Source organism: Pseudomonas sp. L13 (genome assembly GCF_009935965.1).
GTDB lineage: Bacteria > Pseudomonadota > Gammaproteobacteria > Pseudomonadales > Pseudomonadaceae > Aquipseudomonas > Aquipseudomonas lactis.
Genome location: NZ_QODJ01000001.1, coordinates 1 through 56,430 on the forward strand (window position 1 = coordinate 1; position 56,430 = coordinate 56,430).

56 protein-coding genes and 1 pseudogene (1 of these 57 only partly in view) are annotated in these 56,430 nt (G+C 61.2%); 25 read left to right on the plus strand and 32 right to left on the minus strand.

What is annotated here, in order from left to right; all coding sequences use genetic code 11:
* On the minus strand, positions 1-464 hold a 464-nt coding region (locus DK871_RS00005), incomplete at its 3' end, for an AlgP family protein (protein ID WP_218581264.1).
* A 192-nt stretch (positions 465-656) separates the two neighbouring features.
* Here DK871_RS00005 and DK871_RS00010 point away from each other — a divergent pair.
* Positions 657-1,334 (plus strand): FKBP-type peptidyl-prolyl cis-trans isomerase, encoded by a 678-nt coding sequence (locus DK871_RS00010; protein ID WP_161903584.1) that lies wholly within the window; start codon positions 657-659, stop codon positions 1,332-1,334.
* Between the two features lie 52 nt (positions 1,335-1,386).
* Here DK871_RS00010 and rsd read toward each other — a convergent pair whose 3' ends face one another.
* The 7 genes from rsd to DK871_RS00040 form a co-directional block, all read right to left on the minus strand.
* Positions 1,387-1,845, minus strand: coding sequence for a sigma D regulator (gene rsd / locus DK871_RS00015; protein ID WP_161903585.1), 459 nt, complete (start codon positions 1,843-1,845; stop codon positions 1,387-1,389).
* A gap of 209 nt (positions 1,846-2,054) precedes the next feature.
* The gene (locus DK871_RS00020) at positions 2,055-2,576 is read right to left on the minus strand and encodes a disulfide bond formation protein B (protein ID WP_161903586.1); all 522 of its coding nucleotides are present in this window, start codon (positions 2,574-2,576) and stop codon (positions 2,055-2,057) included.
* A gap of 236 nt (positions 2,577-2,812) precedes the next feature.
* The gene (locus DK871_RS00025; RefSeq protein WP_161903587.1) at positions 2,813-4,054 is read right to left on the minus strand and encodes a heme biosynthesis protein HemY; all 1,242 of its coding nucleotides are present in this window, start codon (positions 4,052-4,054) and stop codon (positions 2,813-2,815) included.
* A gap of 5 nt (positions 4,055-4,059) precedes the next feature.
* Complete coding sequence (locus DK871_RS28845; protein ID WP_032894572.1) at positions 4,060-5,175, minus strand: uroporphyrinogen-III C-methyltransferase; 1,116 nt, start codon at positions 5,173-5,175, stop codon at positions 4,060-4,062.
* Positions 5,176-5,193: 18 nt separating this feature from the next.
* A complete protein-coding gene (locus DK871_RS28850) occupies positions 5,194-5,952 on the minus strand; it encodes a uroporphyrinogen-III synthase (RefSeq protein ID WP_309137679.1) in 759 nt (252 codons plus the stop codon).
* A complete protein-coding gene (hemC, locus tag DK871_RS00035; protein ID WP_161903588.1) occupies positions 5,949-6,890 on the minus strand; it encodes a hydroxymethylbilane synthase in 942 nt (313 codons plus the stop codon). Before hemC ends, DK871_RS28850 begins: the two co-directional genes overlap by 4 nt.
* A 138-nt stretch (positions 6,891-7,028) precedes the next feature.
* On the minus strand, positions 7,029-7,775 hold the full coding sequence (locus DK871_RS00040) for a LytTR family DNA-binding domain-containing protein (RefSeq protein ID WP_034134045.1): 747 nt from the start codon (positions 7,773-7,775) through the stop codon (positions 7,029-7,031).
* 501 nt (positions 7,776-8,276) lie between these two features.
* On the opposite strand from DK871_RS00040, the gene argH reads away from it, so the two are divergent.
* Positions 8,277-9,671: an argininosuccinate lyase gene (gene argH / locus DK871_RS00045; protein ID WP_101273551.1), complete on the plus strand. Its 1,395-nt coding sequence runs from the start codon at positions 8,277-8,279 to the stop codon at positions 9,669-9,671.
* Between the two features lie 100 nt (positions 9,672-9,771).
* Here argH and DK871_RS00050 read toward each other — a convergent pair whose 3' ends face one another.
* The gene (locus DK871_RS00050) at positions 9,772-10,431 is read right to left on the minus strand and encodes a glutathione S-transferase family protein (protein ID WP_161903589.1); all 660 of its coding nucleotides are present in this window, start codon (positions 10,429-10,431) and stop codon (positions 9,772-9,774) included.
* Positions 10,432-10,556: 125 nt separating this feature from the next.
* On the opposite strand from DK871_RS00050, the gene DK871_RS00055 reads away from it, so the two are divergent.
* The 3 genes from DK871_RS00055 to DK871_RS00065 all read left to right on the plus strand — a co-directional run bounded on the left by DK871_RS00055 (position 10,557) and on the right by DK871_RS00065 (position 14,201).
* Positions 10,557-10,841 carry a hypothetical protein gene (locus DK871_RS00055; RefSeq protein WP_161903590.1) on the plus strand — a complete coding sequence of 95 codons (285 nt, stop codon included), beginning with the start codon at positions 10,557-10,559 and terminating at the stop codon, positions 10,839-10,841.
* Positions 10,842-10,936: 95 nt separating this feature from the next.
* Entirely contained in the window at positions 10,937-11,191 is a 255-nt protein-coding gene (locus tag DK871_RS00060; protein ID WP_014720451.1) for a TIGR02647 family protein, read from the plus strand.
* A 169-nt stretch (positions 11,192-11,360) separates the two neighbouring features.
* Entirely contained in the window at positions 11,361-14,201 is a 2,841-nt protein-coding gene (locus DK871_RS00065) for a class I adenylate cyclase (protein ID WP_161903591.1), read from the plus strand.
* Here the strand turns inward: DK871_RS00065 and rnk are convergent.
* The 3 genes from rnk to cyaY form a co-directional block, all read right to left on the minus strand.
* Positions 14,198-14,611: a nucleoside diphosphate kinase regulator gene (gene rnk / locus DK871_RS00070; protein WP_056790992.1), complete on the minus strand. Its 414-nt coding sequence runs from the start codon at positions 14,609-14,611 to the stop codon at positions 14,198-14,200. The genes DK871_RS00065 and rnk overlap by 4 nt on opposite strands.
* A gap of 131 nt (positions 14,612-14,742) precedes the next feature.
* Positions 14,743-14,964: a DUF1289 domain-containing protein gene (locus DK871_RS00075; RefSeq protein WP_218581265.1), complete on the minus strand. Its 222-nt coding sequence runs from the start codon at positions 14,962-14,964 to the stop codon at positions 14,743-14,745.
* Positions 14,964-15,296: an iron donor protein CyaY gene (gene cyaY / locus DK871_RS00080; protein ID WP_161903593.1), complete on the minus strand. Its 333-nt coding sequence runs from the start codon at positions 15,294-15,296 to the stop codon at positions 14,964-14,966. The genes DK871_RS00075 and cyaY overlap by 1 nt, the downstream gene beginning before the upstream one ends.
* Positions 15,297-15,534: 238 nt before the next feature.
* Between cyaY and DK871_RS00085 the strand changes: the two genes are divergently transcribed.
* From DK871_RS00085 to DK871_RS00110, 6 genes are read left to right on the plus strand one after another with little or no spacing between them, the layout of a single operon-like run.
* Positions 15,535-15,702 (plus strand): lipoprotein, encoded by a 168-nt coding sequence (locus DK871_RS00085; protein WP_003195417.1) that lies wholly within the window; start codon positions 15,535-15,537, stop codon positions 15,700-15,702.
* A 14-nt stretch (positions 15,703-15,716) separates the two neighbouring features.
* Entirely contained in the window at positions 15,717-16,964 is a 1,248-nt protein-coding gene (gene lysA, locus DK871_RS00090; RefSeq protein ID WP_161903594.1) for a diaminopimelate decarboxylase, read from the plus strand.
* A 3-nt stretch (positions 16,965-16,967) separates the two neighbouring features.
* The gene (gene dapF / locus DK871_RS00095) at positions 16,968-17,798 is read left to right on the plus strand and encodes a diaminopimelate epimerase (RefSeq protein ID WP_056790985.1); all 831 of its coding nucleotides are present in this window, start codon (positions 16,968-16,970) and stop codon (positions 17,796-17,798) included.
* Between the two features lie 13 nt (positions 17,799-17,811).
* Positions 17,812-18,528 carry a DUF484 family protein gene (locus tag DK871_RS00100; RefSeq protein ID WP_014720458.1) on the plus strand — a complete coding sequence of 239 codons (717 nt, stop codon included), beginning with the start codon at positions 17,812-17,814 and terminating at the stop codon, positions 18,526-18,528.
* A 2-nt stretch (positions 18,529-18,530) separates the two neighbouring features.
* Positions 18,531-19,430, plus strand: coding sequence for a tyrosine recombinase XerC (xerC, locus tag DK871_RS00105; RefSeq protein ID WP_161903595.1), 900 nt, complete (start codon positions 18,531-18,533; stop codon positions 19,428-19,430).
* The gene (locus tag DK871_RS00110; RefSeq protein ID WP_161903596.1) at positions 19,427-20,122 is read left to right on the plus strand and encodes an HAD family hydrolase; all 696 of its coding nucleotides are present in this window, start codon (positions 19,427-19,429) and stop codon (positions 20,120-20,122) included. The genes xerC and DK871_RS00110 overlap by 4 nt, the downstream gene beginning before the upstream one ends.
* 204 nt (positions 20,123-20,326) lie before the next feature.
* Here DK871_RS00110 and sutA read toward each other — a convergent pair whose 3' ends face one another.
* The 4 genes from sutA to glnK form a co-directional block, all read right to left on the minus strand.
* Positions 20,327-20,662, minus strand: a complete 336-nt coding sequence (gene sutA, locus DK871_RS00115; protein WP_161903597.1) for a transcriptional regulator SutA — start codon at positions 20,660-20,662, stop codon at positions 20,327-20,329.
* Between the two features lie 102 nt (positions 20,663-20,764).
* Positions 20,765-21,190 (minus strand): secondary thiamine-phosphate synthase enzyme YjbQ, encoded by a 426-nt coding sequence (locus tag DK871_RS00120; RefSeq protein ID WP_161903598.1) that lies wholly within the window; start codon positions 21,188-21,190, stop codon positions 20,765-20,767.
* Between the two features lie 209 nt (positions 21,191-21,399).
* Positions 21,400-22,737, minus strand: coding sequence for an ammonium transporter (locus DK871_RS00125; protein ID WP_161903599.1), 1,338 nt, complete (start codon positions 22,735-22,737; stop codon positions 21,400-21,402).
* A gap of 34 nt (positions 22,738-22,771) precedes the next feature.
* Complete coding sequence (gene glnK, locus DK871_RS00130; protein WP_002555808.1) at positions 22,772-23,110, minus strand: P-II family nitrogen regulator; 339 nt, start codon at positions 23,108-23,110, stop codon at positions 22,772-22,774.
* Positions 23,111-23,533: 423 nt separating this feature from the next.
* On the opposite strand from glnK, the gene DK871_RS00135 reads away from it, so the two are divergent.
* Positions 23,534-23,794, plus strand: a complete 261-nt coding sequence (locus DK871_RS00135; protein ID WP_161903600.1) for an accessory factor UbiK family protein — start codon at positions 23,534-23,536, stop codon at positions 23,792-23,794.
* Positions 23,795-24,003: 209 nt separating this feature from the next.
* Complete coding sequence (locus DK871_RS00140; RefSeq protein ID WP_161903601.1) at positions 24,004-25,500, plus strand: YifB family Mg chelatase-like AAA ATPase; 1,497 nt, start codon at positions 24,004-24,006, stop codon at positions 25,498-25,500.
* Between the two features lie 54 nt (positions 25,501-25,554).
* Here the strand turns inward: DK871_RS00140 and DK871_RS00145 are convergent, their stop codons facing one another.
* On the minus strand, positions 25,555-27,531 hold the full coding sequence (locus DK871_RS00145; protein WP_161903602.1) for a methyl-accepting chemotaxis protein: 1,977 nt from the start codon (positions 27,529-27,531) through the stop codon (positions 25,555-25,557).
* Positions 27,532-27,707: 176 nt separating this feature from the next.
* On the minus strand, positions 27,708-28,628 hold the full coding sequence (locus DK871_RS00150) for a LysR substrate-binding domain-containing protein (protein ID WP_161903603.1): 921 nt from the start codon (positions 28,626-28,628) through the stop codon (positions 27,708-27,710).
* A 152-nt stretch (positions 28,629-28,780) separates the two neighbouring features.
* On the opposite strand from DK871_RS00150, the gene DK871_RS00155 reads away from it, so the two are divergent.
* Complete coding sequence (locus DK871_RS00155; protein WP_161903604.1) at positions 28,781-30,184, plus strand: NorM family multidrug efflux MATE transporter; 1,404 nt, start codon at positions 28,781-28,783, stop codon at positions 30,182-30,184.
* A gap of 112 nt (positions 30,185-30,296) precedes the next feature.
* Here the strand turns inward: DK871_RS00155 and DK871_RS00160 are convergent, their stop codons facing one another.
* Positions 30,297-31,961: a bifunctional diguanylate cyclase/phosphodiesterase gene (locus tag DK871_RS00160; RefSeq protein ID WP_161903605.1), complete on the minus strand. Its 1,665-nt coding sequence runs from the start codon at positions 31,959-31,961 to the stop codon at positions 30,297-30,299.
* Between the two features lie 266 nt (positions 31,962-32,227).
* On the opposite strand from DK871_RS00160, the gene rep reads away from it, so the two are divergent.
* Together rep and DK871_RS00170 are read left to right on the plus strand one after the other, a co-directional pair.
* Positions 32,228-34,237: a DNA helicase Rep gene (rep, locus tag DK871_RS00165; protein WP_003195444.1), complete on the plus strand. Its 2,010-nt coding sequence runs from the start codon at positions 32,228-32,230 to the stop codon at positions 34,235-34,237.
* A gap of 58 nt (positions 34,238-34,295) precedes the next feature.
* Positions 34,296-34,868: a xanthine phosphoribosyltransferase gene (locus DK871_RS00170; RefSeq protein WP_003195447.1), complete on the plus strand. Its 573-nt coding sequence runs from the start codon at positions 34,296-34,298 to the stop codon at positions 34,866-34,868.
* Between the two features lie 116 nt (positions 34,869-34,984).
* On the opposite strand, the gene DK871_RS00175 is transcribed toward DK871_RS00170, so the two are convergent.
* The 6 genes from DK871_RS00175 to dadA all read right to left on the minus strand — a co-directional run bounded on the left by DK871_RS00175 (position 34,985) and on the right by dadA (position 41,081).
* Positions 34,985-36,907, minus strand: a complete 1,923-nt coding sequence (locus tag DK871_RS00175; protein WP_161903606.1) for an acetyl-CoA hydrolase/transferase family protein — start codon at positions 36,905-36,907, stop codon at positions 34,985-34,987.
* Between the two features lie 138 nt (positions 36,908-37,045).
* Positions 37,046-37,456, minus strand: coding sequence for a cytochrome c5 family protein (locus DK871_RS00180; protein ID WP_034129081.1), 411 nt, complete (start codon positions 37,454-37,456; stop codon positions 37,046-37,048).
* A gap of 182 nt (positions 37,457-37,638) precedes the next feature.
* Entirely contained in the window at positions 37,639-38,187 is a 549-nt protein-coding gene (locus tag DK871_RS00185) for a cupin domain-containing protein (RefSeq protein WP_032894548.1), read from the minus strand.
* A gap of 116 nt (positions 38,188-38,303) precedes the next feature.
* Positions 38,304-39,377: an alanine racemase gene (gene alr / locus DK871_RS00190; RefSeq protein ID WP_161903607.1), complete on the minus strand. Its 1,074-nt coding sequence runs from the start codon at positions 39,375-39,377 to the stop codon at positions 38,304-38,306.
* 77 nt (positions 39,378-39,454) lie between these two features.
* The gene (locus tag DK871_RS00195; protein WP_161903608.1) at positions 39,455-39,808 is read right to left on the minus strand and encodes a RidA family protein; all 354 of its coding nucleotides are present in this window, start codon (positions 39,806-39,808) and stop codon (positions 39,455-39,457) included.
* Positions 39,780-41,081, minus strand: a complete 1,302-nt coding sequence (dadA, locus tag DK871_RS00200; protein WP_161903609.1) for a D-amino acid dehydrogenase — start codon at positions 41,079-41,081, stop codon at positions 39,780-39,782. The genes DK871_RS00195 and dadA overlap by 29 nt, the downstream gene beginning before the upstream one ends.
* Before the next feature lie 156 nt (positions 41,082-41,237).
* On the opposite strand from dadA, the gene DK871_RS00205 reads away from it, so the two are divergent.
* On the plus strand, positions 41,238-41,726 hold the full coding sequence (locus tag DK871_RS00205) for an Lrp/AsnC ligand binding domain-containing protein (protein ID WP_003176896.1): 489 nt from the start codon (positions 41,238-41,240) through the stop codon (positions 41,724-41,726).
* A gap of 132 nt (positions 41,727-41,858) precedes the next feature.
* Here DK871_RS00205 and DK871_RS00210 read toward each other — a convergent pair whose 3' ends face one another.
* Positions 41,859-42,212, minus strand: a complete 354-nt coding sequence (locus DK871_RS00210; RefSeq protein ID WP_003195461.1) for a YkgJ family cysteine cluster protein — start codon at positions 42,210-42,212, stop codon at positions 41,859-41,861.
* Positions 42,213-42,327: 115 nt separating this feature from the next.
* Between DK871_RS00210 and DK871_RS00215 the strand changes: the two genes are divergently transcribed.
* Positions 42,328-43,620 (plus strand): FAD-binding oxidoreductase, encoded by a 1,293-nt coding sequence (locus DK871_RS00215; RefSeq protein ID WP_161903610.1) that lies wholly within the window; start codon positions 42,328-42,330, stop codon positions 43,618-43,620.
* Here the strand turns inward: DK871_RS00215 and DK871_RS00220 are convergent, their stop codons facing one another.
* Positions 43,621-43,845 carry a DUF1127 domain-containing protein gene (locus DK871_RS00220; RefSeq protein ID WP_161903764.1) on the minus strand — a complete coding sequence of 75 codons (225 nt, stop codon included), beginning with the start codon at positions 43,843-43,845 and terminating at the stop codon, positions 43,621-43,623.
* 166 nt (positions 43,846-44,011) lie between these two features.
* Between DK871_RS00220 and DK871_RS00225 the strand changes: the two genes are divergently transcribed.
* The gene (locus DK871_RS00225) at positions 44,012-45,436 is read left to right on the plus strand and encodes a PLP-dependent aminotransferase family protein (RefSeq protein ID WP_056790935.1); all 1,425 of its coding nucleotides are present in this window, start codon (positions 44,012-44,014) and stop codon (positions 45,434-45,436) included.
* A 61-nt stretch (positions 45,437-45,497) separates the two neighbouring features.
* Entirely contained in the window at positions 45,498-47,066 is a 1,569-nt protein-coding gene (locus DK871_RS00230) for a phospholipase D family protein (protein WP_161903611.1), read from the plus strand.
* A gap of 125 nt (positions 47,067-47,191) precedes the next feature.
* On the opposite strand, the gene DK871_RS00235 is transcribed toward DK871_RS00230, so the two are convergent.
* Together DK871_RS00235 and DK871_RS00240 are read right to left on the minus strand one after the other, a co-directional pair.
* Entirely contained in the window at positions 47,192-48,334 is a 1,143-nt protein-coding gene (locus DK871_RS00235; protein ID WP_056790929.1) for an MFS transporter, read from the minus strand.
* A gap of 178 nt (positions 48,335-48,512) precedes the next feature.
* The gene (locus DK871_RS00240; RefSeq protein ID WP_003195472.1) at positions 48,513-50,006 is read right to left on the minus strand and encodes an aldehyde dehydrogenase; all 1,494 of its coding nucleotides are present in this window, start codon (positions 50,004-50,006) and stop codon (positions 48,513-48,515) included.
* A 230-nt stretch (positions 50,007-50,236) separates the two neighbouring features.
* Here DK871_RS00240 and DK871_RS00245 point away from each other — a divergent pair, with 230 nt between their 5' ends.
* A complete protein-coding gene (locus DK871_RS00245; RefSeq protein ID WP_161903612.1) occupies positions 50,237-50,599 on the plus strand; it encodes a cupin domain-containing protein in 363 nt (120 codons plus the stop codon).
* A gap of 71 nt (positions 50,600-50,670) precedes the next feature.
* On the opposite strand, the gene rpmG is transcribed toward DK871_RS00245, so the two are convergent.
* Together rpmG and rpmB are read right to left on the minus strand one after the other, a co-directional pair.
* Positions 50,671-50,826 carry a 50S ribosomal protein L33 gene (rpmG, locus tag DK871_RS00250; RefSeq protein WP_003176906.1) on the minus strand — a complete coding sequence of 52 codons (156 nt, stop codon included), beginning with the start codon at positions 50,824-50,826 and terminating at the stop codon, positions 50,671-50,673.
* Positions 50,827-50,837: 11 nt separating this feature from the next.
* Complete coding sequence (gene rpmB / locus DK871_RS00255; RefSeq protein WP_003176907.1) at positions 50,838-51,071, minus strand: 50S ribosomal protein L28; 234 nt, start codon at positions 51,069-51,071, stop codon at positions 50,838-50,840.
* A 457-nt stretch (positions 51,072-51,528) separates the two neighbouring features.
* Here rpmB and DK871_RS00260 point away from each other — a divergent pair, with 457 nt between their 5' ends.
* Positions 51,529-53,121: an ABC transporter substrate-binding protein gene (locus DK871_RS00260; RefSeq protein ID WP_120247455.1), complete on the plus strand. Its 1,593-nt coding sequence runs from the start codon at positions 51,529-51,531 to the stop codon at positions 53,119-53,121.
* A gap of 123 nt (positions 53,122-53,244) precedes the next feature.
* Here DK871_RS00260 and radC read toward each other — a convergent pair whose 3' ends face one another.
* Positions 53,245-53,919: a DNA repair protein RadC gene (gene radC, locus DK871_RS00265; protein ID WP_161903613.1), complete on the minus strand. Its 675-nt coding sequence runs from the start codon at positions 53,917-53,919 to the stop codon at positions 53,245-53,247.
* A gap of 142 nt (positions 53,920-54,061) precedes the next feature.
* Here radC and coaBC point away from each other — a divergent pair, with 142 nt between their 5' ends.
* The 3 genes and pseudogenes from coaBC to DK871_RS00280 form a co-directional block, all read left to right on the plus strand.
* Positions 54,062-55,270: a bifunctional phosphopantothenoylcysteine decarboxylase/phosphopantothenate--cysteine ligase CoaBC gene (gene coaBC, locus DK871_RS00270; RefSeq protein ID WP_003195481.1), complete on the plus strand. Its 1,209-nt coding sequence runs from the start codon at positions 54,062-54,064 to the stop codon at positions 55,268-55,270.
* A 5-nt stretch (positions 55,271-55,275) separates the two neighbouring features.
* Positions 55,276-55,731: a dUTP diphosphatase gene (gene dut / locus DK871_RS00275; RefSeq protein ID WP_003195482.1), complete on the plus strand. Its 456-nt coding sequence runs from the start codon at positions 55,276-55,278 to the stop codon at positions 55,729-55,731.
* A gap of 254 nt (positions 55,732-55,985) precedes the next feature.
* Positions 55,986-56,430, plus strand: a pseudogene (locus tag DK871_RS00280) (phosphomannomutase/phosphoglucomutase); its annotated part runs 962 nt beyond the window's last position; the annotation flags it as partial.

Sequence of the window (56,430 nt, forward strand, 5' to 3'; positions counted from 1 at the left end):
GGCTTCGCGGCTGGTTTGGCAGCAGCAGTTTTAGCAGTTGGCTTGGCGGCTACTTTTGCAGGCGTACGAGCACCCAGTGCTTTAGCTACGGCTTCCTTCACACGGCCAACGCCCTGGGCCAGTTTCAGGCTTTCTTGAGCGTCTTTTTTGAGTTGGGAAATGTAGCTGCGGGTTTCAGCTTGGCGATCCTTGAGAGCATCCAGCAGCTCTTCAAGTTCTTTGACCGCGCCTTTGGCTTTGGCTTGTGCCTTGGACTTGCCGGCAGTGGCGGCGTCTTGCAGTTTGGTACGGGACTTGTGCAGTTTTTCTTGCGCTTTACCGCGTTGCTTTTCCAGTTTGGCGAGCAGTTTTTCTGCATCAGCCAAGGCTTGGGAGCACGCGCTTTCCAGATGTTCGAGCAGGCTGCCCGAAAGTTGTTGGAGCAAGTGCAACGGGGTATTTACAGGCTTCTGTTTGGCCGACATGGTTTACCTCCTGGCTGACGTGGGTGCGGCTCATACTAGCCCTCTGCTCTTACCGCCGCTAGGGCATGTTGACAGTATCCTTTGCGTTGCGTTGCAACGTGCGAAAATTCTTATCGATATAACGGAAAACCGCGCCACTTTTTACGCACTCGCACTGGCATAATCCGTCGCACTTTCGCCGGGAGAATGCCCATGTCGCGTTACCTTTTTCTAGTGTTCGGCTTGGCGATCTGCGTGGCCGATGCCAGCGAGCAGCCCTCGTCAAACACCACCGCCATAGCCCCGCACGACCTTGCCTATAGCCTGGGCGCAAGCCTTGGCGAACGGTTGCGCCAGGAAGTCCCCGACCTGCAGATACAGGCCCTGCTCGACGGGCTCAAACAAGCCTACCAAGGCAAGCCACTGGCGCTGGATAACGCGCGCATCGAACAGATCCTCGCGCAGCACGAAGCGCAGAACGCCGCCGACGCCCAGCTGCCGCAAAGCGAAAAAGCACTGGCCGCCGAACAGCAATTTCTCTCTCGGGAAAAAGCCGCCGCCGGCGTTCGGCAGTTAGCCGACGGCATCCTGCTCACCGAACTGGCTCCGGGCACTGGCAACAAGCCGTTGGCCAGCGATGAAGTGCGGGTGAAATACGTGGGCCGACTGCCTGACGGAACTGTCTTCGACAAAAGTACGCAACCGCAATGGTTTCGCCTGAACAGCGTGATCAGCGGTTGGAGCAGTGCATTGCAACAGATGCCGGTGGGTGCGAAATGGCGCCTGGTGATTCCTTCGGCCCAGGCCTATGGCGCAGACGGCGCAGGTGAGTTGATCCCACCCTATACGCCGCTGGTATTCGAGATCGAACTGCTCGACACTCGCCACTGACCCATAAAAAAACGGTGCGACATGCGCACCGTTTTTTATCTCGCCATCAGGTTCAAGCCTGGGTGGCAGGTTCTTCTTTATGAGCGTTGTGCAGCACTTCGATCAAGCAATCTTCCAGCTCGAAACGCTCATGCAACAGCGCGCCCAATTCTTTGAATTTTTCCGCAACACATTTCCCGGCATCACACAGGTCGGTGAACGCCAGCAGCTTTTCAGTAATCACATCGATGCGCGGATAAATCGTCTCGGCCAACTCCAGGCCACGCTGATCATCGAAGGCTTCGGCCTCCTTGGTCAGTTGCTCGTAGACGCCGAAATGGCCGGCAGACACGTAGTCCACCAACACCTCACAGAACTCCTGCAACGGCTTGCGATTCTCACCCAACGCTTCGGGCTTGGCGCCGAGAGCATCAAAGGCCCGAACCAGTTCGTGACGTGCCTTCAACCAGCTGTCGATCAGCTTGTGCACCCCACCCCAGCGTTCCTGAGCATTCTGACAACTTTCCAACATGATGATCTCTCTTCCCTATTGGGGCGCCGCAGCTCTGTACCTGCGCAACACTTCAAGGATGAAGCAGCAGACGGACAAGGCCGCGTCTGACAAGCGGTTTGGATAACGCGTGCGGGCCAGATTATGCCCGCATGACTATGGCTTCAAGGTACGCAGGAGAGAATGTTCATACAAGCGTTTAATCCGCTCCTACAACCTGAGTCTCGTTTTCAAGGCACTGCGAGGCGCAAATGCCTGCCGAACAACAACCGTGACACCTGCATGAGCCCCAGGATCAGCATCGCCACGAAGAACAACAGACTCCACTCAGGCAGGCTCAGGTCAAACAGCGTCCAGTTGATTTCGACACAATCGACCGTGCCATTGAACACCGAGCGCATTGCCTGCCACACAGACAGGTTTTCAAGCATGTGCTGCAGACTGGGCCAGCAATCCCCCACCTGACTTGTCGGCCTGTTCTGCAACAGCACTTGCCGGCCTGCGGTGATGGCGCCCAGCAAGGCACAGCCCATGCTCGCCAGCCCGTAAAGGCAAAGGCCGGAACGCCCAGGCTTGTGGAGCACGGCAATCAGGTTGATCAATGCAAAAGACGCGAGGAACAGGCGCTGTACCTGGCATAGAAAACACGGTCGTAGCAGCGCGCCGTATTGAAGGTAGAAAGACGCGCCCAACGTCAGCGCACCCGCCATGAACGCCAGGAAAAACAAAGAGCGTAAAGGGGCCAAAGACATTGTTTATCCGCACTGCAAGAGATAGGTCGCTACGGTAGAGGAAAGGCCCGACCCCTTTCAATACGCCCTAGAGCAGACATTTCCTCGAAAACATAAGGACATCCCGCCACGAGCCCGAGGAAATTCAGTTACAACAAGTAGGAGTTAGCAACAAGGCCAGTTAAACCGAGTGTTTGCAGGGTTTGAAGGATCGGGGGGCGGATCGGTCCGAGCCAATCCACTCGCCCTTTCCTACTTCAAACTCGCGCAGGCACTGGTAGCGGCGAGGACAGCAGGCGATTGTCGAGCAACCCCAAGCCTTCCTGAAACAACTGGTTGCTGCGTTCGGTGTCGCCCAATTGGGCCAGCAGGCGAGCCAACTCGGCGCAGGCTTCGGGATTGCGCTGTACTTGCAGGCTGCTTTCCAGATAATCGCGCGCCTTGCCCCACAGACTGTTTTGCAGGCACAGACGGCCCAACGTCAGCAGCAGACTGGCATCCCCTGGATGGTCCTTGAGCCAGCCTTCGGCAAACTTCAATTGGCGCGCAGGATCACTGCCGCGCAGCAGGCCATACAACCGAATCAGGTGACTGTCATAACCGCGTTTAAGGGCACCACGCAGCACTTCTTCGGCCTTGGCATCCGCGCCCAATCGACGCAGTTGGTCGGCATACGCCAATACCAGTTGGGGCTGTTGGCGCTGGGCAGCGGTCAGTTGCTCCCATGCGCGCTCCAAGGACTGCAACCCCGCCTCGCCTTGCTCTTCACGCTGAGCCGCCAGGCTCAGGTTCTCGCCCCAGGCGCGGCGTTCCAGCTCGGCCAGCTCATTGGCGGGCAAGACTTTGTCCTTGCGCAGTTCCGGCAGCAGGCGAATCACCGACGACCAATCGCCACGCTGCTGATGCAGGCGTTGCAACTGTCGCAGCACTTGCGCGTTATGCGGGTGACGCTCATGCATCGCCTGAAGAGTGACCAGGGCGCCTTCAGTATCGCCACGATCCATCTGCAATTGCGCATGGCTCAGTGCTATGGCCAGTTCGGCCTGGGGCTGGCGTTCCAGCGCGCGCTCCAGCAAGCCGTCGGATTCCTCATAACGCCCCTGTTCATTGGCCGCACGGGCGGCACCGATGTAATACAGCAGGGGTTGACGCTCTGCTTCGGCGGCGCGGTGCAGGTGGCGTTCGGCGCTGGCCCAGCGGCCCTCGGCGAGGTCCATCTGGCCTTGCTCGATAGCAATCTGCACACGACGGCTGCGGTTGCGTCGTGACCAAGGGTTGACCACGCCACCGGATGTGGTGACCAGGCTCCACAACACACGGACCAGGTAAATCGCCAGGCCAATGGCGAACAGCGCCACCAATGTCGCCCACAGGCTTGATTCGTAATGCAGCAGGTGAGGATAGGTAATCAACACGTAGCCGGTGTGCTTGGAAATGCCCACGCCCAGGGCCAGGGCGACCGCAATCGCGAGCACCAGGATCACATAGAAACGCTTCATCAGCTCTACTCCTGGGTCGCCGGTTTGCCAGCCGAGGCCTTGGCTTCGTCGGCAGACTGATGACGACGTTCGAGGTACGCCTGCACAGCGGCCAGGCTCGCGGCCAGGTCAGGCGTGACCACCGACACGGCCTTGGGCTCGAGCTCGGCAATACGCGCCAGCATCGCCTTGCTCTGCGGGTTGTCCTGGTTGAAGTTGTCCTGCAACACGCTGCGCGCTTCTCCCAGCGAGCGGCTGTACACCGCCGCCTCGCCGTTAAGCGCAGCCCACTGGGCTTGCTCCAGCGCCAGGCTCAAGGCCAGCCGCACTTGGTTCAGACCTTGGCCTGCCAACAATGGGCGGATGTTGTCATCCGGGTTGAAGTCGATGCGGAAGTAACGGGAAATCTGCTCCCACCATTGGCTCAACTGGTTCTGCGTATCGCTGGTGGGACGCCCCTGGGAAGCGGGCTCGGTGAGCTGATACTCCGGGGCAATCGCCGCCAGTTGCACCACTTGGTCACGCAAGGCGGCCAGTTGCAGGTACAGGCCGGTACGGTCCGGTTGCTCGGTGCTGCGCAGCGCGGCCAGGCTCTTGGCCAGTTGCTCGCGTGCGGCGAAAGACCCTGGGTCGCTCTGCTCGCGAAGAATCTCGTCGGCACCCTGGACCAGCGACTGAGCGCTGTTGATGTCTTGCAAGGCGGACAAACGCAAGCTGGCCAGACGGATCAGATGCTCGGCCTCGGCCAGGCGCCAATCCTTGCGGCTGGCACCCAACACGGTTTCCAGACGCTGGTTGAGGCGCTGCTGATCACCCTGCAACTGAGTGACCAGGCGGCGGCGTTCTTCCAGCTCATCCGCACCCGGCAACTGCGCCAGGCGGGCGGCCAATTGTTGCTGGCCTTGCTTGAGGCTCTGGGACTGGTCATCCAGGGTCTGCACTTGGCCCAGTTGGTGCTGGCTGCTGGCTTGCAGAGCACGGACCTGCCAGATCCCCCAACCGCCGGCGGCTACGCCCGCAGCGCCCAGCAACAAGGCGACGATGGCCAGGCCATTACCACGGCGTGGCGCGCTGACCGGTGTCTCGACCGGCGCATCAAGCGCGGGCTGAGCTTCATCTTTAGGCAAGGCTGTTTCGCTCACGTATCCGTCCTTTGCGTATCAGAGAGTGGGAACGGGATAGCTCCCTAACGCCACTAACAAAGCCGCGGCACTCGCGCCGCGACAATCCACAACTTTTTCTGCACCCGCGGCCCGCGCCATTTCATATACACGCGGGCTGGGCACGAACAAAGGCAGTTGTGCCACCTCTGGCCAATCGGGGCCGGCCAACGCGTGCAAGTGTAAAAAACCCTGCCCACTGCTGACCACCAGGCCGTTCAAGCGTTCCAACTGGATGCGTTGCATCAGCGCGCCCTTCTCATACACCGGAAGAAAACGTCGATACAATTCCAGGTAGTCGACACTAGCACCTTGCTCGCGTAAACGCTCTGCCAGCAACTCGCGCCCGCCCTCGCCACGCAGGATCAACACCCGGGCGCCCGGCAGTGCAATAGCCTCGCGCAAGGCAGGCAGTTCAAGCAAGGCCTCGCTGTCATCGCCCGTGACAGGATAGTGAACCTGGAGGCCATGATCGGCCAGTATCCGGGCCGTGGCCGCGCCGACACTGAACCAGGGCATTGGCGGCACACTGCCCCCCAACTGCTGCAACGCCAGGCGCGCGGCCGGCTTGCTCACCACGATGACAGCGCAATAGCGCGGCAGCGCGCCGAACACCGCGTGTTGCTCAGCGGTCACCGGCAAGGCTTCAGTCTCCAGCAAAGGCAGGCAACTGCTGTAAATACCGCTTTGGGCCAATACTGCCGCCAGGGCCGTCGACTCCTCGGCAGGCCGCGTCAGCAGCACTCGCCAGTCGGTCACTGCGGGCCGGCCTCGCCATAGACTTTCTGCAAAATGGCACCCGCGCCTTTTTCCAACAGCTCCTCGGCGACCTGAATCCCCAAGGCCGTGGCATCACGTTGCGGCCCACGCACCTCGGCAGTTAGCAGGTTACCGCCGTCCGGATCACCGACCAAACCACGCAGCCACAGGTTCTCACCGTCGAGTACGGCATAGCAGGCGATGGGCACTTGGCAGCCACCGTTGAGGTGTTTGTTCAAGGCACGCTCGGCGGTGACACGCACTTCGGTGTCTGCGTGATCGAGAGGTTTTAGCAGTGCGTGAATTTCGCTGTCGGCGGTGCGGCATTCGATGCCGACTGCGCCTTGCCCGCCAGCGGGCAAGCTGTCCTCGACGCTGATAGCCGAGGTGATGCGGTCTTCAAAGCCCAGGCGGATCAGGCCGGCAGCGGCAAGGATGATCGCGTCATATTCGCCGGCATCCAGCTTGGCCAGGCGTGTGTTGACGTTGCCACGCAAAAAGCGGATCTGCAGGTCAGGACGCCGCGTCAGCAACTGGGCCTGGCGACGCAGGCTGGAGGTGCCGACGATACTGCCCAGCGGCAATTCGTCCAGGGACGCGAAGGTGTTGGAAACAAAGGCGTCGCGCGGGTCTTCGCGCTCGCAGATGCAAAAAAGGCCCAGGCCTTCAGGGAAGTCCATGGGCACATCTTTCATCGAATGCACGGCGATATCGGCTTCGTTGTCCAGCAGCGCGGTTTCCAGCTCCTTGACGAACAGGCCCTTGCCGCCGATTTTCGACAGTGGCGAGTCCAGCAGCTTGTCGCCGCGACTGACCATGGGCACCAGGGATACCTTGAGGCCGGGATGGGCCTGCTCAAGGCGTGCTTTGACATATTCGGCCTGCCACAAGGCCAAGGCGCTTTTACGGGTGGCGATGCGGATTTCGCGAGAGGACATGGATCAATCCGTACTGAATAGATACGGCGGATAATAACAGCTCAGGCAAATACGCTTTGATTTGAATCAGCAAGTGCGGGGCCTCCCTGGCCACGTCGCACCGGGATTAGGAATGCAGACCGCGCCGCAGCCCTTGGGCTAAAGCTGCTGCATCATCTTGCGCACGCCGGCGACATGGCGTCGGCTGACGATCAAGGCATCGCCATTGAGCCCCTTCAGGAATAGCTGAAAGTGCCCCAGGGGCGTGCGCTGCAGGCGCTCGATGCGTTCACGGGCGACCAGCGCATTGCGATGAATGCGCACGAAACGCTCGCCAAACTCGTCTTCAAGGGCCTTGAGCGGTTCGTCGAGCAACACTTCACCGGTCTCGTGGCGCAAGGTCACGTATTTGTGATCGGCAATAAAGTAGACCACTTGGCCGAGTGGGATCAGCTCGATGCCCTTGCGGGTACGCGCACTGATATGGCTGCGTGGCCCGTTACCACTTTGCGCAGCCGGTTGCGTCAAGGCTGCCAGTTGGGCGCGACTGGGGCGCTCAGCTTTTTTCAGGGCCTTGAGCAAGGCTTCGGCAGTGGCCGGCTTGACGAGAAAACTGACACCGCTGTCTTCCAGCGTCTGTGCAGAAAACTCATCCTGCGCCGCACACAACACCACGGCGGGCGGCGATTCGCGTTCGCTCAAGCGGGCGGCGACTTGCAGGCCGTCGAAGCCCGGCATGCGGATATCGAGCAGCACGACGTCCGGCTTGTGGCTGTCGATCAGCGTCAACGCCTCTTCGCCGCTGGTGGCACTCGGTTCAAGGACTGTATAACCCTCGAGTTCACTGACCAGACGGCTCAGTCGCTCGCGGGCTTGGGGTTCGTCATCAACGATCAGGACATTCATATTGCGCTGGATTCCTGCGTGAGTCTCGCACAAGGATAGCGTAGACAGGTGCGGTGACTGACGTCACAGCGATCCACGCTAAGACTAGCGCGAGCGGCAAAAAGTGCCCTGAGAGTGGCACCCAAATTTACCCGGACCTGTTCAATAGCGCCCAAGACCCGCTGCCTTCGGGCATCGTCGTAGGGTTCACTGATAAACAATCCGAATACCCCCCTGTTTAATGGATAGTCTGGTTATGACCGCATCACCCGACTTTGGTGCATTCACACACTATCAGTCCAACTGTAGACGCTCACTGAGGCGACATTGCTCAATCGTCAAATATCGTTTCAATAAGTACCTGCCTCCAGTCTCGTCCCGGATGCGGTCGGCGGCAAGGCACTTAGCCATCTCCTGCACAAATAAAATTGCCGACCACCCGCAGCACCGCCTCCACGGGCAACCCTGTTATGATCGCCGGCACACCTTCATGCCTCTTTTAAGCACATCACGAGCGAATCCATGAGCACCGACAAGACCAACCAGTCCTGGGGCGGCCGCTTCAGTGAACCCGTCGACGCCTTCGTCGCGCGCTTCACCGCCTCCGTCACCTTCGATCAACGCCTGTACCGCCACGACATCATGGGCTCCATCGCCCACGCCACGATGCTGGCCAAGGTCGGCGTGCTGACCGACGCCGAGCGCGACAGCATCATCGACGGCCTGACCACCATCCGCGGTGAGATCGAGGCAGGGACGTTCGACTGGCGCGTCGACCTGGAAGACGTGCACATGAACATCGAGGCACGCCTGACCGATCGCATCGGCGTGACCGGCAAAAAATTGCACACTGGCCGTAGCCGTAACGATCAGGTCGCCACCGATATCCGCCTGTGGCTGCGCGATGAGATCGACCTGATCCTGGGCGAAATCACCCGCCTGCAAAAAGGTTTGCTGGAGCAGGCCGAGCGTGAATCGGACACCATCATGCCCGGCTTCACTCACCTGCAGACCGCACAGCCTGTGACCTTCGGCCACCACCTGCTGGCCTGGTTCGAAATGCTCAGCCGCGACTACGAGCGCCTGGTCGATTGCCGCAAGCGTGCCAACCGCATGCCGCTGGGCAGCGCTGCACTGGCCGGCACCACCTACCCGATTGACCGTGAGTACACCGCACAGCTGCTGGGCTTTGACGCCGTGGGCGGCAACTCCCTGGACGGCGTGTCGGACCGGGACTTCGCCATCGAATTCTGCGCCGCGGCCAGCATCGCGATGATGCACCTGTCGCGCTTCTCCGAAGAGCTGGTGCTATGGACCAGCGCGCAATTCCAGTTCATCGACCTGCCGGACCGCTTCTGCACCGGCAGCTCGATCATGCCGCAAAAGAAAAACCCCGACGTGCCAGAGCTGGTGCGTGGCAAGAGCGGCCGTGTATTCGGCGCACTGATGGGCCTGCTGACCCTGATGAAAGGCCAGCCACTGGCTTACAACAAGGACAACCAGGAAGACAAGGAGCCGCTGTTCGACGCCGCCGACACCCTGCGCGACTCGCTGCGTGCCTTTGCCGACATGATCCCGGCGATCAAGCCCAAGCACGCGATCATGCGTGAAGCGGCCCTGCGTGGTTTCTCCACCGCGACCGACCTGGCGGACTATCTGGTGCGCCGTGGCCTGCCGTTCCGTGACTGCCACGAAATCGTTGGCCACGCCGTGAAGTACGGTGTGGACACCGGCAAGGACCTGGCGGAAATGAGCCTGGAAGAACTGCGCCAGTTCAGCGACCAGATCGAGCAGGATGTGTTTGCCGTGCTGACCCTGGAAGGCTCGGTGAATGCCCGTAACCATGTGGGCGGCACTGCGCCGGCACAGGTCAAGGCAGCGGTCGTGCGCGGCCAGGCATTGCTCGCCAGCCGCTAAAAGCATCGCAGGCAAGCCAGCTCCCACACTTGATTGGGTTCACACATCAAAATGTGGGAGCGGGCTTGCCCGCGATGGTGCCCTTAAAGCTGCCAAAGATTTATTTCTTGGCCGCAATCATCGCCATAAACGCCGGCATCGCCGCCTGCCTGTCCGCCTCTACCTTCTGCGCATTGGGCATGTCATTCAGGCGCGCCAGCAATGCCTTCGCCTTCGGCAACTGCGCCAGCAGGTCCAGCCCAAACAGCTTCTCGCCCACACCGCAGGCCAGGTTCAAGCTGTACATGAAATACAGGTCCGCGAGGGTGAAGCTCTCCCCCGCCACGTAAGGCGCGAACTTACCGTGCCGGCCTAACGTACCGATCCCAAGCAGCAGCTCGGCCCTGGACTTTTCCTTGATCGCCTCCGGCACCGTCATGCCGAAAAAAGCCTCGGCGTAACACGCCCGCGCAGGCAGCTCGATGTACAGCTCGATCTCACGGCACAGCGCCAGCACCTGTGCCCGCGCAAACGGGTCGGCGGGCAGTAGCGCCGGGCCTTCCTGGGTCTGTTCGATGTACTCGAGGATGACGCTGGTTTCGTTGATGAACCCTTGCTTCACCCCCAGCACCGGCACTTTGCCGCGGGGGCTGACCGCCAAGGCTTCGGGGGTTTGCCCGGCGTAAAAAGGCACTTCTTCGAAGGGCAGTCCTTTCTCCAACAGCGCCAGCTTGACCATGTTGTAGTAGTTGCTGACCGAAAATCCGTAAAGCTTGAGCATCGCAAAGCCTCCAGGCCGGGTGTGGGGTTGGCTGCAAGAGTTATAGATCCTCGAGGGCACTCTGACCAGCAGCATCACCCACCTGAATGGGGGTAGACTGACGCCCTTTCCTTGAGGAGCCTGCCATGAGCGAGCCGACCGATATCGACAACGACGAAGAAGAATTCACCGAAACCACGCTGATCGAAGCCATCGAGAACCAGATCGAGAGCGATAACCCGCCAGCGGCCAAGGCTACGTTCAATAAACTGACCCTGGTGGGTTACGAGCGCGACGATATCCTCAATCTGATGGCTCACGTGCTGGCCTTCGAGATCGACGCCATGCTGGACGAGGACCGCGCCTTCAATACCCAGTGGTATGAAACGGCACTGCGGGCACTGCCCGAGCTGCCGCCGGAAAAGCAATAACCCCGGCACGCAGCAACACGCTGGACAGTTCGGCAAAGTGCGTTCACCTTATGGCCTGCTAGCATCTAATAAATTTTAGAAAGTCTGGAGTCCTTATGTCGTATACCCCTGAGTTGGTTGCCGAACTGGAAATCCTTGTACTCTTCCCCTTGGACAGCACCAAGGAAGGTTTGAAAGTCCATCAGACTGCCGCCCCTACTGCCATCGCCGCTGCCAAGCGCCTCCATGCCAAAGGGCTGATCGACCAACCGGACGGGGGCTACCTGACGAGCCTTGGCCGGGACGCTGCCGAGCAAGCCCAAACCCTGCTGACCATCCTCACCACTGCCAATACCAAAGAAGCCGCCTGATACCTGATACCGCCCATGGAGTCCGCCGCCTGCGGATTCCGCGGGCGTTGCTGCGCGGCATACAGAATTCTGACGCCAAAAAGCCACTTCCCTCTAAAACTCCTACGCTACTGTCTGTAAACTCCTGCATGGCCGCCCGCGTCGGGCCCTGCGAGCCAACGAGTTCGACATGACCCGCACCCATGAAATCCGCCCCGATCTGGACGAAGGCATCGACCGCAAGGTGCTGACTCAACTGCGCGCGCGTTTCATGACCCTTAATCAAGGCCGCATGGCCCGGGCCGTCGAGGGGCTGACGCCACGCCAGCAAAGCGTGCTGGCCTTGTTGCCGCTGTTTTTCCACGTCAATCACCCGCTGCTGCCAGGCTACGTCTCCAGCAGCACGCCGGCCGGGTTGTCGAATTTTGAACCGGACGCCCAGGCCCTGGCCGATGCCCAGCGCCTGACCCGGTCGTTCTCCTATAAACCGCGCCACGGCAACCCGCCTACGCCGATCCACGGTTTGTTTCTGATGGGCAGCCTTGGCACGCTGGCCCAGGCCGATCAGAGCGATATGGACGTGTGGGTGTGCCACGCCCCCGACCTGAGCGAGACCGAGCTGGCCGAGCTGCGCAAAAAGTGCCAACTGCTGGAAACCTGGGCCTCGGGCATGGGCGCCGAGGCGCATTTCTTCCTGATCGACCCGACGCGCTTTGTGTTGGGTGATCGCGATACGCAATTGAGTTCCGATGACTGCGGCACCACCCAGCACTACCTGCTGTTGGATGAGTTCTATCGCACCGCGATCTGGCTGGCCGGACGCACGCCCATCTGGTGGCTGGTGCCGGTCTACGAAGAGAACCGTTACGCCGAGTTTACTCACGCCCTGATTTCCAAGCGCTTTATCCGCGCCGATGAAACCCTCGACCTCGGCCACCTGGCTCATATTCCTCCGGGGGAATTTATTGGTGCCGGGCTGTGGCAACTGTTCAAGGGCATCGAGTCGCCCTACAAGTCGGTGCTCAAGCTGCTGCTGACCGAGGTCTACGCCAGCGAACACCCGAGCGTGCAGTGCCTGAGCCTGCGCTTCAAACAGGCGGTGTTCAGCCATCAGGTAGACCTGGATGAGCTGGACCCGTACATCATGGTCTACCGCCGCATCGAGGAATACCTCAAGGCCCGCAACGAGCTGGAGCGCCTGGAACTGGTGCGCCGCAGCCTGTACCTGAAGGTCAACCGCAAGCTCAGCGCCGGCCAGCGCACCGCCGGTTGGCAACGGCAGTTGCTGGAACGCCTGGCGCATGAATGGGGTTGGGACCCGCGCCAACTGGCCCTGCTGGACAGCCGCAGCCAATGGAAAGTGCGCCAGGTCGCCTCCGAGCGCCGTGCCCTGGTCAATGAGTTGAACTACAGCTACCGCTTCCTCACCCAGTTCACCCGCAGCGAACAGTCCGCCAGCCCGGTCAATAAACGCGACCTCAATGTATTGGGCCGCCGCTTGTACGCGGCGTTCGAGCGCAAGGCCGGCAAGGTCGAGTTCATCAACCCCGGCATCGCCCCCGACCTGGCCGAAGACACCTTGACCCTGGTGCAGTCGCCCAACCGCAAAGAGCCGGGCCAGCACCATTGGGGCCTGTATAACGGCAACCTTACCGCCCTGGAATGGGAACACTTCGCGCCGATCAAGCGCAGCCGCGACCTGCTGGAAATGCTCACCTGGTGCCATCGCAACGGCGTAATCGACAGCAGTACCCGCCTGGCGCTGCACCCCGGCGCCAGCGACATGACCGAGTTCGAGCTGTTCAACCTGCTGGGCAGCCTGCAACAGACCATCACCCTGCCCCTGGCCAGTGTCGATGAGAGCCGCTTGCTGCGCCCGGCAGTGCCAGAAGAGGTGCTGCTGCTGATCAACGTCGGGGTTGACCCGCTCAAGCATCATCGCGACCTGAATATCCTGATGACCACGGAGCGCACCGACTCCCTGAGCTATGCCGGCGTGCGCGACAACCTGGTGCTGACCCTGGACCAGGTCACGCTCAACAGCTGGAACGAAGTGATGGTCAGCCGCTATGACGGCCCCCACGCCCTGCTCGACTGCCTGCGCGACTACCTCAATCAACTGCCATCGAACCATCTGCCACGCTTGCGAGTGCGTTGCTTTTGCCACAACCGGGCACAGTTCATTGCCCAGCGGGTGGAAGAGGTATTCGACACCGCGCAGCATCTGCTGCTCGGCCAGGGCAATCATCGCTACCTGCTCCAGGTGCAGCAGCATTATCACGTCATGGAACTGGTGCCGGGCCAAGCCACCCATGTGTCACTGCCGACCCTGGACGCGCTGATCGCCTACCTCAGCGAGGAGTTGGCCAGCTACAGCCCGTGGCACCTGGACGCCATGGCTTTGGAAGACCACGACCTGGCGCTGCTGCTGCCCATGGGCCAGGCCGAGTGCGTGCAAGTGTTCTACCGGGTCAATGAAGGCTTCGCCGACGTGTACGTGCTCGATGAATTCAACGCGCTCTGGCAACAGCGCTTGCCGTTTCATGATGAGCAAAGCCTGTTGGCGCCGCTGCAGCGCTTTTTGCAGTCGATCCTGTACCGCCGCGAAGCGCTATCGTCCCTGGACACCCAGCAACCCGCGGGCGAGGTACAGATCCTGTACTACCAACTGTTGCCATCGGGCAGCAGCCGTGCGCGGGGCGTGGAGCCACGGCCTGCCCCGCAAGACCCTGCCAACAAAGCGTTTTATGACGTGCAGGCGATTATCGGCAAAGGCGCGCCAGGCCAGGTAGGGATCACCCTGTACTGCAATCAGCGGGAGTTTTGCGAACTGGAATTTGGCGACCAGCTGTTTGCGGTGGTCGCCCGGGAGATCGTCGGGCAACGTCGGGAAACCGAGCGTTACCGCTGCTATATCACTGACCTGGATCTGTCGGGGCTGCTCGGTGATGTGCAAAGCCCAAGCAATCTGTACCTGCGCTACAAAGCCGAACTGGAACAGTCACTCAATGCGGCCTTGAATCAGGTTTAGAGCGGGAAGGCGCCGCCATCTTTGGGCTGGCCTTCGACGCTGAGCAATTCCAGCTTCAGGGTCTTGCCGCCTGGCGCCGGCCAGTCGATGTGCTGGCCCACTTGCAGGCCGAGCAATGCACTGCCTACCGGCGCCATGATCGAAATCTTGCCTTCGTCGGCGTTCGCGTGCTTGGGGTAGACCAACGTCAGGTGATAATCCTTGCCGCTGCTTTGCTCACGGCAATGCACGCTGGAGTTCATGGTCACGACACCCGCAGGCACCTCATCGTGACCAACCACGTCTTCGGCGCGGTCGAGTTCGGCTTGCAATGCTTCGGCGCCGGGAGAGTCGTCGCCCAAGCGGTCGATCAGTTGCTCCAGACGCTGCACGTCAAGACGGGTAAGAATGATGGACGGTGCGGTGGTCATGATTCAGGCAGACTCCTTTTTTCTGCACAAAAAAGCAAAACCCCGCCAGGAAAAGGCGGGGTTCTCACGGACCTCGATGAATGGAGGTGTATCCGGACACTACCACAGCGACACAAATAAACAAGACGCCGTCAGGTGCTCGCCCTGCGCTGCTCGGCCTCGGCGCAGATCACCCGACGCCGCGCATCGTCGGCAGAGCGCCATTCCCGGATGTCTTCCACATGGCGGAAGCAGCCAAGGCAGACTTTCTGCTCGTCCAGGCGACACAAACTGATACAAGGTGACGGCACCGCCGGGCTGACATTGCTGAACAGCGGCTTGGGCGGGCGTACGGCTACGGGCTCACTCACCATCAGATCTCGTCGAAATCCAGTTCGGTGCCGGTATATTCCTGGACCAGGCGGGCGAGCATCTCACCCAGCAACTCTTCACTCTTGTCGCACTGCCATTTGCCGCTTTCTTCGTCGTAATCGAAGTGAACGCCACCGGAGCGCGCCGCCAGCCACAGCTGACGCAGCGGCTCCTGGCGGCTGAAGATCAGTTGCTGGCCACTCTCGAACTTGACGGTCAGCACACCGGCCGAGTTTTCCAGATCCACGTCCAGGCCGCTGTCGTCGAAAATATCTTCCAGCCCCTGCTGGGTGGTATCCACCAGGTCGTGAAAACGGGCTTCGGTCAAACTCATTGTGGCAACCTCAAAAGTGTCTGGTTTTGCTCAAGCGCCGCACGATACGGGCGAGCTTCGCCGATTGCAAAGGATACTGATTTCATCACGGATGACGGTACGAAATATCCCCAGGCATCGTAGCCTGCTTCCCTACCCTCTCGGCAAACCCCCGCCGGACGGGTGTTGCGGCGCATAGGCAAGCTGGCGGGTGGTCGGTATACTCGGGCGCAATTAATGCATATTCAAGGATTTCGCCATGAAGCGCCTGATCTCTTCCCTTGCTGCGCTCGTCGCGGTCGCTTGCCTCGTTAGTGCCTGTGGCCAGAAAGGCCCGTTGTACCTGCCGGATGACAGCAAAGATCCAAACGAACAGGCGCAATCGTCGCAAAAGCCGTCAAAAGCCCATAAGCACGACACCTACTAAGCCAAGGGAAACTTATGGACGCTTTTAACTACCGGGACGGCGAGCTGTTCGCGGAAGGCGTGGCCTTGTCCGCGATTGCCCAGCGCTTCGGCACCCCGACCTATGTGTACTCGCGTGCGCATATCGAAGCCCAATACCGCTCGTTCACCGACGCCCTCGACGGCGTGCCGCACCTGGTGTGCTACGCAGTCAAGGCCAACTCCAACCTGGGTGTACTCAATGTCCTGGCGCGTCTTGGCGCTGGTTTTGACATCGTGTCCCGTGGCGAGCTGGAACGCGTACTGGCCGCCGGCGGCCAGGCGGAAAAAATCGTCTTCTCCGGTGTCGGCAAGAGCCGCGAAGACATGCGCCGCGCCCTGGAAGTCGGCGTGCATTGCTTCAACGTCGAATCCACCGACGAGCTGGAGCGCCTGCAAGTGGTCGCCGCCGAGATGGGTGTGCGTGCGCCGATCTCCCTGCGCGTCAACCCGGACGTTGACGCCGGCACCCACCCGTACATCTCTACCGGTCTCAAAGAGAACAAGTTCGGCATTGCCATCGCCGACGCCGAAGACGTGTACATCCGCGCCGCGCAACTGCCGAACCTGGAAGTACTGGGTGTCGACTGCCATATCGGCTCGCAACTGACCACCCTGCCACCGTTCCTGGATGCCCTCGACCGCCTGCTGGCGTTGATCGACCGCCTGGGCGAGTGCGGCATCTACCTGCACCACATCGACCTCGGTGGTGGCGTGGGTGTGCGTTATCGCGATGAAGAGCCGCCGCTGATTGCCGACTATATCCAGGCCGTGCGCGAGCGCATCGAAGGCCGCGACCTGACGCTGATGTTCGAGCCAGGCCGCTACATCGTCGCCAACGCTGGCGTGCTGCTGACCCAGGTCGAGTACCTCAAGCACACCGAACACAAGGATTTCGCCATCGTCGATGCGGCGATGAACGACCTGATCCGCCCGGCGCTGTACCAGGCCTGGATGGATGTCACCGCCGTGACGCCGCGCACAAGCGACGCCCGCGCCTATGACATTGTCGGGCCGATCTGCGAGACCGGCGACTTCCTGGCCAAGGATCGCGAGTTGGCGCTTGAGGAAGGTGATCTGCTGGCAGTGCATTCGGCCGGAGCCTACGGGTTTGTCATGAGTTCCAACTACAACACCCGCGGGCGCACCGCCGAGGTGCTGGTGGACGGTGATCAAGCATTTGAAGTGCGTCGCCGCGAGACGGTAGCCCAGTTGTATGCTGGCGAAAGCCTGCTGCCGGAGTAAGCCATGCTGCTGCGTTTTACCAAGATGCACGGGCTGGGTAATGACTTCATGGTCCTCGACCTGGTCAGCCAGCACGCGCACATCCTGCCCAAGCACGCCAAACAGTGGGGCGATCGCCACACCGGGATCGGTTTCGACCAGTTGCTGCTGGTCGAGGCGCCGAGCAACCCGGAGGTGGATTTCCGTTACCGGATCTTCAACTCCGACGGTTCCGAAGTGGAACAGTGCGGCAACGGCGCGCGCTGCTTTGCGCGCTTTGTGCTCGACAAACGCCTGACTGCCAAACGCCAGATTCGCGTCGAAACCAAAGGCGGCGTGATCGAACTGGACATCCGCAACGATGGCCAGATCAGCGTCAACATGGGCGCGCCGCGCCTGGTGCCGGCGGATATTCCGTTCCAGGCCACCGAGCAGGCCCTCAGTTACTCGTTGGACGTGGATGGCAAAACCGTGGAGATCGCCGCCGTGTCCATGGGCAACCCCCATGCAGTGCTGCGGGTCACCGACATCAATAACGCCCCCGTGCACGAACTGGGGCCGAAGATCGAACATCACCCGCGCTTTCCGGCACGGGCCAATGTGGGCTTTTTGCAGGTGATCGACCGTAACCGTGCGCAATTGCGCGTATGGGAACGCGGCGTCGGCGAAACCCAGGCTTGCGGCACCGGTGCTTGCGCCGCTGCCGTGGCCGCGATCAGCCAGGGGTGGATGGATTCGCCGCTGTTGATCGACCTGCCCGGTGGACGTTTGTCCATCGAATGGGCAGGCCCTGGCCACCCGGTGATGATGACCGGGCCGGCCACGCGTGTATACGAAGGACAGGTCCGTCTATGAGTGAGCCAAGCTAATGACCGATAAGCCTCAAGTACCCGCGCACGCAACCCCGAGTGAAAGCCTGGAGGCCGCTGCTGTCGCGGCGTACCTTGAGGCTAATCCGGACTTCTTCGTCGAGCACGAAGAACTGCTGCCAGCCCTGCGCATCCCACACCAGCGCGGCGATACCGTGTCGCTGGTGGAGCGGCAGATGAAGATCCTGCGCGAGCGCAACATTGAAATGCGCCACCGGCTCTCTCATCTGATGGACGTGGCCCGCGACAACGATCGTTTGTTCGACAAGACCCGCCGCCTGATTCTGACCCTGATGGATGCCACCAGCCTGGAAGAAACGGTGATCGCCGTGGAAGACAGCCTGCGTGAAGATTTCCAGGTGCCCTTCGTCAGCCTGATTCTGTTCAGCGACAACCCGATGCCGGTGGGTCGCTGGGTCACAGGTGGCGAGGCGCAGACGGCCATCGGCGGGCTGCTGTCCGAAGGCAAGACTGTCAGCGGCACCTTGCGCGAGCATGAGCTGGACTTCCTGTTTGGCGCCGAACAGCGCAAGCAGATCGGCTCTACGGCCGTCATCGCCCTCAGCCATCAAGGCTTGCACGGGGTACTGGCCATCGCCAGCCGCGACCCGGCGCACTACAAAAGCTCGGTGGGCACGTTGTTCCTCACCTATATCGCCGAAGTGCTGGGCCGCGTCCTGCCACGCCACACTACCACCCTGCGCGCGGTGCGCTGATCATGGAGCGGCAACTGGATGCTTACTGCGCTCACCTGCGCAATGAGCGCCAGGTGTCGCCCCACACGCTGGAAGCTTATCGGCGGGACTTGAACAAGGTCCTGGCCTATTGCGAAAAACAGCACGTCAGCAGTTGGAAAGCCCTGGATATCCAGGCCCTGCGCAGCCTGATCGCCCGGTTGCACCAGCAGGGCCAATCCTCCCGCAGCCTGTCTCGCCTGCTGTCGGCGGTGCGCGGCCTCTATCACTACCTCAATCGCGAAGGCCTGTGCGACCACGACCCGGCCAATGGCCTGTCGCCGCCCAAAGGCGAACGGCGCCTGCCCAAGACCCTGGACACCGACCGCGCCCTGCAACTGCTCGACGGTGCCGTCGAGGATGATTTCCTGGCCCATCGCGACCAGGCAATCCTTGAGCTGTTCTATTCCTCGGGCCTGCGCCTGTCGGAGCTGACGGGCCTGAACCTCGATCAACTGGGCCTCGCCGATGGCCTGGTGCAAGTGCTCGGCAAAGGCAGCAAGACCCGCGTACTGCCCGTGGGCAGGAAAGCCCGCGAAGCCTTGCAGCTATGGCTGCCGCTACGCTTGCTGACCAACCCGGCAGACGATGCCGTATTTGTCAGCCAGCAAGGCCGGCGCCTGGGGCCACGGGCGATTCAGCTGCGGGTCAAGGCCGCTGGCGAGCGGGAGCTGGGGCAGAATCTGCACCCGCACATGTTGCGTCACTCCTTTGCCAGCCATCTGCTCGAATCCTCCCAGGACCTGCGCGCCGTGCAGGAACTGCTTGGGCACTCGGATATCAAGACCACGCAAATCTACACTCACCTCGACTTCCAGCACCTGGCAACGGTGTACGACAGTGCCCATCCACGGGCCAAACGCATCAAGGGCGGCGACTCATGAGTATCAAGCTGATCACCTTCGACCTGGACGACACCCTCTGGGACAACGTACCCGTCATCATCAGCGCCGAAGCGTCGATGCGCGAATGGCTGGCAGTTCACGCATCCAAGGTTGGCGACCTGCCCCTCGAGCATTTTGCCAGCCTGCGCCAGCAGGTGCTGCAGCGTCATCCCGAACTCAAGCACCGTATCAGTCTGCTGCGCCATCGCGTGCTAATGCATGCGTTCGAGGAGGCCGGTTATCCCCAGCCTGAGGCCACAGAGATGGCGGATGTCTGCTTCGAAGCGTTCATTCACGCACGCCACCAACTCACCGTGTTCCCGGAAGCCGAGCCGATGCTCAAGGCGCTGCGCCAGCACTTCCTGCTCGGCGTGATCACCAATGGCAATGCCGATGTGCAGCGCGTGGGCTTGGCGGACTACTTTCACTTTGCCCTGCGCGCTGAAGATATCGGCATCGCCAAGCCGGATGCACGGCTGTTTCAGGAGGCGCTGCAACGTGGCGGTGTGGACGCCAGCGCGGCTGTGCATGTGGGCGATCATCCTGGGGATGACATTGCCGGCGCGCAGCAGGCGGGGCTGCGGGCGGTGTGGTTCAACCCCACGGGCAAGGCCTGGGAGGGTGACAAGCACCCGGATGCGCAGATTCGCAGCCTGACGGAGTTGCCGGAGTTGCTGAGTCGCTGGAGCTAACACTGACCCCAATGTGGGAGCTGGCTTGTCGGGTCGCCGCATCGCTGCGATAGCGGTGGATCAGTCAACACAGGGCTCGCAGATGGACCGCTATCGCAGGCAAGCCAGCTCCCACAGGGTATTGCAGCGAACGGGGTAAATTGCTCCAGGCATGAAAAAGCCCGCAGCGACGGCGGGCTTTTTCTTACAAGCAGGAGGCAGACCTCAGATAGGTCGGCTGCCGTACTTGTTATCCGGCTTCTTCGGTGGATCAGCCACCACGTTGGCCTCGACTTCCTGCACTTTGCCGCCTTTAGCGAGGAACTCTTCCATCGCACGGGCCAGGGCATCGCGCTCTTTGTTCTTGGCTTCAACGCTCGGCAACTCGTCTACCGACACAGCCGCCTTGGCTTTGCCTTTGGCTTTGGGAGCCGCGTCATCGCCCACACCATCATCGGCATCTTCCACAACGTCGTCGGCCGCTACTGCTTCAAGACCTTCTTCGGTGTCGTCGTCATCACCTACTTCAAGGTCGTCGTTTTCCAGATCATCGTCGCTCATGTTCTACCTCATGACTTGCGAAAAGCAGATTAGTTATAGCCCAGCTTCACCCTCTGTCGAGGCCGCTGGAAAAAAATCAACATCCACTGAATAGCCAGTGGCTTATGCCCCTTCACCGTGCAAGGTGGCGAGGACTTTACGAGCACCGCCATGATCACGGTGCTCGCCCAGATAAACACCTTGCCAGGTCCCTATTGCCAAGCGGCCGGCCTTGACCGGCAAACTCAGCTGGCAGCCCAGCAGACTGGCCTTGAAGTGCGCCGGCAGGTCATCCGGACCTTCGTCGTTGTGTTCAAACCCTGTTCGGCCTTGAGGCACCAGCAGGTTGAAAAACCGTTCGAAGTCACGGCGAACCGCCGGGTCGGCATTCTCGTTGATGGTCAACGAGGCCGAGGTGTGCTGCAGCCACAGATGCAACAGGCCCACACGGCACGCCTTCAATTCAGGCAAGCCGGCAAGCAACTCGTCCGTTACCAGGTGAAAGCCCCGGGGCTTGGCCCGCAGGGTAATCAGGGTCTGTTGCCACATACAGTTCTCCGCCCATCGGCGCGCATTCTAGCGCGCTCTGAGAAAAAACAAAGGGCCGAATACGCCTTCATGCCTGTAAGACATTTGCACCCTTAGAAGTGCTGTGTGGATCCCATCACAAAGTCGATAAAAAACCCATGCACCTTTAGCCACAGACAAACGCCAGGCAAAAAAATGCCCGGCAAGCCGGGCATGTTTTTTTCATGTAGTTACAAGTTGTAGCCGCGCTCGTTGTGTTGCGCCAGGTCGAGGCCAACCGCCTCTTCTTCTTCGGTGACACGCAGGCCCATAACCATGTCGAGCACCTTGAGGATGACGTAGGTCACGATCGCCGTGTAGATCACGGTGAAGCCCACCCCTTTGCACTGGATCCATACCTGGGCCGCGATGTCGGTCACGGTGCCGAAGCCGCCCAGTGCCGGGGCGGCGAATACACCGGTGAGGATCGCACCGACGATACCGCCGATACCGTGCACGCCGAATGCGTCCAGGGAGTCGTCATAACCCAGCTTGCGCTTGAGGCTGGTCGCGCAGAAGAAGCACACCACACCGGCGACCAGGCCAATCACCAGGGCGCCCATCGGGCCCACGGTGCCCGCCGCTGGCGTCACGGCGACGAGGCCGGCAACCACGCCCGAGGCGATGCCCAACGCGCTTGGCTTGCCGTGGGTGATCCACTCGGCAAACATCCAGCCCAGGGCCGCGGCGGCGGTGGCGATCTGAGTCACCAGCATCGCCATGCCCGCGGTGCCGTTGGCCGCCGCGGCGGAACCGGCGTTGAAGCCGAACCAGCCGATCCACAGCATGGCCGCGCCCACCAGGGTATAGCCCAGGTTATGCGGGGCCATCGGGGTGGTCGGGAAGCCTTTACGCTTGCCGAGCACGATGCACGCCACCAGGCCAGCCACACCCGCGTTGATGTGCACCACGGTGCCGCCAGCGAAGTCCAGCACGCCCCAGTCCCACATCAGGCCGCCGTTGCCGCTCCAGACCATGTGCGCAATTGGTGCATAGACCAGGGTGAACCAGATAGCCATGAAGATCAGCATCGCGGAGAACTTCATACGCTCAGCGAAAGCACCGACGATCAGCGCCGGGGTGATGATGGCAAAGGTCATCTGGAAGGTGATGAACACGGCTTCCGGAAACAGCGCCGCCGGCCCGGTGATGCTGGCCGGGGTGACACCCGCCAGGAACGCCTTGCCCATGCCGCCGAAGAAGGAATTGAAATTGACCACGCCCTGTTCCATACCGGTGGTATCGAACGCGATGCTGTAGCCGTAGATGACCCAGAGGATGCTGATCAGGCCAGTGATGGCAAAGCACTGCATCATCACCGACAGAATGTTCTTGGAGCGGACCATGCCGCCGTAGAACAGCGCCAGGCCAGGAATGGTCATGAACAGCACCAGCGCGGTGGCAGTGAGCATCCAGGCGGTGTCGCCGGAATTGAGGACTGGAGCAGCCACTTCATCTGCCGCCATGGCCAGGCTTGGCATTACGATGGACAGCAGGGCTCCGAGCCCTGCGAATTTACGCAGAGTCATATTGTTTTCTCCTGGGGCGTTGGGGTTTGGCGGCTTAGATTGCGTCGGTATCGGTTTCGCCGGTACGGATGCGAATAGCCTGTTCCAGATTGACCACGAAGATCTTGCCGTCACCGATCTTGCCGGTGTTGGCCGCCTTGGTTATCGCCTCGATAACCCGGTCAAGATCCTTGTCGTCAATGGCGACATCGATCTTCACCTTCGGCAGGAAATCGACCACGTATTCCGCGCCGCGATACAGCTCGGTATGACCCTTCTGCCGACCGAAGCCCTTGACCTCAGTAACGGTAATGCCCTGCACGCCGATCTCGGACAGTGACTCGCGAACATCGTCCAACTTGAACGGCTTGATGATGGCAGTGACTAGCTTCATGAAAACTCTCTCCCGAATTTGGTGGACTTGCCCCAGGAAAACAAACCCGTCTCAAGTCTAAGCGCAGTGCCTGGCTTTGTAACGCATCGTCGCCTCGGCATTTGCCGTCGCGACGCCAGCGAACCACTGGTGACGAGCCCTGTACCCCGGATCCGTCGGCGCACTGCATTCGTCACAGCGACTGCATCAGTGCATGGGTCATGATCGTCTAAGCAGAAACCTTGCCAGCTCCGTAAAAATCACCGAAATCAATCCTTTGCCCGCCTGTGCTCACCTACGGGGCGCCTGCGCGGCCGCAATGCGCATCAAAACAGTGCGAGGCCGCCCGCCCCAATGCGCGAAAACCGTGCGCAGCAGGGCGTAAAAATGACTATAGACGCTGCGTGATACACTGCCGGCCAACTGTTTTCCGGAATATGTCCAATGCTCGCGCCCAAAGACTTCCTCGACGCCCTGAGCGGCCACGCCTCTCGCCTGTTCAGCGGCGACACCCCGCTGCCCCGCAATGAAATCGAAAGCCAGTTCAAGGCTTTGCTACAGAGTGGTTTCAGCAAGCTCGACCTGGTCAGCCGGGAAGAGTTTGACAGCCAGATGGTGGTGCTGGCCCGCACACGTGCGCGGCTGGAGAGCCTGGAGGCCAAAGTCGCAGAGCTGGAGGCGCGACTGACACCAAATCAGGAATAAACCGGCATACCTGTAGGAGCGAGCTTGCTCGCGAAGAACTCAAGGGCACCGCGTTTATTCTGACTTTACGCGTTATCGTTGACGCTTTTCGCGAGCAAGCTCGCTCCTACAGTGGATACGTTCTGTAAAACCTCCCCCGCCCCGCTCCATTCCACCTCGTCTACCCTTGAAAAAACCGCAGGAAGCGGCCTCCCATTCAAGGAACGAGCATGTCCCTCGCCATCGTCCACAGCCGCGCCCAGGTCGGTGTAGAAGCCCCCGCCGTCACCGTCGAGGTGCACATGGCCAATGGCCTGCCGTCTCTCACTTTGGTGGGTTTGCCCGAAACCGCAGTGAAGGAAAGCAAAGACCGCGTGCGCAGTGCCATCCTCAACTCGGCGCTGCAATATCCGGCCCGCCGCATCACGCTCAATCTCGCGCCCGCCGACCTGCCCAAGGACGGCGGGCGTTTTGATCTGGCGATTGCCCTGGGCATCCTGGCGGCCAGTGTGCAGGTGCCGGCCTTGATGCTCGATGACGTGGAGTGCCTTGGGGAACTGGCGTTGTCCGGCGAGGTGCGCGCGGTGAAAGGGGTATTGCCGGCAGCGTTGGCAGCGCGCAAGGCCGGGCGCACCGTGATAGTGCCGCGCGCCAATGCCGAGGAGGCGTGCCTGGCGTCGGGGTTGAAGGTGATTGCGGTGGATCACTTGCTGCAAGTGGTGGCGCACTTGAATGGGCACGTGCCGATTGAGCCCTACAGGTCCGACGGCTTGCTGTACTTGAACAAGCCTTACCCGGACCTGAGTGAAGTACAGGGCCAACTCGCGGCCAAGCGCGCATTGCTGATCGCGGCGGCGGGCGCGCATAACCTGTTGTTCAGCGGGCCACCAGGCACCGGCAAGACTTTATTGGCCAGCCGGCTACCGGGCTTGCTGCCGCCGTTGAGCGAGCAGGAAGCGCTGGAAGTGGCCGCGATCCAGTCCGTGGTCAGCCTGGCACCGCTGAGCCATTGGCCAAACCGCCCGTTTCGCCAGCCGCACCACTCGGCATCCGGGCCGGCGCTGGTGGGTGGCGGCTCAAAGCCACAACCGGGGGAAATCACCCTGGCCCATCACGGGGTGCTGTTCCTGGATGAGCTGCCAGAGTTCGATCGCAAGGTGCTGGAGGTGCTGCGCGAGCCATTGGAGTCGGGGCATATCGTGATCTCCCGCGCCCGTGACCGTGTGAGCTTCCCGGCGCGCTTTCAACTGGTCGCGGCGATGAACCCCTGCCCTTGCGGCTACATGGGCGAGCCCAGCGGGCGTTGCCGGTGTACACCGGAGCAGATCCAGCGCTATCGCAACAAGCTCTCCGGGCCGTTGCTGGACCGGATTGATTTGCACCTGACCGTCGCGCGGGAGGCCACTGCCCTGAGCCCCACACAACAGGCGGGCGATACCACGGCCGATGCCTCGGCGCGGGTAGCGCAAGCACGCGAGCGTCAACAGCAACGCCAGGGGTGTGCCAATGCTTTTCTGGACCTGCCGGGGCTGCGCCAGCACTGCAAGCTGCCAAAGGTCGACGAGGGTTGGCTGGAGACCGCCTGCGAGCGACTGACACTGTCACTGCGGGCGGCCCATCGGCTGCTGAAGGTGGCGCGCACCTTGGCGGACCTGGACCAGATGGACGCCATCACCCGTGACCATCTGAAGGAGGCCCTGCAGTACCGCCCCACATCCGTGACTTGAGCCTTACGCAATATCAATGTGGGAGCAAGCCCCCACAACTTTATTGGTGGTGCTTCAGCGAAACCGATCCACCTCATGTCGCAAGCCTGCTGCCAAGGTCTCCAGTTCCTTCGCGGTAACCGCCAGGTTGGAAACCACTTCACGCTGCTCGCTGTTGGCCAGCGCAATGCTCTGCAGATTGGCGCTGAGCAAAGTCGCGGTGCTGCTCTGTTCCTGGGTGGCGGTGGTAATCGCCGCGAACTGCTGGCCGGCCGAGCGGCTTTGCTCGTCGATACGCGCCAGGGCCGAGGCCACGTCGGCGTTGCGCGACAGGCCTTCCTGCATCAGCGCATTGCCGTGTTCCATGGTGCTGATGGCGTTGCCGGTTTCCTGCTGGATGCTCTGGATCATGCCGGAGATTTCATCGGTGGCCTGGCGGGTGCGCGAAGCCAGGTTGCGCACTTCGTCGGCGACCACGGCAAAACCACGGCCTTGCTCGCCGGCGCGGGCGGCTTCGATGGCGGCGTTGAGCGCCAGCAGGTTGGTCTGTTCGGCGATGGCGGTAATCACGCCGACGATCCCGCCGATTTCCTGGGAGCGCTGGCCCAGGGTGTTGATCACGGCAGCGGTGCTGTTCAGCGCATTGGCGATATGTTCCAGGGACGATGACGCCTCTTGCATCGAGGTGCGGCCGATACGGGTTTGCTGGGCATTCTCTTGAGCCAGGCGTTCGGTATTGCCCATGTTGTCGGCGATGTTCAGCGAGGTAGCACTGAACTCTTCCACCGCGCCGGCCATGCTGGTGATCTCGCCGGACTGCTGCTCCATGCCTTCATAGGCACCACCAGACAAGCCCGACAGGGCCTGCGCGCGGCTGTTGACCTGTTCGGCGGCCGTACGGATATGCGACACCATGGTCGACAGCGCTTCACCCATCTGGTTGAAACTGCGCGCCAACTGGCCGATTTCGTCATGGCTGGACACGTTGAGGCGCGCACTCAAATCGCCCGCACCCAGCGCCTGAGCCTGGCGTACCAGCTCGCTCAATGGCGCCAGCTTGCTGCGCAACAGCCACACCGTGGCGCCCACTGCCAGCAACATCGCCAGCACACTGCCGATCACCAGGCGGATGCCGACCTCCCAGGTCACGGCGCGAATCTCAGCCTTGGGCATGCTCGCTATGACCGCCCAAGGGCCGCCTTCGAACGGCACCGAGACGCTATAGAAATCTTCGTTCTTGTCGCTCCAGAAACGGCCTGCACCCGGCTTTTTCGCCAGGTCGAGCATCACGGCAATCGCCTGATCCGGCGCTTGCACGCCAGCCGGCGGCACCAACCAGTGCTTTTGCTCATCCAGCAGTGCAAGTGAGCCGGTCTGGCCGATGCGGAAGCGTTTGAGGTTTTCAAACTGAGCGTTCTGGGCATCGGTGTAATCGAAACCGATGAACAGCACGGCGATGACTTGCCCACTGCTGTCACGTACGGGGCTGTATTGGGTCATGTAGGAGCGGTCGAACAACACGGCACGCCCGATGTAGGTCTGGCCGCTCACAACGCGCTGGTAGGCCGCGCCCTGACGGTCAAGTACGGTGCCAATGGCGCGATTGCCATCCTGCTTGGTCAGGGAGGTGCTGACGCGGATAAAGTCGTCGCCGCTGCGCACGAACACCGTGGCCACGCCGCCGGACATCTGCTTGAACTCATCCACTTCTTCGAAGTTGTTGTTCAGCACCTCGTTGCCCAGGTAGAGGCTCGGCGTCTGCACGCCGGCCACGGCAACGGGCTGGTCCGCACGCACACTCAAGCCTGCGCCGAAACGCTTTTCAAACAGCCCGCTCAAACGCTGGGTGCTTTCGCGCAAGGTGCTGTGGAAGGTGTTGAGTTGGTCGGCGAGTAAACGCGCCTCGCTGGCCAGGTGCTCCTCGCGGGTGGCGAGGTTGGCGGAGTCGAGGGTACGCAAGGCAAAGACCGTACTGCCGCTGATGACGACAGCGAGAATCACGGCGAGTGCGAGGCCTAACTGGGAGGCAATCCGGGCACGGGGTTGAGACATGACAGCTCCTGGCCGAGGCCAGGATCATCCTGATCTCATAGCGTTGCTCGGCAAATTATCTAGTGGGAAACGATGATGCACGATGGTTCCAACCCCCTTCTTCGGCGGCATTTGGCAATACTTGAGCGAATCACAGGGGTATCCCGCAAACGATTGCACTAACAACTCGCCGCTACTCAATCGAGGCGTTCGACCTGGGGCAATTCCATCGCCATGACTTCCCCCTGAAGAAATTCCGCCAGCCGTCGCAAGCGCTCACCACCGGGGCGGGTTTTCGGCCACACCAGGTAATAGCTTTCCCCACTGGCGACCGCCGTGGGCCACGGCAGGCTCAAGCGCCCCTGTGCTACATCTTCGGCCACCATCAGCAAATCACCCATGGACACGCCATAGCCTCGGGCGGCGGCGATCATGCCCAGCTCAAGCGTGTCGAACACCTGCCCACCCTTGAGTGAAACCTGAGACGACAGCCCCATGCGCTGCAGCCAGTAACGCCAGTCGCGGCGGTCCGGGGTCGGGTGCAGCAGTTCGGCGGTTGCCAACCGCGTCACGTCCCAGGGACCGTCGTCCAGCAGATTGGGCGCTCCCACCGGGATGAGCATTTCCGCAAACAGATAACTGGCCTCCCAGTCCGCCGGAAAGTGCCCGTTGCTAAGCAACACCGCGCAGTCGAAGGGTTCTTGGTTGAAGTCCACTTCATCGATGCTCATCCACGCACTGGTGAGCTGCACCTCATTGCCTGGCTGCAAGGCGCGGAAGCGACTCAACCGCGCCAGCAGCCAGCGCATGGTCAAGGTGGACGGCGCCTTCATACGCAGGATGTCATCTTCGGCATTCAAGGTATGGCAAGCACGCTCCAGGGCAGCGAAGCCTTCCCGTACGCCAGGCAGCAACAAACGCGCCGCTTCCGTGAGCTGCAACGTGCGACCGCTGCGCTGGAACAATCGGCAGGCGAAATATTCTTCGAGCGTACGGATATGCCGGCTGATCGCACTTTGGGTAATCGACAATTCCTCAGCCGCACGGGTAAAGGAGTGGTGGCGGGAGGCGGCTTCAAATGCCCGCAAGGCGTAAAGAGGAGGAAGACGACGGGACATGCTGAAAGCTCCGACTGCGCAATTCGGAAACCCTACCAGAATCGCTCAAGCATGAGTTTTAATCATGCCAACGATCGCTATTATCCTTTTGTGCAATGGGCTGAATGCGCCGAGAATCAACCCTTCCCCACCTTCCTGACCATTCGAGTGTGATGATCATGCAACATCCGGCACGTACCGAACTCTGGGCCATTCTGCGGCTATCAGGGCCGTTGATTGCCTCACAGTTGGCGCACATGCTGATGGTGCTGACCGACACCTTGATGATGGCGCGGCTGAGCCCCGAGGCCCTGGCCGGCGGCGGCCTGGGCGCGGCGAGCTATTCGTTCATGGCAATCTTTTGCATCGGCGTGATCGCGGCCGTGGGCACCCTGGTCGCCATTCGTCATGGCGCGGGCGATATCGATGGCGCCACCCGCCTCACCCAGGCCGGGCTGTGGCTGGCGTGGTTGATGGCCCTGGCGGCGGCGCTGCTGTTATGGAACTTGAAGCCGGTGCTGCTGATGTTCGGGCAGACCGAAACCAACGTGCAGGCAGCCGGGCAATTCCTGACGATCCTGCCCTTTGCCCTGCCCGGCTACCTGAGCTTCATGGCCCTGCGCGGCTTTACCAGCGCCATCGGCAAGGCCACCCCGGTGATGGTGATCAGCCTGTGCGGCACCGTGGTCAACTACCTGCTCAACCATGCGCTGATCGAAGGCATGTTCGGCCTGCCGAAGCTGGGCCTGATGGGCATTGGCCTGGTGACCGCCATTGTCGCCAATGGCATGGCGCTGGCCTTGATGTGGTACATCCGCAGCAACCGCGCCTACGCCGCCTACCCGCTGGGCACCGGCCTGCTGCGTCTGAATACCCACTATCTGCGCGAACTGTGGCGCCTGGGCCTGCCGATTGGCGGCACCTATGCGGTAGAGGTCGGATTGTTTGCCTTTGCGGCGTTGTGCATGGGCACCATGGGCAGCACGCAGTTGGCGGCACACCAGATCGCTCTGCAGATCGTCTCGGTGGCCTTCATGGTGCCGGCGGGGATGTCCTACGCGGTGACCATGCGCATCGGCCAGCATTACGGCGCCGGGCAGTTGCTGATGGCACGCCTGGCCGGGCGGGTCGGCATAGGGTTCGGCGCCATGGTGATGCTGGGATTTGCGGCGGTGCTGTGGCTGTTTTCCGACCCGCTGATAGGGTTGTTCCTCGACCATGACGACCCGGCGTTCCATGACGTTATCGTGCTGGCGGTGAGCCTGCTGGCCGTCGCCGCCTGGTTCGAATTGTTCGACGGTGTGCAGACCATCGCCATGGGCTGTATCCGTGGCTTGAAGGACGCCAAGACCACCTTTCTGGTGGGGTTGGGTTGCTATTGGCTGATTGGTGCACCGTCGGCCTGGTTGATGGCGTTCACCCTGGACTGGGGGCCAACCGGCGTCTGGTGGGGCCTGGCACTGGGCCTGGCGTGTGCGGCGGTGAGCCTGACCTGGGCGTTTGAGGCGAAGATGAAGCGGATGATTCGGCAGGAGCCGGATGCTCCTGTTGGATTCCAGACGGCACTGCCTGAGTAGCGACTGTGGGAGCTGGCTTGCCTGCGATAGCGGTGTGTCAGGCTAATCATTTTTAGCTGAACGACCGCTATCGCAGGCAAGCCAGCTCCCACATTTGAACCACCTTGAAGGCTTAGCCCAACAGCGCCTGCTGGCTTTGCCCGAACATCAGGTATTCCACCAGTTCGGGCAACGGCAACGGCTTGCTGATCAGGTAACCCTGGACTTGGTCGCACCCAAACAAGCGCAAAAGCTCAAGCTGCTCAGGGGTTTCCACGCCTTCGGCGACCACTTCCAGGTTGAGGTTGTGGGCCAGGTTGATCATGGCGTGCACCAGCTTGCGGTTTTCTTCGCGCTCTTCCATGCCGCCGACAAAGCTCTTGTCGATCTTCAACAAGGCAATCGGCAGGCTGTTGAGGTGCACAAACGACGAAAAACCGGTGCCAAAATCATCCAGGGAAAACCGCACACCCAACCGGCCAAGGGCGTCCATGGTCTGTTTGACCAGGTCGCTGCGGCGCATCACTGCGGTTTCGGTCAATTCGAACTCCAGCCATTGCGCTTCCACGCCGCGCTCGGCAATCAGGCGGCTGAGGGTGGACAGCAACTGGCTGTCCTGAAACTGGCGAAACGACAGGTTGACCGCCATGTGCAGTGGCGGCAGGCCGCGTTCGCGCAGGTCTTGCATGTCGCGCAGGGCTCGGGAGATCACCCAGTAGCCCAATGGCACGATCAGGCCACTCTGTTCGGCCAGCGGCACGAATTCGCTGGGCGGCAACAAGCCGCGCTCGCCGTGACGCCAGCGCACCAGGGCTTCGAGGCCAACGATATGACCGTCGTCCAGGTCCAGGCGCGGCTGGTAATGCAGCTCCAACTCATCGCGGCGCAACGCCCGGCGCAGTTCACTTTCCAGGTCGGCCAGGCTGCGGGCGTTGCGGTTGATGCGTTCATTGAAGATATGGAAGGTGCAGCCCTGGGTGCTTTTGGCCTGCTGCATGGCGATATGGGCGTGCCACATCAACGGGTCGGCGCCAGCGCGGGCTCGAGCATGGGCCATGCCCAGGCTGCAACCGATCAACAGGCTTTCGCCGTCCACCCAGTAGGGCTCGGCCATCACTTCGGTGATGCGCTCGGCCATCCATTCGGCGCGCTGGGGCGCCCGGCGGGTATCGATCAACAAGGCAAACTCATCGCTGCCCAGGCGCGCCAGTTGGTCCCCGGCTTCGAGCTGGCTCTTGAGCCGCGACACCACTTGCAGGATCAACCGGTCGCCCGCCTGATGGCCGAGGGCATCGTTGGCGTGACGAAAGTTGTCCAGGTCCAGGTGACCGAGGGCCAGGCCGCGGCCGTCGTTGTCCGCCAAGCGCGCGGCCAGCAAGGTCTGGAAGCCCTGACGGTTGGCAATACCGGTGAGCGGGTCTTGCTCGGCCAGGCGCTGCAAAGTGTTTTCCAGCACACCGCGCTCGCGCACATGGCGCAGGCAGCGGCGCAGTGTGTCGGCGTCCAATGCCTCCAACACCAACCAATCGCTGACACCCAGCGGCGACACCAGTGGCTCCTGCTCCAGCAACAATACACACGGCAGGCTGCACCGGCCGGGGCCGGGCTGCAGGCTGGGCGTGGTCAATAACACAGCACCCTGGTCGTCATCGAACAGGCGGCTCACCGAGTCCCAGCTGGGCGCACTGATCAGCACAGCCCCTTCGCCCATCGGCGCCAGGCACTCGCGCAACAACGCTGCCCACTCGGGCTCATCGGCCAGCAGCAGCAAACGCAAGGGTTCGACAGGCGTAGACACGCTAACTCCCTAGACTCTGCAAAATTTCATTAGCGGTGCCATTATGACGTGCGGCCTGACAATGACAAAGGATGACAAATGATAGGTGTTATCAAATACGCAGACTGTAAATAATCGTCTCGGATATTCCTCCACATCCTGCGGCAAAGTAGCAAAACCGGCAAATTTAGATCGAGTGGTACGTCACACCGTCGTTCTATGGCAGCAGAATCTTTCCAGCCTGTTAAAATGCCCGCCCTTTTGAACAACGACCCCTAAAATTCCGTATGTCCCGACTCAATCCCCGGCAGCAAGAAGCCGTGAACTACGTCGGCGGCCCTCTATTGGTGCTCGCCGGTGCAGGCTCCGGCAAGACCAGCGTGATCACGCGCAAGATCGCGCACTTGATCCAGAACTGCGGCATCCGCGCCCAGTACATCGTCGCCATGACCTTCACCAACAAGGCGGCACGGGAAATGAAAGAGCGGGTCGGCACCCTGCTCAAAGGCGGCGAAGGCCGCGGCCTCACCGTGTGCACCTTCCACAACCTGGGCTTGAACATCATCCGCAAGGAGCATGTGCGGCTGGGCTATAAGCCGGGCTTCTCGATCTTCGACGAGACCGACGTCAAGGCCTTGATGACCGACATCATGCAGAAGGAATACGCGGGCGACGACGGCGTCGACGAGATCAAGAACATGATCGGCGCCTGGAAAAACGACCTGATCCTGCCCGCCGAAGCCCTGGAAGCCGCGCGCAACCCCAAGGAGCAGACCGCCGCCATCGTCTACACCCACTACCAGCGCACGCTCAAGGCGTTCAACGCCGTGGACTTCGACGACCTGATCCTGCTACCGGTCAAGCTATTCCAGGAGCACAAGGACATCCTGGAGAAGTGGCAAAACAAGGTGCGCTACCTGCTGGTGGACGAATACCAGGACACCAACGCCAGCCAATACCTGCTGGTGAAGTTGCTGATCGGCACGCGCAACCAATTCACCGTGGTAGGCGACGACGACCAGTCGATCTACGCCTGGCGCGGCGCCCGCCCGGAAAACCTGATGCTGCTCAAGGAAGACTACCCCTCCTTGAAAGTGGTGATGCTGGAGCAGAACTACCGCTCCACCAGCCGCATCCTGCGCTGCGCCAACGTGCTGATCTCCAACAACCCCCACGAGTTTGAAAAACAACTGTGGAGCGAGATGGGTCATGGCGACGAGATCCGTGTGATCCGCTGCCGCAACGAAGACGCCGAAGCCGAGCGCGTGGCCGTGGAAATCCTCAGCCTGCACTTGCGCACCGACAGGCCCTACAGCGACTTTGCGATCCTGTATCGCGGCAACTACCAGGCCAAGCTGATCGAGCTGAAATTGCAGCACCACCAGGTGCCGTATCGCCTGTCGGGCGGCAACAGCTTTTTCGGACGTCAGGAAGTCAAAGACCTGATGGCCTACTTCCGGCTGATCGTGAACCCGGACGACGACAACGCCTTCCTGCGCGTGATCAACGTGCCGCGCCGGGAAATCGGCTCGACGACCCTGGAAAAGCTCGGTAACTACGCCACCGAACGCAAGATCTCGATGTACGCCGCCACCGACGAAATCGGCCTGGGCGAACACCTGGACACGCGCTTCACTGATCGCCTGTCCCGCTTCAAGCGCTTCATGGACAAGGTGCGCGAGCAGTGCGCCGGCGAAGACCCGATCAGCGCCCTGCGCAGCATGGTCATGGACATCGACTATGAAAACTGGCTGCGCACCAACAGTTCCAGCGACAAGGCCGCCGATTACCGCATGGGCAACGTCTGGTTCCTGATCGAGGCGTTGAAGAACACCCTGGAAAAAGACGAAGACGGCGAGATGACCGTCGAGGACGCCATCGGCAAGCTGGTGTTGCGCGACATGCTCGAGCGCCAGCAAGAAGAGGAAGACGGTGCCGAAGGCGTGCAGATGATGACCTTGCATGCGTCCAAGGGCCTGGAATTTCCCTACGTGTTCATCATGGGCATGGAAGAGGAAATCCTCCCGCACCGCTCCAGCATCGAAGCCGACACCATTGAGGAAGAACGCCGCCTGGCCTACGTGGGCATTACCCGCGCACGTCAGACCCTGGCCTTCACCTTTGCCGCCAAGCGCAAGCAATACGGTGAAATCATCGATTGTGCCCCCAGCCGGTTCCTGGATGAACTGCCGCCGGACGACCTGGCCTGGGAAGGCAATGACGACACCCCCACCGAGGTGAAGGCCGTTCGCGGCAACACCGCCTTGGCGGATATACGCGCGATGCTAAAGCGCTAGAATCGACTACTTTTTAATCTACTTTCGGCGCACAACGCGCCATTAGAGGAAGCTTTCCGTGGAAGCACTGCACAAGAAAATTCGCGAAGAAGGCATCGTGCTTTCCGATCAGGTCCTCAAGGTTGACGCCTTTTTGAACCACCAGATCGACCCGGCGCTGATGAAACTGATCGGCGACGAGTTCGCCGCACTGTTCAAGGATTCGGGCATCACCAAGATCGTCACCATCGAAGCCTCGGGCATTGCCCCGGCCATCATGACCGGGCTGAACCTGGGCGTGCCGGTGATCTTCGCCCGCAAGCAGCAATCCTTGACCCTCACGGAAAACCTGCTGTCAGCCACGGTGTATTCCTTCACCAAGAAAACCGAAAGCACCGTGGCGATCTCCCCGCGCCACCTGACCAGCAGCGACCGCGTGCTGGTGATCGATGACTTTTTGGCCAACGGCAAGGCGTCCCAGGCGCTGATCTCGATCATCAAGCAGGCCGGCGCGACCGTCGCCGGCCTGGGGATCGTGATCGAGAAGTCGTTCCAGGGCGGACGTGCAGAACTGGACGCCCAGGGTTATCGGGTTGAGTCGCTGGCGCGCGTGAAGTCGCTGGCTGGTGGTGTCGTGACTTTTATCGAGTAATCACTGTGTGGGAGCTGGCTTGCCTGCCATAGCGGTGTGTCAGGCGACAGAGATGTCGACTGAAAGGACCTCATCGCAGGCAAGCCAGCTCCCACATTGGGTTTTGCGTTGGTCCGTCAGTGGGCGGTGGCCTGTAGGCCGGCCAGCAGCAAGCGTTGATACAGGTCTTCCTTGATGCCCTCCGGCTTATCCAGGCGCATCCGCTTCAAATGCTCGGGAAACGCCTCCGGCTCCGGCGCGTCGAGTGCCGCCTTGCCCAACTCCAGAATTTCCGTGAGCTTGAATTTGCTCTTGAGCCAGTTCAGCGCCCGCAACAAATCTCGCTCTTCATCCGTGAAGTCGCTGCCCAGGGGGTATTCCGGGAACAAGCGACGGTGCCTGGCCTGAATCGCCTGAAGCCGCTCTGGCGTGTTGTCGGCGAAACGGGGATCCAACTGGAAATCCTTGGGCAGTTTGCCGGCCTTTTGCGCCTGCTCAATCAAGTCGTGCTGGAACCTTGAGTCAGTGATGTTCAGCAACGCTTCGATCACCTTGGCATCCGTCTGACCGCGCAAGTCGGCAATGCCGTATTCGGTAATGACGATATCCCGCAGGTGCCGGGGAATGGTGCAGTGGCCGTATTCCCAGACGATATTGGAACTGACCTCCCCCGCCGACTCACGCCAGCTGCGCAAAATCAGGATTGAGCGTGCGCCTTCCAGCGCATGCCCCTGGGCCACGAAATTGTATTGCCCGCCGACGCCACTGAGCACGCGACCGTCTTCCAACTGATCGGCCACGCCCGCGCCGAGCAAGGTGACCATGATGGCGCTGTTGATAAACCGCGCATCCAGGCGCTGCAAGCGCTTGAGCTCTTCCTGGCCGTACAGCTCGTTGATGTAACTGATGCGGGTCATGTTGAATGCCTGGCGCTTGGCGTGGGGCATTTCCTGCAGACGCTGGTAAAAGCTGCGCGGCCCCAGGAAGAAACCGCCATGGATCGACACGCCATCGGGCTGCGCCGCGTCGTCCAGGGTGCCCGCGTTGGCCTGCATCTGGGTCGCCACATCCGGGTAGACCTTGCGCCGTACAATCCCGGCATCGGCCAATACCAGCAGACCGTTGACGAACATCTCGCTGCAACCGTAAAGGCCACGGGCAAACGGCTCGACGCCACCTTCGCGGCTGATCAACGGCGCCCACTGGTACACATCCAGGTCGGTGAGCAACAGGCGATAGGCCTCGTTGTCGGCCTGACGCGCCAGCAAGGCAGCGGTCAGCGCATCGCCCATGGAGCCGATACCAATCTGCAACGTACCGCCATCACGCACCAGGGTGCTGGCATGCAGGCCGATAAAATGATCTTGGAAGCCCACTGGCATGTTCGGGGTGGAGAACAACGTGGTGCTGTCTTTTTCATCCAGCAGGTAGTCGAACTCGTCCATGCCCAACTCGGCATCGCCAGGCATGTAGGGCAAATCGCTATGGACTTGCCCGACGACCAGGATGGTCTCCCCGGCCGCGCGCCGCTTGGCGATCATGGGCATCAGGTCGAGGGTGATATCCGGGTTGCAACTCAGGCTCAGACGGTCGGGATGCTCGCTGCTACTGGCAACCAATTGCGCCACCAGGTTCAGGCCGGCGGCATTGATGTCGCGGGCCGCATGGCTGTAGTTGCTGCTGACGTAATCCTGTTGCGCCGCGGCGCTGTGGAGCAAGCTGCCGGGCTGCATGAAGAATTGCTGCACACGGATATTCTTCGGCAGGCTGCTCTTGTGCAGGTCGGCGAGAAAGTCTAGTTCGGGGTAGTCGCCAAACACCCGTTCGATAAAGGGTTCGAGAAAGCGTTTCTGCAAGCCATCCCCCATAGTCGGGCGACCCAGGCTCAACGCGGTGTAGATAGTCAGCGCCCGCTCCGGCAACTTGGCGATGCGCCGGTACAGCGCGTTGACGAACAAATTGGGCTTGCCCAGGCCCAAGGGCATGCCCATGTGGATATGCGCCGGCAACCGCGCCAGTACGTCGTCAACTGCTTGCTCGATTGAACACAACTGCACCATCCGACTGCTCCCGAACATTCCATGAATTGGAGTTGGACCGAGCTTGCCGGGTCTTTGCTGCAATGAACAGCCTCAATACATAAATTGCGGGCACAAAAAAGCCGCTCGTAAGCGGCATTTTTGGCGAAGATCGGCCGATTACAGCCCGGACATCTTCTTGATCGCACCCTTGAGGTCGTCATCCGAGCAATCAGCGCAGGTGCCTTTGGGCGGCATGGCGTTGATACCGGTGATGGCCTTAGCCAGGATGCCATCGAGGCCACCTTGATGGTCGGCGCGTTCTTTCCATGCGGCGGTGTCGCCAATTTTCGGCGCACCCAAAAGGCCGCTGCCGTGGCACGCGTTACAGTGCTTGGCGATGATTTCATCGGGGGTTTTCGCGCCGCCGCCGCCGGCTGCCACGGCAACTTCCATGCCCTTGCATTCCTGGCCCTGGACGCAAACCTGGCCCACAGGCTCCAGGCGCTTGGCAATGTCATCATTGGTCGCAGCTTGAGCGCTGACAGCCCATAAGGCCAGTACGGTTGCTGGTGCAGCCAGCATTTTCATAATTAGGTTCACGCGTTCACCCTCAATGGTGGCTATTCACGCCTGCGGCCACGGTTTCGCAGGCGGCGAAAGTATAACGGTTAGCCCGCCTGGCCGAAACAACCCTATTAAATAAAGGGAGATTCGGCCTCACGGTGTACAGCTGCGGGAACCTCTGCAACGCTGGCAGGGCGCCTCTATTCTTAAAAGTTCGCGGGTGTGGCTGCGCTGATTAGTCGCGCCGGCACGTCGAACGGATTGCGAAAACGATGGGGCCTGGTACTTTCAAAGTAGTAGCTATCGCCCGCTTCGAGCACAAAAGTTTCAAGGCCGACCACCAACTCCAGGCGACCTTCCACCAGAATTCCGGTTTCTTCGCCTTCATGGGTGAGCATTTCTTCGCCCGTGTCGGCACCTGGCGGGTAGATCTCGGTGAGAAAAGCGATGGCCCGGCTCGGGCGCGCCCGCCCTACCAGTTTCATGGTGACGGCACCGTCGGAGATGTCGATCAGCTCATTGGCTTTATAGACGATCTGCGTCGGTATTTCCTGGAGGACTTCTTCGGAGAAGAACTCGACCATGGACATGGGGATACCGCCCAGCACCTTGCGCAGGGAGCTGATCGAGGGGCTGACGCTGTTTTTCTCGATCATCGAAATGGTGCTGTTGGTGACGCCCGCACGCTTGGCGAGCTCACGCTGGGAAAGACCTTTGAGTTTACGGATGGATTGCAGTCGTTCGCCGACGTCCAATGCAGGAGCCTCCTAGGATTCAGGCTTTGTTGTAATTGAGCGTTATCATGGCGACAGCGTTCAGTATTTACAACACTTGGGCCTAAATCCCGGCCTGCTCGGTTCGTTGCCGGCGCCTAAGCGCCGCAATAGAGCCTTGGCACTCGGCGCAGGTTGCAGAAAATCTGATAGGGGATGGTCTCGGCGGCCACGGCAACGTCACTGGCGAGGATATGCTTGCCCCATAGCTCCACAGTGGAACCAAGGCCCGCTTGGGGCACGTCGGTGAGGTCGACACACAGCATGTCCATGGACACGCGGCCCAGCAGCCGGCTGCGCTGGCCAGCCACCAACACCGGTGTGCCGGTCGGCGCATGACGCGGGTAACCGTCGGCATAGCCCATGGCAACCACACCGATGCGCATCGGCTTGGGCGTGACGAACCTGGCGCCATAGCCCACCGGCTCACCGGCCGGCAATTCGCGCACGCAGATCACTTTGGACTCCAGGGTCATCACCGGCTGCAAGCGCGCGGCGAGGGCCTGGTCTTCGCCAAAGGGCGTTGCGCCGTACAGCATGATGCCGGGGCGCACCCAGTCGCTGGACACGCTTGGCCAGCCCAATACAGAAGGCGAGTTACGCAGGCTGACCTCAGCGGCCAACCCTTGGCGTGCCGCCTCGAAGACCGTTACTTGTTCGTTGCTGCTGACGCAATCGAGCTCATCGGCGCGGGCAAAATGGCTCATCAATACGATCTTCGCCACGTTGCCGCTGGCGAGCAGGCGCTGATACGCCTCCTGGTAATCCTTGGGGTGCAGGCCCACACGGTGCATGCCCGAGTCCAGCTTGAGCCACACCGTCAGCGGTTTGCTCAGGCGCGCCTGTTCGATGGCCTCCAACTGCCACAACGAATGCACCACGCACCACAAATCCTGCTCGATGATCAGGGGCAACTCGTCGGCTTCGAAAAAACCTTCCAGCAGCAACACCGGCGCAAAAATGCCGGCAGCGCGCAGTTCCAGTGCTTCCTCGATGCACGCCACGGCAAAACCGTCGGCTTCGGCTTCCAGCGCCTGGGCCACGGGCACCGCACCATGGCCGTAGGCATCGGCCTTAATCACGGCAAGGGCCTTGGCCCCGGTGACTTCTCGGGCCAATTGGTAGTTATGGCGCAGGGCTTGGAGGTCGATCAGAGCACGGGCTGGACGCATGGCGGCAGGCTTCTAGGCAGCAAAGTAAAAAAAACCGGTGCCGACCAACAACCTCGGCACCGGGAGAGGGATCGTTGTTACGGCAGCGCAGCCACGACAGACAGTTCTACCAGAATCTCGGGTTCGCACAGCTTGGCTTGCACGGTGGCGCGGGCCGGGGCGACGCCTTTAGGCAGCCACTTGTCCCATACCGCGTTCATGCTGGCGAAGTCGGCGTCGATGTCCTTCAGGTAGATCGTCACCGACAGCAACTTGGTCTTGTCGGTACCGGCCAGGTCCAGCAAGCGCTCGATATTGGCCAGGGTTTCGCGGGTCTGCTGCTCAATCTCGGCGCTCATGTCGTCACCGACTTGCCCTGCCAGGTACACGGTACCGCTGTGGACAACGATCTGGCTCATGCGCTCATTGGTGAGCTGGCGCTGGATTGACATGTTGTGCGGACTCCTGGTGGTTGCCATAACGGGAAATATCGAGACCTGCGGCGCTGATCTGCGGCGTTTTTTTCGCCATCAGGTCGGCCAGCAAGCGACCCGAACCACAGGCCATGGTCCAGCCGAGGGTACCGTGGCCGGTGTTCAGGAACAGGTTCTTGAACGGCGTAGCACCCACAATCGGCGTACCGTCTGGGGTGGTCGGGCGCAGGCCGGTCCAGAAACTGGCTTGGGCCAGATCGCCGCCCTGAGGATAAAGGTCGTTGACGATCATCTCCAGGGTTTCACGTCGCCGCGGGTTCAGCGACAGGTCAAAACCGGCTATTTCAGCCATGCCACCGACGCGAATGCGGTTGTCGAAACGGGTGATCGCGACTTTGTAGGTCTCATCGAGAATGGTCGAGGTCGGCGCCATTGCCGGGTTGGTGATCGGCACGGTCAGCGAATAACCCTTGAGCGGGTACACCGGCGCCTTGATACCCAACGGTTTGAGCAGCTGGGGCGAGTAACTGCCGAGGGCCAGGACATAGCGGTCGGCAGTTTCCAGCTTGCCGTCGATCAACACGCCGTTGATGCGGTCGCCTGCGTAGTCCAGGCGCTGGATGTCTTGTTCGAAGCGAAATTCCACGCCCAATTGTTTGCACATGTCGACCAGGCGCGTGGTGAATATCTGGCAATCGCCCGTCTGGTCGTTGGGCAGGCGCAAGGCACCCGCGAGGATATCGGTGACGCTGCCCAGAGCCGGTTCAACCCGGGCAATGCCGGCTCGGTCGAGCAATTCGAACGGCACACCGGACTCTTTCAGCACGGCGATGTCCTTGGCGGCGCCATCGAGCTGGGCCTGGGTGCGGAACAGTTGGGTAGTCCCGAGGCTGCGCCCTTCGTAGGCAATGCCGGTCTCGGCGCGCAATTCGTCGAGGCAGTCGCGGCTGTACTCGGACAGGCGCACCATGCGCTCCTTGTTCACCGCGTAGCGGCTGGCCGTGCAGTTGCGCAGCATCTGCGCCATCCACAGGTATTGGTCGATATCAGCAGTGGCCTTGATTGCCAACGGCGCGTGGCGTTGCAACAGCCACTTGATTGCCTTGAGTGGCACACCCGGCGCGGCCCAGGGCGAAGCATACCCAGGGGAGACCTGGCCGGCGTTGGCGAAACTGGTTTCCATGGCAGCGGCAGGCTGACGATCAACCACCACGACATCAAAGCCGGCCCGCGCCAAATAATAGGCACTGGTCACCCCAATGACGCCGCTACCCAAGACCAGAACGCGCATTTTTATATCCTCATCGCGGGCTTGGCCGCTGACGTGTGTTATTCGAGCAATGATGGGCGCAGTGTAAAAAACAATCGGCAGTGCATTTCACTATATAAATGCCTATATTTGGCGACAATTCTTGGCAAAAACCCTTTTGACAGAGGCGTATCCCCTATGCGTACCAACACCCAGACCAAGCGGGAGCTGGACAAGATCGACCGCAATATCCTGCGCATCCTGCAAACCGACGGGCGCATCTCGTTCACGGAGCTGGGGGAAAAGGTCGGGCTGTCCACCACGCCCTGCACCGAGCGCGTGCGGCGCCTGGAGCGCGAAGGGATCATCATGGGCTACAACGCACGGCTCAATCCCCAGCATTTGAAGGGAAGTTTGCTGGTATTTGTCGAGATCAGCCTGGATTACAAGTCGGGGGACACCTTTGAAGAATTTCGCCGGGCCGTGCTGAAACTGCCCCATGTGCTGGAGTGCCATCTGGTGTCGGGGGATTTCGACTACCTGGTGAAAGCGCGGATCTCGGAGATGGCGTCGTACCGCAAGTTGCTGGGCGATATCCTGCTCAAACTCCCCCATGTGCGCGAGTCCAAGAGCTATATCGTGATGGAAGAGGTGAAAGAGAGCCTGAACCTGCCGATCCCGGACTGACACACTGACACAACACGCTCAAATGTGGGAGCTGGCTTGCCTGCGATAGCGTCGGTTCAGAGGCATAGGTGCTAGCTGACCCACCGCTATCGCAGGCAAGCCAGCTCCCACATTTTTGACCGCGTACCTTCGTTACACCAGCACCTGCCGGGTACTCGCCATGTATTCATGAATCTGCTTCTCCACCCGCGGATGAATCAGCTCCACCGGCCGCCGGCCATTGGGGCACGGCAAGGTCTTGGTGGTGCCGAACAGGCGACAGATCAGCGGCCGCTCGTCATACACCGTGCAGCCCTTGGGCCCCAGGTGCACGCAGTTCAGCTCGTCCATCGCCGCCTCTTGCTCGGCGGCGGTCTTGCGCGGCAGGCGCGACATTTCTTCGGGTGAAGTGGTCACCGGCCCACAGCAGTCGTGGCAACCGGGGACGCACTCGAACGAAGGAATCTGGCGACGCAGCGCGCTGATTTTCTGACTGTTGCAACTCATCGAAACTCATACCGAACGGCGAATAGACGTGAATTCTGACGCAAAACGCCCCGCGCAGACAGCGTCGTGCGACCCCTGTATCCTGCGTCAAATTTTCCAGACAGGGAGGTTCCCCATGACCGCCAGCGCCCGGCACACCGCTTCCTACTACGCTGCCAGCAGCGTGCCGCAACCGGATTACCCGACGTTGATGGGTGAGGTGAACGCCGATGTCTGTGTGATCGGCGGGGGGTTCTCCGGTCTCAACACCGCTCTGGAACTGGCCGAGCGCGGCTTTCGCGTGGTGTTGCTGGAAGCACGCAAAATCGGCTGGGGCGCCAGCGGGCGCAATGGCGGCCAGTTGATTCGCGGTGTCGGCCACGGGCTGGATCAGTTCACCCAGGTGATCGGCAGCGACGGTGTGCGCCAGATGAAGCTGATGGGCCTGGAAGCCGTGGAGATCGTGCGCGAGCGTGTGGAGCGCTTCCAGATCCCCTGTGACCTGACCTGGGGCTACTGCGACCTGGCCAACAAACCCCGCGAGCTGCAGGGCCTGGCCGAGGATGCCGAAGAGCTGCACAGCCTGGGTTACCGCCACGAAGTGCGCCTGTTGCAAGCCAGCGAGATGGGCACGGTCATCGGCTCTGATCGTTACGTAGGCGGCATGATCGACATGGGTTCCGGCCACCTGCACCCGCTGAACCTGGCACTGGGTGAGGCCGCAGTCGCCCAGCAGTTGGGCGTGGCGCTGTACGAGCAATCCCAAGTGACCCGCATCGACTATGGCCCTGAGGTCAAGGTGCATACCGCCCAAGGCACTGTGCGCGCCAAGACCCTGGTACTGGCCTGCAACGCCTACCTGAACGGCCTCAACCCGCAACTGAGCGGCAAGGTGCTGCCTGCCGGCAGCTACATCATTGCCACCGAGCCCTTGAGCCAAGCGCAAGCCACCAGCCTGTTGCCGCAGAACATGGCCGTGTGTGACCAGCGCGTGACGGTGGATTACTTCCGTCTGTCCGCCGACCGTCGCCTGTTATTCGGCGGCGCTTGCCACTACTCCGGTCGAGACCCCAAGGATATCGGCGCCTACATGCGGCCGAAGATGCTGCAGGTATTCCCCCAATTGGCTGACGTGAAAATCGACTACCAATGGGGCGGCATGATCGGCATCGGCGCCAACCGCCTGCCGCAGATTGGCCGTCTGGCCGATCAGCCCAACGTGTATTACGCCCAGGCCTATGCCGGCCATGGCCTCAACGCCACGCACCTGGCGGGCAAGCTGCTGGCCGAGGCCATCAGCGGCCAGCAACAGGGGCGCTTCGATCTGTTCGCCCAAGTGCCACACATCACCTTCCCCGGCGGCAAACACCTGCGTTCGCCACTGCTGGCCCTGGGGATGCTCTGGCACCGCCTCAAAGAACTGCTCTGATCAATCGCGCCAGAAGGGTTTCAAACCCTCACGGCGCGCCTGTTCGGCGGTCAGCCCGATGTCGCGTAACTGCTCGCAGGTCAGGTCCAGCAAGGCCTTGCGCGTATGACGACGGCGCCAGAACAGACTCCAGCGGCCAGGCGCCGAGGCAGTGATCACCTGCTCCTGCCCCGCTTCCAGTTCCTGACTGCGTAACGCCAGCCGTACATCGCTCATGCCGCTCATTTGACTGCCCCTCATTGGCCTGTTGCCTTGAGTGACCAGCATGCGCGGGCGGCCAGAACCATGACAGATTCAGCCAACTTTTATTAAACCCATACAGATACTGCCGCTGGGTGGCTGAATCCTGTATTTTCCCCCTATCTGTACTGGTCTCTCGGGAGTGAGCACCATGACCCTTTACGTCAACCTTGCCGAATTGCTCGGCACCCGCATTGAACAGGGCTTTTATCGGCCGGGCGATCGGCTGCCTTCAGTGCGGGCCTTGAGTGTGGAACATGGGGTGAGCCTGAGCACCGTGCAGCAGGCGTATCGGTTGCTTGAAGACAACGGCCTGGCGATGCCCAAGCCCAAGTCGGGCTATTTTGTGCCGGTGGGCCGTGAACTGCCGGCGCTGCCCGAGATAGGCCGCCCGGCCCAACGGCCAGTGGAAATCTCCCAGTGGGACCTGGTGCTGGAACTGATTCGTGCGGTGCCGCGCAAAGACGTCATACAGATGGGCCGCGGCATGCCGGATGTATTGTCGCCCACCTTGAAGCCGCTGCTGCGTAGCCTCGCCCGTGTCAGCCGCCGCCAAGACCTGCCGGGGCTGTATTACGACAACATCCTCGGCTGTATGGAACTGCGTGAGCAAATCGCCCGGCTGTCATTGGATTCCGGCTGCCAACTGAGCGCCGAAGACATCGTGATCACCACCGGTTGCCACGAAGCCCTCTCCGCCAGCATTCACGCGATTTGTGAGCCCGGCGATATCGTCGCAGTGGATTCGCCCAGCTTCCACGGTGCCATGCAGACTCTCAAGGGCCTGGGCATGAAAGCCCTGGAAATCCCCACCGACCCGCTCACCGGCATCAGCCTCGAAGCCCTGGAACTGGCGCTGGAACAGTGGCCGATCAAAGTCATCCAGCTCACCCCGAACTGCAACAACCCCTTGGGCTACATCATGCCGGAAGCGCGTAAACGCGCCTTGCTGACCCTGGCCCAGCGCTTTGACGTGGCGATTATCGAAGACGACGTGTATGGCGAACTGGCCTACAGCTACCCACGCCCGCGCACCATCAAATCCTTCGATGAAGATGGCCGTGTGCTGCTGTGCAGCTCGTTCTCCAAGACTCTGGCGCCCGGCCTGCGCATTGGCTGGGTCGCACCGGGACGCTATCTGGAACGGGTGCTGCACATGAAATACATCAGCACCGGTTCTACGGCCACACAGCCGCAGATCGCCATTGCCGAATTCCTCAAAGGCGGGCATTTCGAGCCGCATTTACGCAGGATGCGCGCCCAATACCAGCGTAATCGCGACCTGATGCTTGATTGGGTCAGCCGCTACTTCCCCGCTGGCACGCGCGCCAGCCGGCCCCAGGGCAGTTTCATGCTGTGGATCGAACTGCCTGAAGGGTTCGACACCTTGAAGCTCAACCGCGTGCTGGTGGAACAAGGCGTACAGGTGGCGGTGGGCAGTATCTTCTCCGCCTCCGGCAAGTACCGTAACTGCTTGCGCATGAACTACGCTGCCAAGCCAACGGCGCAGATTGAAGAGGCTGTGCGTAAGGTAGGTGCTGCCGCTGGCAAGATGCTGGAAGAGACGGCGGACTGACCTTTCCCGAGCAATTGCCGTCATATGCCACAACCGCCCTGACCTGGAAGCAGTTTACTTGATGATTCGACGGCTTTTACCGTTTTGCCTGCTGGGCGCCCTGGCCCTGGGCGGCTGCGCCACGGTCAACACCCCGCGCATCCCCAGCGATGCCCTGCCAGCGATGGACTCCTCGTTCGGTCGCTCGATCCAGGCCCAGGCCGCCCCCTACCAAGGGCGCTCGGGCTTTCGTTTGCTGCCCAACAGCAGTGAAGCCTTCATGGCCCGCGCCGAGTTGATCCGCAACGCGCAGAGCAGCCTCGACTTGCAGTACTACATCGTGCACGACGGCATCAGCACACGCATGCTCGTGGACGAATTGCTCAAGGCCGCCGACCGCGGGGTGCGCGTACGCATTCTGTTGGACGACACCACCAGCGATGGCCTCGACCAGATCATCGCCACCCTCGCCGCCCATCCCAAGGTGCAGATACGCCTGTTCAACCCCTTGCACCTGGGGCGTAGCACCGGCGTCACGCGGGCCATGGGCCGGGTATTCAACCTGTCACTGCAACACCGGCGCATGCATAACAAGCTGTGGCTGGCCGATAACAGCGTGGCCATCGTGGGCGGGCGCAATCTGGGCGACGAGTATTTCGACGCCGAACCCAACCTGAACTTCACCGACATCGATATGCTCAGCGTCGGGCCGGTGGCCGAGCAATTGGGTCACAGCTTCGACCAGTACTGGAACAGTGCCCTGAGCAAGCCGATCGATGACTTCGTCTCGAACAAACCCTCCAAGGTCGACCTCGCCGTCGCCCGTGGACGCCTTGAGGCCTCACTGGCCCAGTCCCGTCAGCAGAACCACGCGCTGTATAACCGCCTGCGCACGTACCAGACCCAGCCCCGCATGGACATCTGGCGCCGCGAGTTGATCTGGGCCTGGAACCAGGCGCTGTGGGACGCACCGAGCAAGGTACTGGCCAAGGCCGACCCCGACCCACGACTGCTGCTGACCACTCAGCTGGCGCCAGAACTTGCGGGGGTCAGCCATGAGCTGATCATGATTTCGGCTTACTTCGTGCCGGGCCAACCTGGGCTGGTTTACCTCACAGGGCGCGCCGATGCGGGTGTTTCGGTGCGTCTGCTGACCAACGCCCTCGAAGCCACCGACGTGCCGGCTGTGCATGGCGGTTACGCACCGTATCGCAAAGCGTTGCTGGAGCACGGGGTGAAGCTCTATGAACTGCGCAGGCAACCCGGCGACCCCAGCGCAAGCAGCGGCCCGCACCTGTTTCGGCATGGCAGCTGGCGCGGCTCGGACTCCAGCCTGCACAGCAAGGCGATGATTTTTGATCGAGAAAAGTCGTTTATCGGCTCTTTCAATTTCGACCCGCGCTCAGTGTTGTGGAACACCGAAGTCGGCGTACTGGTGGACAGCCCCGAGCTGGCCGAACACGTACGCAACCTCGCGCTGGAAGGTATGGCGCCGGCGTTGAGCTATGAGGCCAGACTGCAGGACGGCCAGGTGGTGTGGGTAACAGAAGACAACGGCCAGATGCACACCTTGACCCGCGAACCGGGCAGTTGGTGGCGACGGTTCAACGCCTGGTTCGCCACCAGCGTCGGCCTGGAACGCATGCTCTAAAACCCCTGCAAATCACCTGTGGGAGCCGGGCTTGCCCGCGATAGCGGTGTGCCAGGCAACACATAAGCGACTGACAAACCGTTATCGCAGGCAAGCCAGCTCCCACAATTGATTGCATTTCCAGGTCAGGCGGGCTGTGTGGCACCGAATGCACCCTGGCGCAGCAACAGCACCACCAACCCCAACGCCCCCGCCGCCATCAACAGCGGCAGCGCATGCCCGCTGATCCACTGGCTGCCCGCTCCCGCCACCAGCGGCCCGATCAAGCAGCCAATGCCCCACAGCTGCGCCACATGAGCGTTGGCACGCACCAACGCATCGTCGCGGTAGCGCTCGCCAATCAAAATCAGCGACAAGGTAAACAATCCGCCGGCACTGGCGCCGAACAGCACCCACACCGGCCAGATCAGCACGGTGTGCATCAATAACGGCACCGCCAGGCTCGACGCCAGCAACAGCAGCGCACAGGCCAGGAACAGGGTACGTCGCGGCAGATAGTCGGCCAGCGCGCCAATGGGCAATTGCAGCAACGCATCGCCCACCACCACCGTGCTGACCATCGCCAAGGCGATCTCGGCGGTAAAGCCCTGTTGCAGGCAGTACACCGGCAACAGCGTAAGAATCATCGCTTCGAAGGCAGCGAACAACGCCACGGCCCAGGCAATCGCTGGCAGGCCCAGGCAAAAGCGCCACAGGTCGCCAAACGTCACGCTGAACGAATCCGCCGTCGGCGCCCCGGTACGTCCCAGCAACAGCAGCGGCGCCACCACCAAAAGGCCCGCGCCGACCCAGAAACCGTAGTCATGGTCGGTGCCAATCAGGCCCAGTAGCAACGGCCCCGACAGTTGGCTCAAGGCATAACTGCAGCCATAGAGCGCCACCAGTCGGCCACGCCACTGCTCGACCACCAGTTGGTTGATCCAGCTTTCGCCAAGGATGAAGACGATGGTCAGGATCACCCCGATCATCAGCCTAAGTACCAGCCACACCGGGTAACTGGGCAGGATTGCCAGCAAGCCGATGGACACCGCACCGGCCCACAAGCACAGGCGCATCAGGTTGGCAGTGCCGAGCCAGGACGCCATACGGCTGGAGACCTTGGCCCCCAGCAGCACGCCGAACGCCGGCATCGCCGCCATCACGCCAATGGCGAAACTGCCATAACCCCAGCCTTCAAGACGCAGGGATACCAACGGCATGCTGACACCCAGGGCCAGGCCAACGCTGAGTACCGAGGCCAGCACGGCGAAATAAGTCGCCCAACGCATTGCCACGCTCCTGTGGATTATTCTGGTTTGCAAAACGAACTGTAGGAGCGGACCTGTGTGGGAGCTGGCTTGCCTGCGATGCAGACGCCTCGGTGTGTCAGCCACACCTCGGTGATGCTATCGCAGGCAAGCCAGCTCCCACACAAGCTCGCTCCTACAGGAGGATCAGCAGTGTTGCTTAGAGCTTGATCCAGGTCGCTTTCAGTTCGGTGTACTTGTCGAACGCATGCAGCGACTTGTCACGGCCATTACCCGACTGCTTGAAACCACCGAACGGCGCGGTCATGTCGCCGCCGTCGTACTGGTTAACCCACACGCTGCCGGCACGCAGAGCCTTGGCCGTCAGATGTGCCTTGGAGATATCCGCCGTCCACACCGCTGCGGCCAGGCCGTATTGGGTGTCGTTGGCGATGGCGATGGCTTCTTCGGCGCTGTCGAAGGTGATCACCGACAGGACTGGGCCAAAGATCTCTTCCTGGGCGATCTTCATGGCATTGGTCACGCCGTCGAAAATCGTCGGCTCGACGTAGGTGCCGCCGGACTCTTCCAGGGTGCGCTTGCCACCTGCGACCAGCTTGGCGCCATCGGCGTGGCCGGCTTCAATGTACGAAAGCACGGTGTTCATCTGCTGCGTATCCACCAAGGCACCGACAGTGGTGGCTGGGTCCAGCGGGTTGCCTGGCTTCCAGCCCTTGAGGGCCTCGATCACCAGCGGCAGGAAGGTGTCCTTGATCGAGCGTTCGACCAGCAGGCGCGAGCCGGCGGTGCAGACTTCGCCCTGGTTGAAGGCAATGGCGCTGGCGGCGGATTCGGCGGCCGCTTGCAGGTTCGGCGCATCGGCGAACACGATGTTCGGGCTCTTGCCACCGGCTTCCAGCCAGACACGCTTCATGTTCGACTCGCCGGAGCGGATCAACAGTTGCTTGGCGATCTTGGTGGAGCCCGTGAACACCAGGGTGTCGACGTCCATATGTACGGCCAGGGCGTTACCCACGGTGTGGCCATAGCCAGGCAGCACGTTGAACACGCCTTTTGGAATACCGGCCTCTACGGCCAGCGCGGCAATGCGGATGGCAGTCAGCGGGGATTTTTCGGACGGCTTCAGGATGACAGAGTTGCCGGTGGACAGCGCCGGGCCGAGTTTCCAGCAGGCCATCATCAGCGGGAAGTTCCACGGCACGATGGCGCCCACGACACCAACGGGCTCGCGGGTCACCAGGCCCAATTGGTCGTGAGGTGTGGCGGCGACTTCGTCGTAGATCTTGTCGATCGCCTCGCCGCTCCAGCTCAGGGCTTGCGCCGCGCCGGGAACGTCGATGTTCAGGGAATCGCTGATGGGCTTGCCCATGTCCAGAGTTTCAAGCAGTGCCAGCTCTTCGGCGTTGGCCTTGAGCAGCGCGGCGAAACGGATCATGACGGACTTGCGCTTGGCCGGCGCCAGGCGCGACCACACGCCGGAATTGAAAGTGGCACGCGCATTTTCTACGGCGCGCTGGGCGTCGCTGGCATCACAGCTGGCGACAGTGGCCAGCAAGCGCCCATCCACCGGGCTGATGCATTCGAAGGTGTCGCCGGAAACGGCGGCGGTGTATTCGCCATTGATATAGGCGCGGCCTTCGATCTTCAGAGCCTTGGCGCGTTGTTCCCAGTCGGCACGGGTCAGGGTGGTCATGCGAGTGTCCTCCTCTTATTGAATACAAGGGCCTGGGAGGTTTATCCCGGCGCCATCACGAATGCTTGCCCGAGCAGCCTGCTGTTCGGCTCAAGGCAGCTGCCACCCTAAACCAGCGGCTGGGGATGTTTCAATATATTTGACATAACGGTGGCAAACGCCCTTGCGATGTTCATTTTAATAAACATAGACTTTGGGCTCTCCAACCGCAGGCCAGACGGGAAATGCACATGAGCATCCAGAACATCGTCGATTTCAGCCAAGCCAACACCGCCCCCGAACGCTACCGCCCTGCCGCCGAGAAAATCCTCAAGGGCGATCCCGAGCAGACACTCTACAACCACTACAACAGCCCATGCGGCCAGATGAACGCTGGCGTCTGGGAAGGTGAAGTGGGCCAGTGGAAGGTCAACTACACCGAGCATGAATACTGCGAGATCGTGCAAGGCGTCTCGGTATTGCGCGATACCGAGGGGAATGCCAAGACCCTGCGAGCCGGCGACCGCTTTGTGATCCCTGCCGGTTTCAGCGGTACCTGGGAAGTGCTGGAAGCGTGCCGCAAGATCTACGTGGTGTTTGAAGAGAAAGCCTGATCACCAAACCCCAGGCAAAAAAAAGCCCGCATCGTGAGATACGGGCTTTTTTTCACAAGGAAGAAAATCAATTACTTGATTTTGCCTTCTTTGTAGATCACGTGCTTGCGAACGCGCGGGTCGAACATTTTCTTTTCGAGCTTGTCCGGGGTAGTACGCTTGTTCTTGTCGGTAGTGTAGAAGTGACCAGTACCGGCGCTAGAGATCATTCGAATCAATTCACGCATGATAGAGCTCCTTAGATCTTGCCAGCGGCACGGATTTCGGCCAGCACGACAGTGATGCCACGCTTGTCGATAATACGCATGCCTTTAGCAGATACACGCAGGCGAACAAAACGTTTCTCTTCTTCAACCCAGAAGCGGTGATGCTGCAGGTTCGGCAGGAAACGACGACGGGTTTTGTTATTTGCGTGGGAAATGTTATTCCCAGTCACCGGACCCTTACCGGTAACTTGACAGACTCTCGACATGCCTCAGCCCTCTAAAACCACATGCCCAACCCGGCATGGGTTGGCCGCTTAATCTCTCAGTCATTTGGCGCCAGGCGCCGCGTTTCTTTAGGGTCTTACCGGCTACACCTACAGTGAAGGAACCGGGCCCCTAGAAAAGAGCGCTGCTTTATACCAGAAAGACCCCAGTGCAACAACAACCTGTGTACTTTTAGCAGCGTAAATCGTGATCACAACTGCCTGAACCGCTGCCAGGATGGGCCGCTGTAACAACCGACCGCTCGTCGCACAGAATGATTTACAACGCCTGCGGTCACAGGGAAGTGCACGGCGCAACACGCGCAGGCGCCATCAAAACAGCATTTGCGCCAAAAGCACAGGCAAAAATGGGCTAGTCATTTATCAATCAGACCTCTACGGTAGGCTTTTTCCAGACTGCACTCGCAGATGGGCCTTCGATCTGCACAGGAAACCGAATATGCGCCTCGCTGCCCTACCGCTATTGCTTGCCCCTCTCTTTATTGCGCCGATGGCCGTTGCGGCCACCAATTTGAGCGTTTGCACCGAGGCCAGCCCCGAAGGGTTCGATGTGGTGCAGTACAATTCGCTGACCACCACCAACGCCTCGGCCGATGTGCTGATGAACCGTTTGGTGGAATTCGACGCGGCCAGTGGCAAGTTGGTACCGAGCCTTGCAGACAGCTGGGAAGTGTCGCCCGATGGGCTGACGTACACCTTCAAACTGCACCCCGATGTGAAATTTCATCGCACCAGCTATTTCAGCCCTAGCCGCACCCTGACCGCCGAAGACGTGCGTTTCAGCTTCGAGCGCATGCTCGACCCGGCCAACCCGTGGCACAAGATCGCCCAGAGCGGCTTTCCTCACGCTCAATCCCTGCAATTGCCCACACTGGTCAAGAAAATCGACGCCCTTGACCCGCTGACCGTGCGCTTCACCCTCGACCACGCCGACTCCACCTTCCTGCCGGCGCTGAGCATGGGCTTTGCCTCGATCTACCCGGCCGAATATGCCGACAAACTGCTCAAGGCCGGCACACCCGAGAAGCTCAACAGCCAGCCGATCGGCACCGGCCCGTTTGTGTTCGTGCGTTTCCAGAAAGACGCCGTGGTGCGCTACAAGGCCAACCCGGACTACTTCGCCGGCAAACCGGCGGTGGATAACCTGATTTTCGCCATCACCCCAGACGCCAACGTACGCCTGCAGAAGCTGCACCGCGATGAATGCCAGATCGCCCTGTCGCCCAAGCCCCTGGATGTGGGCGAGGCCGAAAAAGACCCGGCGCTGAAGGTGGAAAAAACCGCCGCGTTCATGACCGCATTCGTCGCCATCAACAGCCAGCACCCACCGCTGGACAAGCCCGAAGTACGCCAGGCGATCAACCTGGCCTTTGATAAGGGCAGCTACCTCAAGGCCGTGTTCGAAGGCACCGCCGAAGCGGCCAACGGTGTCTACCCGCCGAACACTTGGAGCTATGCCAAAGAGCTGCCAGGCTACCCGCAGGACCTCGCCAAAGCCAAGGCGCTGCTGGGCCGCGCCGGGCTCAAGGACGGCTTCAAAACCACGATATGGACCCGCCCTACCGGCAGCCTGCTCAACCCCAACCCGAACCTCGGCGCCCAACTGTTGCAGGCCGACCTGGCCAAGGTTGGCATCCAGGCCGAGATTCGCGTGATCGAATGGGGCGAGTTGATCCGCCGCGCCAAGGCCGGCGAGCACGACTTGCTGTTCATGGGCTGGGCCGGGGACAACGGCGACCCGGATAACTTCCTGACGCCGCAGTTCTCCTGCGCCGCGGTGAAGTCCGGCACCAACTTCGCCCGCTATTGCGACCCCACTCTGGATAAGTTGATCAGTGCCGGCAAAACCACCAGCGAGCAAGGCGTGCGCAGCAAGCTGTATCAGCAGGCCCAGGCGCAGATCCAGCAACAAGCGCTGTGGTTACCGCTGGCGCACCCAACGGCGTTTGCCTTGACCCGCAAGAACATCGATGGGTACCAGGTAAGCCCGTTCGGCCGCCAGGACTACTCGAAGGTCAGCCTCAAACCCTAAGGAACACTCCCACCTGTAGGAGCGAGCTTCGCGAAAATCGTCAACGATGACGCGGCAAACCTGAAGCCCCGCGGGGTTCTCAGGTTTTTCGCGAGCAAGCTCGCTCCTACAGCGGCAGGGCCACTACAGCCAACCGTATTCAGCCATCGACAACGGATCACCATCGCCCACGATGATGTGGTCCAGCACCCGCACATCCACCACATCCAGCGCCTTTTGCAGCAGCTTGGTCAATTTTCGATCAGCCGCGCTGGGCTCCGCACTCCCCGACGGGTGGTTGTGGCACAGGATCAACGCCGCCGCGTTGTACGCCAAGGCGCGCTTGACCACTTGTCGCGGATAGACAATCGCAGCGTCGATGGTGCCTTGGAACATGGCCTCGAACCCCAGCACCCGATGCTTGGAATCCAGGAACAGGCAGCCGAAGATCTCATGGGGCTCATGGCGCAGCAGTGCCTTGAGGTACTCGCGCACGGCCAACGGGCTCTCCAGCACCGAGTCAGCTCGCAAGCGCTCGGCCAGGTGGCGCCGGGACATTTCCAGCACCGCCTGCAGTTGGGCGAACTTCGCCGGCCCCAGCCCCAGATGCTGGCTGAACAGCGTCTGGCTGGCCTCCAGTAACGGGCGCAGGCCACCGAATTGCGCCAACAGATGGCGCGCCAGGTCGACCGCACTTCGGCCGGCAACTCCCGTACGCAGGAAGATCGCCAACAGCTCGGCATCGGACAGGCTCGCCGCGCCACCGTCCAATAACTTCTCCCGCGGACGCTCCGCCACGGGCCAATCACGAATACTCATCCCACCTCCCTGTATCTGCTCCGCTGTTGCCCGGCGGGCGCTGTGTTATCGTAGGGCCCTCTTTTTTGCCGGCGATTTCACCTGGGGAGGGGTCATCGCAGGCGTCACTGAACTGGCATCACTGAACTGGAAAGGCAAACCAATGCAGCGTCTGTATCGGAAACGCATCGTTCTCGGCGTCGGCGGCGGCATTGCCGCCTACAAGAGCGCAGAGTTGGTTCGCAGGCTCCTGGACCAGGGCGCCGAAGTGCGCGTGGTCATGACCCGTGGCGGCAGTGAGTTCATCACCCCGCTGACCATGCAGGCCCTGTCCGGCCACCCGGTTCACCTCGACCTGCTGGACCCGGCAGCAGAAGCCGCCATGGGCCATATCGAACTGGCCAAATGGGCCGACCTGGTGCTGATCGCCCCGGCCACCGCCGACCTGATCGCCCGCCTGGCCCAGGGCATTGCCGATGACCTGCTCACCACCCTGGTATTGGCCACCGACGCCACCGTCGCTATCGCACCGGCCATGAACCAGGCCATGTGGCGCGACCCGGCCACCCAGGCCAATACCCAACTCCTGCAAACCCGCGGCCTCAAGGTGTTCGGCCCGGCGTCCGGCAGCCAGGCCTGCGGCGACGTCGGCCTGGGCCGCATGCTCGAAGCCACCGACCTCGCGCAGTGCGCCGCCGAGTGCTTCCAGCACCTGGCCCTGACCGGCAAGCACGTGCTGATCACCGCCGGCCCAACCCAGGAAAACATCGACCCGGTGCGCTACATCACCAACCATAGCTCAGGAAAAATGGGCTTTGCGTTGGCAGAAGCTGCGGTCGAGGCAGGCGCACGCGTCACACTGATCACAGGCCCCGTGCATTTGCCGACTCCTGATCGCGTCACGCGGATCGACGTAGTCAGCGCCCGGGACATGTTGGCGGCCTGCGAAGCCGCCATTCCCTGCGACCTGTTTATCGCCTCGGCAGCGGTTGCGGATTACCGCCCGGAGGTCGTCGCCCCGCAGAAGCTCAAGAAAGACCCTACGAGCGGCGACGGCCTGCTCCTGCAAATGGTGCGCAACCCAGACATCCTGGCCACCATCGCTACCCGTCCGGATCGCCCGTTCAGCGTCGGCTTCGCTGCCGAGACCGAGCACCTGCTGGACTACGCCGCACGCAAACTGAAAGACAAAAACCTCGACCTGATCGTTGCCAATGATGTCGCCAACCCGAGCATCGGCTTCAACAGCGAGGAAAATGCGTGCAGCGTGATCGACCGCGAACTGCACGCCACCCTTTTCGCCCAGACCAGCAAGGGCAAGATTGCCCGCCAACTGATCTCTTTTATCGCCCAACGGCTGAACCAGGTTTAATCTCCATGCACGCTTTGCAAGCCAAGATCCTCGATCCACGCCTCGGCAACGAATTTCCCCTGCCGGCCTACGCCACGCCGGGCTCCGCCGGCCTGGACCTGCGCGCCATGCTCAAGGAGGACACCGTCCTTGAGCCGGGCCAGACCATCCTGATTCCCACTGGCCTGTCGATCTATGTCGGCGATCCTGGCTTGGCGGCGCTGATCCTGCCGCGCTCCGGCCTGGGCCACAAACATGGCATCGTGCTCGGCAACCTGGTCGGCCTGATCGACTCCGACTACCAGGGCGAGTTGATGGTGTCGTGCTGGAACCGTGGCCAGACTGCTTTCAACATCGCTATTGGCGAGCGCATTGCCCAACTGGTGCTGGTGCCGGTGGTGCAGGCGCATTTTGAATTGGTGCAGGAATTTGACGAAACCCAACGCGGCGCAGGCGGTTTTGGGCATTCCGGCAGTCACTGACTAAGCTGAACGTGGCCGGACGCCATCGTCCGGACACGCGCCACCGCCCGGCTTTTCAGGATGAAGAATGCGCGGAAATAATCATCGAGATTTCTCTAATGAAATCAAAGGACTAGGTAAAAATAATGCTAAAGCCAGAGCGCCGATGGCATTTTTACACCACGAACTCTCTGCCGAAAACGCCGTCATACCCTTCAGTTTGAGCCTGCCGGCCAGCCACATCAGGCCAGCCTTGCCCCCTTTCAGATGGAGTTTCCCCCGCGATGAGTACCGCAGCCCGCGTAGCCCCGACCTTTCCCGACAGCATTTTTCGCGCCTATGACATCCGTGGCGTGGTCCCCAAGACCCTGACCGCCGAAACCGCCTACTGGATCGGCCGCGCCATCGGCTCCCAGAGCCTGGCCCAGGGCGAACCCAACGTTTCGGTAGGCCGTGACGGCCGCTTGTCCGGCCCGGAGCTGGTCGAGCAACTGATCCAGGGCCTGGCTGACAGCGGCTGCCACGTCAGCGACGTCGGCCTGGTGCCAACCCCCGCGCTGTACTACGCCGCTAACGTGCTGGCGGGCAAATCCGGGGTCATGCTCACCGGCAGCCACAACCCGTCGGACTACAACGGCTTCAAGATCGTCATCGCTGGCGACACCCTGGCCAATGAACAGATCCAGGCCCTGCACACCCGCCTGAAGACCAACGACTTGA

Bases quoted from the DNA above. Each gene is read 5' to 3' on its own strand.
- dapF (WP_056790985.1), top strand. From the start codon at position 16,968: ATGCTGCTGCGTTTTACCAAGATGCACGGGCTGGGTAATGACTTCATG.
- DK871_RS00210 (WP_003195461.1), bottom strand. From the start codon at position 42,212: ATGAGTTGCAACAGTCAGAAAATCAGCGCGCTGCGTCGCCAGATTCCT.
- DK871_RS00060 (WP_014720451.1), top strand. From the start codon at position 10,937: ATGTCGTATACCCCTGAGTTGGTTGCCGAACTGGAAATCCTTGTACTC.
- DK871_RS00205 (WP_003176896.1), top strand. From the start codon at position 41,238: ATGCGTACCAACACCCAGACCAAGCGGGAGCTGGACAAGATCGACCGC.
- DK871_RS00145 (WP_161903602.1), bottom strand. From the start codon at position 27,531: ATGTCTCAACCCCGTGCCCGGATTGCCTCCCAGTTAGGCCTCGCACTC.
- DK871_RS00230 (WP_161903611.1), top strand. From the start codon at position 45,498: ATGATTCGACGGCTTTTACCGTTTTGCCTGCTGGGCGCCCTGGCCCTG.
- DK871_RS00135 (WP_161903600.1), top strand. From the start codon at position 23,534: ATGCTCGCGCCCAAAGACTTCCTCGACGCCCTGAGCGGCCACGCCTCT.
- rpmG (WP_003176906.1), bottom strand. From the start codon at position 50,826: ATGCGTGAATTGATTCGAATGATCTCTAGCGCCGGTACTGGTCACTTC.
- DK871_RS00120 (WP_161903598.1), bottom strand. From the start codon at position 21,190: ATGTGGCAACAGACCCTGATTACCCTGCGGGCCAAGCCCCGGGGCTTT.
- dadA (WP_161903609.1), bottom strand. From the start codon at position 41,081: ATGCGCGTTCTGGTCTTGGGTAGCGGCGTCATTGGGGTGACCAGTGCC.
- rep (WP_003195444.1), top strand. From the start codon at position 32,228: ATGTCCCGACTCAATCCCCGGCAGCAAGAAGCCGTGAACTACGTCGGC.
- DK871_RS00050 (WP_161903589.1), bottom strand. From the start codon at position 10,431: ATGCTCAAGCTTTACGGATTTTCGGTCAGCAACTACTACAACATGGTC.
- glnK (WP_002555808.1), bottom strand. From the start codon at position 23,110: ATGAAGCTAGTCACTGCCATCATCAAGCCGTTCAAGTTGGACGATGTT.
- rnk (WP_056790992.1), bottom strand. From the start codon at position 14,611: ATGACCACCGCACCGTCCATCATTCTTACCCGTCTTGACGTGCAGCGT.
- argH (WP_101273551.1), top strand. From the start codon at position 8,277: ATGAGCACCGACAAGACCAACCAGTCCTGGGGCGGCCGCTTCAGTGAA.
- DK871_RS00075 (WP_218581265.1), bottom strand. From the start codon at position 14,964: ATGGTGAGTGAGCCCGTAGCCGTACGCCCGCCCAAGCCGCTGTTCAGC.
- coaBC (WP_003195481.1), top strand. From the start codon at position 54,062: ATGCAGCGTCTGTATCGGAAACGCATCGTTCTCGGCGTCGGCGGCGGC.
- DK871_RS00155 (WP_161903604.1), top strand. From the start codon at position 28,781: ATGATCATGCAACATCCGGCACGTACCGAACTCTGGGCCATTCTGCGG.
- rpmB (WP_003176907.1), bottom strand. From the start codon at position 51,071: ATGTCGAGAGTCTGTCAAGTTACCGGTAAGGGTCCGGTGACTGGGAAT.
- DK871_RS00240 (WP_003195472.1), bottom strand. From the start codon at position 50,006: ATGACCACCCTGACCCGTGCCGACTGGGAACAACGCGCCAAGGCTCTG.
- DK871_RS00055 (WP_161903590.1), top strand. From the start codon at position 10,557: ATGAGCGAGCCGACCGATATCGACAACGACGAAGAAGAATTCACCGAA.
- dut (WP_003195482.1), top strand. From the start codon at position 55,276: ATGCACGCTTTGCAAGCCAAGATCCTCGATCCACGCCTCGGCAACGAA.
- DK871_RS00085 (WP_003195417.1), top strand. From the start codon at position 15,535: ATGAAGCGCCTGATCTCTTCCCTTGCTGCGCTCGTCGCGGTCGCTTGC.
- DK871_RS00125 (WP_161903599.1), bottom strand. From the start codon at position 22,737: ATGACTCTGCGTAAATTCGCAGGGCTCGGAGCCCTGCTGTCCATCGTA.
- DK871_RS00215 (WP_161903610.1), top strand. From the start codon at position 42,328: ATGACCGCCAGCGCCCGGCACACCGCTTCCTACTACGCTGCCAGCAGC.
- xerC (WP_161903595.1), top strand. From the start codon at position 18,531: ATGGAGCGGCAACTGGATGCTTACTGCGCTCACCTGCGCAATGAGCGC.
- rsd (WP_161903585.1), bottom strand. From the start codon at position 1,845: ATGTTGGAAAGTTGTCAGAATGCTCAGGAACGCTGGGGTGGGGTGCAC.
- DK871_RS00195 (WP_161903608.1), bottom strand. From the start codon at position 39,808: ATGTCAATCCAGCGCCAGCTCACCAATGAGCGCATGAGCCAGATCGTT.
- DK871_RS00245 (WP_161903612.1), top strand. From the start codon at position 50,237: ATGAGCATCCAGAACATCGTCGATTTCAGCCAAGCCAACACCGCCCCC.
- DK871_RS00110 (WP_161903596.1), top strand. From the start codon at position 19,427: ATGAGTATCAAGCTGATCACCTTCGACCTGGACGACACCCTCTGGGAC.
- DK871_RS00100 (WP_014720458.1), top strand. From the start codon at position 17,812: ATGACCGATAAGCCTCAAGTACCCGCGCACGCAACCCCGAGTGAAAGC.
- DK871_RS00020 (WP_161903586.1), bottom strand. From the start codon at position 2,576: ATGTCTTTGGCCCCTTTACGCTCTTTGTTTTTCCTGGCGTTCATGGCG.
- lysA (WP_161903594.1), top strand. From the start codon at position 15,717: ATGGACGCTTTTAACTACCGGGACGGCGAGCTGTTCGCGGAAGGCGTG.
- DK871_RS00260 (WP_120247455.1), top strand. From the start codon at position 51,529: ATGCGCCTCGCTGCCCTACCGCTATTGCTTGCCCCTCTCTTTATTGCG.
- DK871_RS00220 (WP_161903764.1), bottom strand. From the start codon at position 43,845: ATGAGCGGCATGAGCGATGTACGGCTGGCGTTACGCAGTCAGGAACTG.
- DK871_RS00040 (WP_034134045.1), bottom strand. From the start codon at position 7,775: ATGAATGTCCTGATCGTTGATGACGAACCCCAAGCCCGCGAGCGACTG.
- alr (WP_161903607.1), bottom strand. From the start codon at position 39,377: ATGCGTCCAGCCCGTGCTCTGATCGACCTCCAAGCCCTGCGCCATAAC.
- DK871_RS00180 (WP_034129081.1), bottom strand. From the start codon at position 37,456: ATGAAAATGCTGGCTGCACCAGCAACCGTACTGGCCTTATGGGCTGTC.
- hemC (WP_161903588.1), bottom strand. From the start codon at position 6,890: ATGTCCTCTCGCGAAATCCGCATCGCCACCCGTAAAAGCGCCTTGGCC.
- cyaY (WP_161903593.1), bottom strand. From the start codon at position 15,296: ATGAGTTTGACCGAAGCCCGTTTTCACGACCTGGTGGATACCACCCAG.
- DK871_RS00025 (WP_161903587.1), bottom strand. From the start codon at position 4,054: ATGAAGCGTTTCTATGTGATCCTGGTGCTCGCGATTGCGGTCGCCCTG.
- DK871_RS00140 (WP_161903601.1), top strand. From the start codon at position 24,004: ATGTCCCTCGCCATCGTCCACAGCCGCGCCCAGGTCGGTGTAGAAGCC.
- radC (WP_161903613.1), bottom strand. From the start codon at position 53,919: ATGAGTATTCGTGATTGGCCCGTGGCGGAGCGTCCGCGGGAGAAGTTA.
- DK871_RS00225 (WP_056790935.1), top strand. From the start codon at position 44,012: ATGACCCTTTACGTCAACCTTGCCGAATTGCTCGGCACCCGCATTGAA.
- DK871_RS00065 (WP_161903591.1), top strand. From the start codon at position 11,361: ATGACCCGCACCCATGAAATCCGCCCCGATCTGGACGAAGGCATCGAC.
- DK871_RS00150 (WP_161903603.1), bottom strand. From the start codon at position 28,628: ATGTCCCGTCGTCTTCCTCCTCTTTACGCCTTGCGGGCATTTGAAGCC.
- DK871_RS00010 (WP_161903584.1), top strand. From the start codon at position 657: ATGTCGCGTTACCTTTTTCTAGTGTTCGGCTTGGCGATCTGCGTGGCC.
- DK871_RS00235 (WP_056790929.1), bottom strand. From the start codon at position 48,334: ATGCGTTGGGCGACTTATTTCGCCGTGCTGGCCTCGGTACTCAGCGTT.
- DK871_RS00175 (WP_161903606.1), bottom strand. From the start codon at position 36,907: ATGGTGCAGTTGTGTTCAATCGAGCAAGCAGTTGACGACGTACTGGCG.
- sutA (WP_161903597.1), bottom strand. From the start codon at position 20,662: ATGAGCGACGATGATCTGGAAAACGACGACCTTGAAGTAGGTGATGAC.